Origin of the sequence: Streptomyces sp. SN-593 (assembly GCF_016756395.1) — a bacterium.
In the GTDB taxonomy this organism is placed as follows: domain Bacteria; phylum Actinomycetota; class Actinomycetes; order Streptomycetales; family Streptomycetaceae; genus Actinacidiphila; species Actinacidiphila reveromycinica.
Map to the genome: position 1 here is coordinate 8,108,187 of NZ_AP018365.1, position 57,671 is coordinate 8,165,857.

A 57,671-nucleotide genomic window follows, 5' to 3' on the forward strand; every position below is an offset into this window, starting at 1 on the left:
GACGGGGTGGTCCGTCAGCGGGAACCAGGCGACGGTGCCGGGCAGGGGCTGGGACCAGCCCGGGGGCGCGAGGGCGAAGGCGTGGCCGGCGCTGACGGAGGCGAGCTTCACCTCGGCGATCAGCGGCGGTCCCTCGGGGGCGGGCGGTCCGGGGTCGATGCCGTGGCTGCGCAGGATGGCGGTGAGCTCGTCGTACCAGGCGGGACTGCCCTCGCGGGGGAAGCCGACCCAGTGCAGTTCGCTCAGCGCGTCCAGGCGGATACCGTCGGGTCCGGTGAGCCCGACGGCGCGTTCCGTGGCGAGCAGGACGCCGAGGCGCTCCCGCACGACGAGCATCGCGTCGAACTCCCTGCCCGGTGGGCGTTCGCGCAGCAGGCCCAGATCGAGGTCGCCGGTCCGTAGTTCCGCGATCTGCGCGGCGGTGGACAGGTGCCGTGCCTGGACGCGGGTGGCCGGGTGTTCGGCGGCCAGGTCGAGCAGGGCTCCGGACAGCAGGTCGGCCGGCAGTTCCAGGGGGATGCCGATGCGCAGGGTGCTGTCGGCGCGGGCGGTGTGCGCGGCCATGACGGCCTGGGCCTGGTCGTAACGGGCCAGGACGGCGCGGGCTTCGGCGAGCAGGACCCGCCCGGTGTCCGTGGCCCGCACACCGGTGGAGGAACGGACCAGGAGCCGTACCCCGTACTCGCGCTCCAGCGCGCCCACCGTCTGGGACAGGGAGGGCTGGCTGATGTGCAGCCGCCTGGCGGCTGCACATCAGCCAGCCCTCCTCCACCACCGCCACGAAGGCGCGCATTGCTCGGATCTCCATGCCCCTATCGCACCACGGGTTCCCGACGGCCGGCCGCGGCCCCTGCCCGCCACCCGGAGGGGCGTCACGTTCGGTGACGTCGGTGAGGGGGCCGCCGGGCGGTGGAAACGGGAGGCGGCCCCGGCGGACCCCGCGGCCGTACGGGCCCTTCCGCGATCCGGATCCGGCGTGCGGCGCGGGGCCATCAGCAATCCTTATCGCGGCCTTCGGCAACTGCTCTGGCCTGGCACTATGCGGATCGGCGCGGCGGGAGTTGAGTAGAGGGCACCAGGCGGAACGGCCGCCCGGCACCCAGATGAAGGAGCTCGTCGTGTCCGAGCAGAACCCGTCCTACTTCACCGCGTTCGAGAACCTCGCGATGAGCCGCACCTCCACCGGTGTCCTCACGCTGCGTTTCCACACCGGCGGCGGACCCGCCACGTTCACCGGCACCACCCACACGGACTTCCCCCGCGCCCTGTTCGAGATCGGCGAGGACCGGGACAACCGGGTCCTGGTACTGACCGGCACCGGTGACCGCTTCATGACCGACATCGACGGACCGAGCCTGGGCGACATCACCAAGCCCGCCCAGTGGGACCGCACCGTCGCCGAGGGCCGCCGCGTGCTCCAGCGCCTCGTCGACCTGGAGATGCCCGTCATCGCCGCCGTCAACGGCCCGGTGTCCGTGCACAGCGAGTACGCCCTGCTCGCCGACATCGTCGTCGCCGCCGACACCACCGTCTTCTCCGACTTCCCCCACCTGACCTTCGGGATCGTCCCCGGCGACGGCATCCAGATCGCCTGGGAGGAGGCCCTCGGCGTCAACCGCGCCCGCCACCTCACCCTCACCCAGGGCTCCTTCACCGCCGAGCAGGCCGAACGCTGGGGCGCCGTCGCGGAGGTGCACCCCCTGGACAAGGTCCTGCCCCGCGCCCAGGAACTCGCCGAGACGCTGGCCGCCAAGCCCCAACTGCTCACCCGGTACCTCGCGGTCACCCTGCGCCAGCGCATCAGCCGCCGCATGGCCGAGGGCCTCCAGGTGGGCATGGCCCTGGAAGGGCTCACCGCCGCCGACCTCGCCCACCACAGCAACTGAAGGGCCGGACCATGACCGCCCCCACGCCCACCGCCGGTCCCACCGACGCCCTGCACCCCTGGCTACAGGCCCTGCACGCCAGTTCCGCACGCCTGGCCGGCACCGTCGTGCCCCTGTCCGAGCAGGACCTGAGCCGGCCCTCGATGGCCGACGGATGGACCGTCGCCCAGGTCCTGTCCCACCTCGGCAGCGCCGCCGAGATCTCCACCACCCTGCTCGAACGCGGCATCGCGGGCGACGGACAGGGGCCGAGCCGGGAGGAGGCGCAGCCGGTGTGGGAGCGGTGGAACGCCCTGTCCCCGCCCGCGCAGCGGGAGGCATGGCTGGCCGCCGACGCCCGCCACCTGCGCCTGCTGGACTCCCTCGACGCCGGTCGGCGGCAGTCGGTACGCGTCCCGTACTTCGCCGGGCCGCTCGACGTCCCCGCCTACGCCGGCTACCGGCTGTCGGAACACTCCGTGCACGCCTGGGACGTCGAAGCCGCCCTCACCCCGGGGGCGACGATCCCGCGGGCGGAGGTGGAACTGCTGTGGGAGCGGCTGGACCTGGTCGCCACCCGCTTCCGCGACGCCGACACCCTCACCCGCCTCGGCCCCGCGCAGTTCACCCTCCACCTCACCGACCCCGGCCGCACCGTGCTGCTGGACCTCGGAGCCGAGGTCCACCTGTACCCGTGCGAGCCGGCCGGGCCGGCCGGCTCCCTCACCGGCACCGCGGAGGCGGTCCTGCGGCTCGTCTACGGGCGCTCCCGCCCCACGGACGCCCTCGCGGCCGCCGGAGCCGTGACCCGGGCCGACCTCCAGGCGCTCTTCCCCGGGTTCTGACCCGGGTTCCGACCCGCCCACGGCCGACCGCCCACCTCCCGCCGCCCGAACCGCGGGCGCCGACCCGCGGTTCACCCGGTGGGGTGCCGCGCCCCCTTCAGGGCGATCCGGGCGTGGACGCGTTTGCCCCCGGGGACGGCTTCGGCCTCGAAGGCGGAGCACAGGCGCGCGACGATCTCGATGCCGTGGCCCCCGATGCGGTCGGGATCGCGGGGGAACCGCTGCGGGAGCTGGGAGCTGGTGTCCCAGACGGTGACCTCCACCTCCCTGGCGGTGCAGGCCAGGTCCAGCAGGCGGGCGCCGCTGTCGTGGCGGGCGGCGTTGGTGACCAGCTCGCTCACCACGAGCATGACGTCCCCGGCGGTCTGGTCCGAGAGCGCGGCCGCCTCCTCGGGGATGTCCGCCAGGAAGGCGCGGGTCAGGTCGCGGGCCGCGCCGATGCTGTCGGGGACGTCGCCGTACGCGGCGCGCCGGTGCAGCACCAGGTCGGGGCGTTCGGGCAGTGGGACCCGAGCGAAGGGATGGTCGGTCACCGGCGTCGCCCCAGCCGTCTCGTCGGAAATGCCGTGATCGCCATGTGCCTACCCCCCGGAAGTCGTTTGCCACGGTACGCCGCCGAGCAGTCTGACTGCGAGCCGCGCCGGCACCCCGTTCCCTCGAACACGAGAGCGGCTCGCACGGGCGCCAGGGGGTAAGATCACGGGCGACCGATCCATGATCAGCCAGATGGGGAGAGCGTCTGCATGGGGCAAGTCGACGAGCTCGGAGCGGCCGGCGACCGCGCGCGGCTGACGGTGTCCGCCCGGAGCACCGAGGACGGCGCGCAGATCGTCTGCGCCGCCGGCGAGCTGGACCTGGAAGGCGGCGCGGTCCTCGAACCCGTCCTGGACCGCGCGCTGAGCGCCGACCCCGCGCCCCGCCTGGTGGCCGTGGACGCCACCGGGGTCACCTTCTGCGACTCCAGCGGACTGAACCTGCTGCTGCGCATCCGCCAGGAAGCCGAGGAACGCTCCGTCCCGCTCCACCTGGCCGGCCTCACCGACCCGGTCCTGCGCGTGCTGGAGATCACCGGCGCCGACTCCCTCTTCTCCATCCACGCCCAGCTCGACCAGGCGCTGGCCTGACCGCCGGCCGCCCCGCGCGGCAAGCGGCGCCCGCCGGGCGCCGCAGGGGCGGCTCCCGCCCCCGGGACGATCGCCAAGGGCACCGACGCGTCGGGGCCGCCGCGGTCCTGGACGACCGGGGCGAGTCGCCCGAGCGGCGAACCGGTCTCGCGGCTCATCCGTGCCCGCGCCCCGCGAGAAGTCTCCCGGCGCCGGCCGCCGCCGTCAGGCAGGCCGCCGCCGCGACCCACAGGGCGACCGGCGTGCCGGTGCGCAGTCCGCCGGCGACGAGCGCGCCGAGCAGGGCGACGCCGATGACGCCCCCGGTCTGCCGGGCGGTGTTCAACGCGCTGGACCCCATGTTCCTGTGCTCGTCGGGGAGGTACGACATGACCGCGAGCGTCTGTGCCGGCGCGACGAGGCTCTGCCCGAACGCGAAGACGGCGAGCCCGCCGGCGACCACGGGATACGGCGACGCGACGGCGCCGGCGCCCAGGACGGCGAGGCCCAGCGCGCAGACCACCATGCCGACGCCGATGGCGGCGCGCGGCCCGTACCGGTGGACGAAGCGGCCGCCGACGAACGCGGAGGTGACGGTGGCGACGACGGTCAGGGGCAGGAAGGCCAGACCGGTCGTCAGCGGTGTGTAGTGCCGTAGGCGCTGGAAGTCGAAGGTGCAGACGATCAGCATGCCGTAGAGGGTGAAGTTGTAGACGGCGCCGCCGAGCAGTCCGGCGAGAACCGGCCGGGCGCGCAGGACGGACGGCGGCACCAGCACCTGGCGGCCGGTGTGTGCGCCGTGCGACTGGACGGCCAGGAAGGCGCCGAACACCACGGCCCCGCCGGTCAGGGCGACGATGACGAGCGGGGAGGCCCAGCCGTAGAGGGCGGACCCGACCAGTCCCCAGACCACGGCGCCCAGGCTGACGACCGCCAGCGCCTGGCCGGCCGGGTCGAAGCCGACACGATGGCGGGTGGTCTCCTCGACATGGCCGAGCAGGAGCCGGGCGGTGAGGAGGGTGACGGGGACGTTGAGGAGGAAGACGCTGCGCCAGCCGAGTGTGTCGACCAGGACGCCGGACAGCAGCGGCCCCACCATGAAGCCGATGCCGCCGGCGCTCACCCAGACCGCGACCGCTCTCGCCCGGGCCGCGGCGTCGGTGTACGCACGGGTGATCAGCGTCAGCGGTGCGGGAGCCAGCAGCGCCGCGCCGACGCCCTGCGCCGCACGCGCGGCGACCAGCAGCGCCGCGGACGCCGTCACCGCGCAGACCAGCGAGGCCACCGCGAAGACGCCCAGGCCGATCAGGTAGGCCCGCCGCGCGCCGATGCGGTCACCGAGCCGCCCTGCCGACAGCAGCAGCACGGCGAACACCAGGGTGTAGGCGTCCACGATCCACAGTCCGGTCGCCGGTCCCGCGTGCAGGTCGGCGCGGATGGTGGGGACCGCGACGTTGACGACGTTGGCCTCCATCACGATCAGTGCCGTGCCCAGGCACATCCCGGCCAGGCCGAGCGCCGGCCGTCGCCCGAGGGGGACTGCCGCAGGCTGCTGCTGGGTGAGGTCTGCCACCACCGGTGGGTCCTTTCCGTGTCGACGCCGCGCCGGATGCGGGACGGCGATCCGTCGGCCGGCCGCGCCTGCGGCCCCGGGCCTACCGGTCGGCGAGTCGGAGCAGGGCCAGAGCGCCCTGGACGGCCCGTTCGTACGGCTCGGCGGACGCCTCCGCCCGTGCGAGGGTGTAGCCGCCCTGGACGACGGCCGCCAACGTGCTCGCCGTCCGCACGGCGTCCAGGTCCGCGGCGAACTCCCCGGCGTTCCTGCCGTCCTCCAGCGCGGACACCAGGCACTCGTGCAGGACCGCGAAGGTCTCGCGCGCGGGCTCCCGCAGCCGGCCGTCCGCCGCGATCTCGGGGTCCGCCACCAGACGGCCGACGGGGCAGCCGCGCAGCGCGTCGCGCTCGCGCAGCAGGTAGGCCGAGATGCGCTCGTAGGCGGAGCCCTCCTGGGCGAAGCACGCCCTGATGTCCCGCTGCATCTGCTCGGCGCTGCGCTGTTCGGCCGCCAGGACCAGGTCCGGCTTGCCCTGGAAGTGGTGGTACATGCTGCCCTGGCCCACGCCGGAGGCGCGCCAGATCGCGGTGGGACTCGTGCCGACGTAGCCCCGCTCCCAGAGCAGTTCCCGGGTTCCCTCGATCAGACGCTCACGGGCGTCACGTGGTGGTTCCGTCACGGCGTCACCATACATACATGTATGGATGGACGCCAGCCGCCCGATGCCCGCGGTGCGGCGAACCACGGGAAAACGGTCGAAAAGGGGTTCGGCGTCCTCCTGTCGGGCATGCGCGGGATGCGCGGGGGCCCGAGGGGCCTTCACCGGAGCCGTGGCGGCGGCTCCCGGCCCGGAGGCCGGACCGGGAAGCACGGTGCCGGCCCGGGGCCGGCGGTCTCGTCGCCACAGGCGGCCCAGCGCGCGACGCGACACGACAGAGGACGGGGCGGGCGCCCTCGGTCCGACCCGGTCCGGACACGCACCACACAGGAGGACATCATGGCGTCAGCCAGCAGCATGACCGCACGGGACATCATGTCCGCCGAAGTCCAGTGCGTCGGCGAGCACCAGTCGCTCCTCGACGCCGCCACGACGATGCGGGACCAGCAGGTCGGCTGCGTTCCGATCTGTGGCGACGACAACCGTCTCAAGGGGTTGATCACCGACCGCGACATCGTCATCGGCTGCGTCGCCGAGGGCGGGGACCCCGCGGCGACCCCCGCCGGCAGCCTCGGCGGCGAACTGCACTGGATCGACGCGCAGGCCCCCGCCCGGGAGGCGCTGGAGATCATGGAGGGGCACCGGATCAAGCGGCTGCCGGTCATCGACGTGGACGACGGCCACCGCCTGTGCGGCATGATCACCGAGGCCGACCTCGCCAGGAACCTCTCGGACGAGCAGATCGCGGAGTTCGCGAGCAAGGTCTACGCCACCGCCGGCTGACCTGCCCGCCGCTTGCGCGGAGGGGCCGGCGCGCGCACCGCCGCCCGGGTCGCCGGTCCGGCACGGTAGGCCGCCGGACCGGCGACCCGGGCTCCCCTGAAATCGGCGACCGCTCAGTCCACCGCCAGGCTGTCGATGTTGACGCTGCCGGAGTCGGCGGAGCCGACCGTCAGGGAGATCGGGTCGTCCCCGGCCGGCAGGTCGACGGGAACGGTGACCGTCGACCAGGTCTCCCAGCCACCGGTGACCGGCAGCTCCACCTGCTGATCAGCTCCCCCGGCCGTGAGGGTGATCGTCCGGGTGACGTTCTCCAGCGGCGGGCGCTGACCCCCGAGGGAGTTGGCGTAGCGGATGGTGACGGCGCGGGGGCCGGCGGCCGGAACATCCACCGCGACGGTGTCGGAGGCCCCGGTGTACCAGCCGGCCACGAAGCCGCCGCCGGTGTAGCCGCCGTGATCGCTCGCCACCTGCGCGCCACCGCTGAGCGCGCCGTCCTCGGCTTCGACGGTCGAGCCCAGCGGCGACGGCGTCACGACCGGGAGGACCGTGGCGGCCGTCTGCGTGTCCCGTCCGGCGGTGCCGTCCCAACTGGTGGTGGCGGTGAGCCGGGCGGCCGTGGTCGCCTGCCCCGCGGGCGGGGTGACCGTCCATCCGAGGTCGGCGTGGCCGTCCCTGGCGATGGTGACCGGACCGGGGTCAGCGCTGACCTGCCAGCCGTCCGGCACGCGCAGCCTGCTCTCCACGCGGCGTGCGTCGGTGCCGCCGACGGAGGTGAGGGCCAGGTGCACGGTGGCGGTCCTTCCGGGCGAGGTGCCCTCGGCCGTCAGCACCGCGGTGAGGTCGGCCGCCTGCGCCCGGGGCACGGACAGCGTGGCGACCGACGCGGGCACCGCGCCGTCGAACGACAGGCGCACCGCGGTGGCCTCGGTCCGGCTCCACCGCGCCACGAGGTCGCCCAGCGCCGGAACGGCGCCCTGGTCCACCTGGTGCCAGGTCGTGCCCGAGCCGTCCTGGACCTCGACGGTGTACGTGTCCGGGCGCCCGGTGCCCCACCGCACACGGAGGTGGTCGGTGAGGCTGCGGCCGGACAGGGCGACCTGGAGGGACGAGGAGCCGGCCGAAGCCGTCCACGTGGTGGTGTCGTTGCCGTCCACGGCGCCGGCGGGGGGCATCGCGGGTTGCGCGGACGCGGCCGATGCCGTCTGGCAGCGGGCGAGGTCGTCGGTGGCGGCCCGGTCGGGACGCGCGGTCGGAAGGGACAGCGGCCGGCCGCGGGTGAGGCGCTCGGCACCGTCGGGCGTGCGGACGGTGACGGCCCGGCCCGACGTGAGAGCCACCGTGGTGGTCCTCGCACCGATGCGCACGTCCAGCCGGCTGCCGCGGTACTGGATTCCGGCCAGCGTGACACCGGAAGCGAGCTGCGGGGGAAGGGTGGGTGCCAGCGCCAGGCCGTCGCTGTTCCACCGGATGCCGCCGAAGCCGTTGAGGAAGGTCTGGAGGAAGCCGCCGGCTCCGGTGGCGAAGGTGAACGCCGGTCCGGTGCCGCCCCCTTGGAGCGGCACGTCGCCCTGGGTCTCGGAGAACTGGCGGAACGGCCCCTTCACGTAGGGCTGGTAGGAGTTCTCGAACAGCGTGTAGTCCAGGCAGCCGGGCTGCTGGATCTGCGCGGCGACCACCGACTCCACCGAGTCCGTCATGGCCGGGCCGTTGACGTCGGTGACCGGCATGTAGCGGTCGAGGTCCGCCGCGGCCGACGACGGGTCGGTGACGTAGCCCAGCGGGTAGGCGAGCATGACCGTGTCGGCCTGTTTGACGGTCTGGTCGGTGTAGCCGGCGTACTCGGGGTGGCTGCCGTCGGCGTCCGTGGGCACCGCGATGCCGTCGGCGATCGTCGCCCACGCCGGGTCCGGCCTCTGGTGCAGCACGGCGGCCGCGGCCGCGGCGTTCCTCAGGGCGAGAACGGCGCCCGCGTTGGTGGTGGCGTTGTCGTCGACGTGCTCGTGGTACTCGTCGGGGCCGGTGACGCCGTCGATGTGGTAGCGGCCGTCCGCTCCCTTCGTGGCCCGGCTCGCCCAGAACGCGGCGACGTCCCTCAACACGGGGTAGCCGTGGTCCCTGAGCCACTCGGTGTCCCCGGTGGCCTGGTAGTACTGCCACTGCGCGAGCGCGATGTCGCCCTCCAGGTGGTCCTCGAAGGTGACGCACATCGGGTGGCCGAGGTCGCCGCAGACGCCGCCGGGCCCGTTGTCCCAGGCCCAGATCCCTCCGGCGTAGCCGTTGCTCCGCGCGTCGGCCTCGGCCTGTGCCCGGGTCCGCGAGCGGAACATCACGATGGACCTGGCGAGTTCGGGATGGAAGGCGAGCAGCGACGGGAACATCCAGGTGTCCGCGTCCCAGAAGATGTCGCCGTTGTAGTCCTGGCTGGTCAGGCCGGCGGGCGGGATGCTCCACGAACTGCCGGCGCGCAGGCTGGAGTACAGCGTGTAGAACGACATGTCGATGTCGGCCTGCAGGTCGGTGTCACCGGCCGCCAGGATGTTGGGCCTCCACAGCGCGGCCCAGTCCGCGTCGTGCCGCGCGGTGAGCTTCGACCAGCCCTCGCGGACCGCGTCCCGGACGGTGGCGGCCGCGGTGGCAGCCGGGTCACCGGGATCGTCGGAGGTCGCGATCCCGACGTACTTGGTCACCGTGTAGGTGGCGCCCGCGGTGACGGGCAGCGTCCACTTCTCGCCCGCGGTGGCCGCGTCGTCCGAGGGCTGCGCGGCGGTGCGGGCGGAGACCGTCGTGCCCGGGCCGGCCACGAGCCGCTGCGTCTCCGCGACGCGGGTGTCGTCGCCCGGCGTGGTGAGCTGGACGGTCGCGGTGTCCGCGGCGGTGTCCACGGCACGGGAGGTGGCGTTGACACCCTGGGCGCCGGCGCCGTCCAGGAGCGCGGACAGGTCCAGGTCCCCGGTCCACCGCGGGGTGACGGTGAGGCGGACCTGCCCGAGGTGTTCGAGCGAGCGGTTGGCGAGCACGTCGACGCGTACGCCGGTGGCCTTGCCGTCCTCGGGTGTCCAGGTCATCGAGGTGTCGACGGCGCCGTGCGCGAGGTCCAGGCGCTGCCGGTAGCCGCTGATCCGGTCCTGCGGCACGGCGGCGTCCAGGGTGTGGCCGTCCACGCCGAGGGCCATCGTGGTCCAGGTGGGGAGCGAGGCCATGTACTCCATGCCGGGCACGGAGGAGGTCAGGCCCTTGTCGTAGACGCCGGCGACCATGGAGGTGGTCAGCCGCTGCTTGGGCTGCTGGTCCAACTGGTAGCCGGCCGGCCCGAGGTCGCCCTGGTAGCCCTGGCCGACGGCGGGCAGGCGCTCGCCCAGGTAGCCGTTGCCGACGAAGGGCGTCCTGGTGATGTCCTGGGCCGCGTAGGAGTTGCTGGTCAGCGTCCACGGGTCGCCGGTGGCCGTGGGGCCGTGGGGCGGCCCGGCCCCGGTCGGGGGCTGGCCGGCCGCGGCCGCCGTGCTGGAGGTGGCCGCCGTCGCGATCAGCGCGGCGGCGATCGCCGCGGCTCGGCCGGCTCTGCGCATCACGGTTGTTCCTCCGGTTGGGTGAAGGGGCGGCGTCCGTGAGTGCGCGGACGCCGTGCACGGGGCGGCACGGTCACGCGGTGATCGGGCCGCCCCGAAGTTGACGGGCGTGGAACAGCGGGCGGTCAGGTCTGCGGGTGGTACTGGCCGGCCACGTCCGCGGCCGACAGCGCCCGGTTCCATGCCTGCACCTGGTCGATGCCGCCGGGCCACGGATCGCTGGTCCTCCCGCCGGAGACCGCGCGCCCGATGGCGAGCGGGCCGTTCGCGGCGTCCCCGGTGGCCTGACTCCACACGGTGGTCTGCGCGACGCCGTCGACGTAGAGGGTGTAGGTGCCGGCGTCGGCGTCGTGGACGCCCACCAGTTGGTACCAGCGGCCGGTCTGCGGTGTCCGGTCCGACAGCGCGCGGCCTTCGCCGGTGGAGAACGCGAACCGGTCGTCGGCCGAGGAGTACTGCAGGTAGAAGCCGCTGCTGGTGGTGCCGTCCTGGCTGACGGCGGTGGCGAAGGACCCGGTGCGGTCCAGGCGCACCCAGGCGGAGACGGTGAAGTCGCCGGTGGTGTCCAGGACCGGTCCGGCCGTCTGGGCGTACTGGTCGGAGCCGTCGAGTTGCAGCGCGGTGCCGGTGACACCGGGCACCCAGGCGGGCGCGCCGGTCAGCGTGGCGTCGTGCGAGCCGGAGCTGTCGTGGGCGGTGCCGCCGGCACCCTCGTCGAGGGCCCAGGTGCCGACCGGGTCCCGCTGGCCGGCCGGGTAGGCGATGCGGAGGTTCTGCAGACGGTGGGTTGACTGCCGCTGGCCGCCCGCGGGCCGGTAGGCGGCGGTGGCGGTCAGGGCCGCGGCGCTGCCGGGGGCGGCGCCCGGGGGAGCGTGCAGGGTGTAGGTCCACACCGCGGACCTGCCCGGGCCGATCGCGCCGGAGGGATGCCCGACCGGGTCGGCCGACCAGCCCGGTGGCAGAGCGAGGTCCACCTGCGCGGAGGTCAGCGGCCGCCCCGTCGTGTTGCGTACGGTGACGCCGATCGGTGTGGACGGTGCGACGGTGACCAGGCCGGCGGCGTTGGCGGGCCCGACGCTGACGGCGGCGTCAGGACTGGAGGGCGCCCATGACTGGAACTCGGTGACGCCGACGAAGGCACCGGGCGGATTGGTGAACACCAGTCGGACCTTGCCGGTGGTGAGCTGCGGGAAGGTGACGCGGTTGGTGCCGTTGCCCACGGGGCGGGCCGGGCTGTGCACCTGGCCGGGCACGTCCTTCCAGGCGGAGCCGTCCCAGAACTGCAGGCGGTAGTCGGCTGCCGGCCGGACCCCGCCGCCGTCGTCGTAGCCGGACCAGCGGATGTCGCTGACAGGTGTGGGGGCGCCGAAGTCGACGCCGTAGGAGTCACCGCTGTTCGGCGAGCCGTAGTCGGTCCAGCGGGTGTCCTCGGGCACCTCGTCGTACCAGGTCTTGCCGTCCAGGGCGTTCCAGGCGTTGTCGTTCGGCCAGGTGTAGGAGGCGAGGGGCTCGGGGTAGCCGGTGCGCAACGGGTTGGCGGCGTCGTCGACCAGGCCACCGGACCGGACCGTCGTCGTGCGGCCGACCGCCACGGTGGTGTCGCGCAGGGTCGCCGAGCGCCGCACGAGCTGCCCGTCGACGTACAGGCGCATGCCGGCGCCCTGGTGGTAGTGGCTGCCGTCGCGGTCCCACAGCACGGTGACGTTGTGGCCGTGGTAGGGCACGTTCTCGGCCGCGAAGTGGTCCCAGGAGGCGGGGACCAGCGGCTGCACCTTCAGCGAGTCGCCCTGCTGGGGACGCAGGCCGATGAGCCCGGACAGCACCAGGTCGTCGAAGGTGGAGTGGTTGTAGTCCTCGCTGTGGTCGGAGGAGTCGTAGATCCAGGCGTCCTTGTCGGGGTCGTGGGCCTCGGCGACGTACGGCTCGCCGTCCTTGGTCTGGGTCTCGGCGTAGGTGGCCAGGGCCGCGGCGTAGTCGTCCCCGGTGATCGACGCCTGTGCCGGGTAGTCGTCGAGCAGGTCGGCCAGGCCGGTCAGGGTCTGCGACGTGGCGAAGGGCCAACTCGGCCCGTCCCAGCGGCAGCACGCGCCGGCGTCCTTCATGAAGTACGGGCTGCGGCGTTCGGCCGTGGTCGGCCCGTAGGCGGCGGCGAAGCCCTGCGGGTCCAGCAGTTGCGACCACGCGCCGGCGTCGGACGGCTGTGCGGCGCCGAACATCCAGGGCAGGTAGCCGATCTCCTCGCGGGTGTCGGACAGCCTGTGGTCGGGATTGTCGTCGCGCGGCATCGTGTAGTAGAAGCCGCGGCTGGGGTCCCACAGCCACTTCTGCATCGCCGAGGCGAGCTTCGCGGCCCGCCCGGCGTACTCCCGGGACAGCGCGGTGTCCCCGGCCAGCCGCGCGATCCGGCTGATCGCCTCCGCGTCGCCGTACTGGTACGAGTTGAGCGTCGGCCGGTAGCCGGCGCCGCCGTGGTAGGGGTCGCCGGAGGCGTAGGAGGACGCGGAGAACTCCATGGCGTCCCACACCGGCACCGACCAGTACAGGCCGAGGCTCGCGTTGAACTGCCCGTCCCAGCCGCGGTACTGGCGGACCAGTTGCGGCAGCAGCGAGACGACCTCGGAGTAGTCGCCCGTCACCTCGGCCTGCTGGTAGGCGGCGGTGGCCAGCCACACGCTGTACTCGTGGGCCCAGTCGGTGGTGTCCGCGTTGACGTCGTCGGTCGCCGGCTTGGCGCCCGCGCCGGGCCCGGTCAGCCAGAACCTGATGTAGTCGTCGTCGTACGTCTGGTCCCTGACCCAGCGGCCCTCGGTGATCTGGTGGCCGGCCGCCGCGTCGATCGCCTGGTAGGGGGCGGCGTAGCCGCAGCAGTCGAGGAACTCCGTGGAGATCCAGCCGTCCTGCGGGTCGGTGTAGCGCAGGTGCTCCTTGTACGTACGCCAGCGGTAGTAGTAGACGCTCTGCACGGTGGCGTCCGGCAGGTCCACGAACGGGATGTTCGACTCGTACCAGTCCGGGTCGGCGAAGCCCGGCAGATACGACGCGTCGTCCAGGAAGTGCGTTCCGGCGCCCACCGCCGGAACCGGGGGCTGCTGCCCGGGACCCTGGTACGTGCCGGCCGCCCGGGCCGGTGACACCGGGCTGACCAGCGCGAGCAGGACGAGGGCCGCCAGTCCGGCGGTGAAGGCGAGCCAGCGGCTCCTCGACACGCTGATCGATCGCGGCCCGCACCCGCCCGAGGACAACAGTGCTGGGAGCATCCGACAGATCCTCTCGTCATCGTCGTACAACGATGTAACGCCCCAGATTTCCCCACCGGCACACAGGAACCGTCAAGCCTTTCGACAGGAGTTGGTGCAGAACGCCGGTTCGGACGGACGGTCACCACCGCTGTGTGCGCAGCTCGCACCCACCGTGCGGGCGGGTGGCATCCGGTCCGCCCGCGCGGCGGCGAGTAGGGCCCGAGGGTCGGAGGGAACGCCGGTCCAGGAGGCCGCGTGGCCCTTCGGGGCGTGGATTTACATCGTTATACACGGGCGCGCGTCGGTGGGGCGCCCCTCGGGGCACGGCGGCGTCACCCGGTGCCCGCGGTCTCCTTGCCGGTGGCGGTGACGCCGTCAGCGAAGGAGATGATCTGCTGCTTGGTCAGACGGAGTTCGTCGGGGACCTGCACCTGGAGCCGGTGCCCGGCTGCGTCGGACCACATCAGCCAGACGGCCTTCCCGTCCTGCGTGGCGCCCAGTTGTCCGGTCCGCCCCGCCACCTCGACCTTCTCGGGCCGCTCGCCCGCGGGGAACCGCGCGTCTCCCGCGAGCACCACGGCGATGGCCCGGTCGAATCCCCCCTGCGCGGCTGCTCCGTGGGCGGCGACGCCGCTCGTGTCCGTCCCGGGCGGAACCGCCAGGAAGGCGTCCGGCGTGGACGCGATCACCCTCCAGCCCCGCGGAACGGCGCGGACCTCGAATCCCGCCGGCTGGGCGCCGCGGTAGGAGGTCAGCTCCACGCTCACCGACGCCTGGGGCCCCGCCGCGGTGACCCGGGCCTTGGACGGTGCCTGGGACGCCGTCCGGCCCCCCGTCGGCACCGTCACCGCGAGGGTGGCGGCGGCGGCCACCGCCACCACACCGGCGCCCGCCAACCGGCGCCGCCGGCCGGTCAGGGCCCGCCGTCCGCGCGCGAGGTCCGCCTCGACGACCGCCGGGTCGACCGGCTCCGCCCCCGAGGCGTCGGCGACCCGCAGTTCGCTCAACATCTCCGCCATGTCCCGCACGACTTCTCTCCTCATTCCTTCGGCTCATTCCTTCGGCCCGCAGCGGTCGTCATCGGTCGTCATCGGTTCGCATGGGTTCTCATCGGTTCTCGTCGGTTCTCACCGGTCACACGAAGTCGCGGGCGTGCTCCGGGAACATCTCGCGCAGGCGCTCCAAGCCGCGGGCGGTCTGGCTCTTGACGTTGCCCTCGCTGCACCCCATCGCCGCGGCGGCCTCCGCCGTGCTGAGCCCTTCGACGCAGCGCAGCACGACCGCGACCCGCATCCGCTCGGGCAGCCGGGCCAGCAGCGCCGTCATCGACGAGAGGTCGCGGTCCTGGGCGTCGGGCGCCTCGACCTCCGGCACCTGCGAGGACACGTGTTCCCGCCGGCGGAACGGGCTCCGCCGGTGGTCCGTCACCGCGTTCACCACGCAGCGCCGGGCGTAGGCCTCCACGCTGTCCGGGCGCAGCCTCGGCCACCGCAGGTACAGACGCGTCAACACCGTCTGCACCACGTCCTCGGCCTGGGCCCGGTCGCCACCCAGCAGCAACGCCGCGACGCGCACGAGCGAGGCACGCTGTCCCACCACGAACTCGGTGAACCCACCATCCCGCTCGACAGCACCCTTCACGGACATCCACACCCTTCGCTTCGGCTCCGGCCGGCCGCACACCCCTTGTACGAAGCCGAGGGCCCCCCGCGTTGCACGCCGACCGGCTTTCCTTCCACCCCGACCGCCGAGCGGCCCCCGACGTCCCGGGCCTCCGGTCACCGGGCGCACCGCCGAGCTTCCCGGCCCACGCGGCGGTGCCCTCGGTGCGGTGTCCACCGAACGGGGGACACCGCACGGTCCTTACGGTCGACCCTCCCTCCGCCCGACCGCTGGGAGGCTGGCCGTATGACGCACTACGCGGTACGGGTACGAGCGCTCCGCAAGCGGTACCGGGAAACCGTCGCCGTGGACGGGGTCGATCTGGACATCAGGTCCGGCGAGGTGTTCGGCATCCTCGGCCCGAACGGAGCCGGCAAGAGTACGACGGTCGCGCTGCTGCGCGGGCACCGCACCCGTGACGGCGGTGAGGTGGCGGTGTTGGGCGAGGATCCGGAGCGGGCCGGCCGTGACTGGCTCGCCCGGATCGGCGTCGTCTGGCAGGACGAGTCCGCGGCCGAGGAGTTGACGGTCGCCGAGACCGTACGCCACTTCGCCCGCTACTACCCGCGGCCGCGCGACCCCGACGAGGTGATCGCGCTGGTCGGTCTCGAAGCCGAGGCCGACAGCCGCTCCAAGCACCTGTCCGGTGGCGGTCGCCGTCGCCTGGACGTCGCCCTCGGCGTGATCGGCGACCCCGAGTTGCTGCTGCTCGACGAGCCGACGGCCGGCCTCGACCCGGTCGCCCGCCGCCGCTTCCAGCGCCTGGTCCGCGCGCTGGCGGACCGCGGGACCACCGTCGTGCTGACCACGCACGACCTGGAGGAGGCCGAGCGACTGGCCGACCGCCTTGCGGTGATCTCGGCGGGACGGGTGCGCGCGGTCGGCGCGCCTGCGACCCTGGCCGGCCGGGACGAGCGCGAGGCGGTCGTGCGCTGGAGGGAACCGGACGGCGCCGAACGCGAGGCCGTCACCGGCACGCCGACCTCCGAGGTCGCCGCGCTGGCCGCGCGGTTCGGCGGCGAGGTGCCGGGGCTGCGGGTGAGCCGACCGACGCTGGAGGACGTGTACCTGCGACTGGTCGGGCAGGACGGGCAGGACGGGCAGGACGGGCAGGACGGGCAGGACGGGCCGGCCCCAGTGGTGCCCGGCTCGGGCGCGGGGGAGTGGGCGCCATGACCACCGTCGGAGCCGGCCGCGGCGCCGCCACCGGGACGGAACCGCCGCCCGGGGCCTGGCGAGTGGGGCTGCTGCGCGGCGCCATGGAGCTGAGGCTCTTCTTCCGCCAACGCGAGCAGGTGGTCTTCACCTTGGCCCTCCCGATCGTCCTTCTCTTCCTCCTCGCCTCGATCTTCGGCGATGACATGCCGGGCACCGGGGCCACCGCCTCCCAGTACTACGTGGCGTCGATGACCGCCGCCGGGATCATGTCCACCAGCTTCCAGTCGCTGGGCGTGTCCATCGCCGTCGAGCGCGACCAGCACGTGTTGCGGAGGCTGCGCAGCACCCCCATGCCGCCCAGCGCGTACTTCCTGGGGAAGATCTGGCTGGTGCTGGTCACCGGAGCGCTGGAGACCGTGTTGCTGCTGGCGTTCGGCACCGTGGTCTACGGCGTCGAGCTGCCCGCCGACCCGACCGGCTGGCTCGTCCTCGGGTGGGTTCTCGTGCTCGGCACCGCCGGCTGCGCGCTGCTCGGCATCGCCGTGAGCAGCGTGCCGAAGTCCGCCCGCAGCGCCACCTCAGTGGTCGTGCTGCCGTCCCTGGTCCTGGAGTTCGTCTCCGGTGTCTACATCCTGGTCGGCACCGTGCCAGGCTGGATGCTCACCGTCGGGGCGTTCTTCCCGCTGAAGTGGCTCTGCCAGGGACTGCGCGGGGTGTTCCTGCCACCGGCGGCCGCCGCGCTGGAGCCGGCGGGCAGTTGGGAGTACGGGCGGATCGCGCTGGTACTCGGGGCGTGGTGCCTGGGAGGGCTGGTGCTGTGTCTGCTGACCTTCCGCTGGGCGGGACGGGACGAGCGGTGACAGAAGGCGGCGGTGCCGCCGCGGACGGCGGGACGGAAGGATCCGGCGCCCACGCCTGGGAGCGGACGTTCCTGCCGTGGGACTGCTACTTCGCCGTGGTGTGGGCCGCGACCGTACTGTTCGCGCTCGCCGCCCAGAGCCCGGGACTGAGGGTACGGGCGGCCGCTGTCGGGCTCCTCGCGCTTCTCGTGCCCTGGTACCTCGCTGCAGGTCGGCCGCTGATGATCGCGCGGACGGCCGGTGGCCGCCGCTCGTCGCGGTACGTGGCCGTCGTCGTCGTGATCTTCCTCGCGGCCGCGCCGCTGGTGGGTGAAGTGCGCCTGGGCGCCTTCGCGGTGGTCCCGCAGTGCTTCATGCTGCTGCGGCTGCGCACAGCCCTGGTCGCCGTGGCGGTGGTCAACGCCGTGCCGGTGGCCGGATGGGCGCTGCTGTGGCGGCCCGGCGAGCACGACCTCTACGCCAACTCCGTGTTCGCCGTGGTCACCCTGATGTTCTCCATGGTGGTCGGCGGCTGGATCATCCGGATCATCGAGCAGAGCACACAGCGCGCCGAACTGCTCGCCGAACTCCGGGCCAGCCGCGCGGAGGTGGCCCGGCTCTCGGCAGAACGAGGCGCCCTCGCCGAACGCGAACGCCTCGCCCGGGAGATCCACGACACCCTCGCCCAGGGCTTCACCAGCCTGCTGATGCTCGTCCAGGCGGTGCAGTCCGACATCGAGCGCGATCCCGCGCAGTCCCGCCGCCATCTGGACCTGATGGCCCGCACCGCCCGGGAGAACCTCGCCGAGGCCCGCGCCCTGGTGGCCGGCAGCGCTCCCGCCGACCTCGCCGCGGGCTCGCTGCCCGACGCGCTGCGCCGCATCGCCGCCCGGCACAGCGCGCAGTCCGGGGCGTCGGCGGAGGTCGAGGTCACCGGGACGGTGCGCCGCCTGCCACCCGCCGTCGAGGTGGTGGCTCTGCGCGCCTGCCAGGAAGCGCTCGCGAACGTCCTGCGGCACGCCGGCGTGCGCGTCCCGGTCACGATCCGACTGGCCTACGGCGACGGCGATCTGGTCGTGACGGTCCGCGACGAGGGCTGCGGCCTCGACACCGGCGAGGCCCCTGCGAGCGGTTACGGACTGCCCGGACTGCGCGCCCGCGCGGCCGAGTTGGGCGGCCGGGCCGAAGCGACCGGGGCACCGGGCCGGGGCGTCACCGTGTCCGTGACACTGCCCGCGGAGGAAGTGCGGTGATCCGCGTCCTCCTCGCCGACGACCACCCCGTGGTACGCCAGGGGCTTGCCGCCATGCTCGGCACGGAGGCCGACCTGCTGGTGGTCGGCGAGGCGTCCAGCGGGCCGCAGGCGGAGGCACTGGCGGCCGCGCTGCACCCCGACATCGTGCTGATGGACCTGCGCATGCCCGGCGGCAGCGGTGTCGAGTCCATCGAGCGCCTCACCGCCGCCGGCCTCCCCTGCCGGGTCATCGTCCTGACCACGTACGAGACGGACGGCGACATCCTGCGCGCCGTCGAAGCCGGTGCGGCCGGCTACCTGTTGAAGGACGTCGCCCGCAACGAACTCGTCGACGCCATCCGTGCCGCAGCCCGCGGCGAGACGGTCCTCGCCCCCTCCGTCGCCGCCCGCCTTGTCGCGCACCTGCGCACCGACCGGCGGCAACCCCGGCTGTCCGACCGGGAGACGGCCGTGCTGCGGCTGGTGGCGGACGGCTGCACCAACGCGGACATCGGCGGCCGCCTGTTCATCGGCGAGTCCACGGTGAAGACGCATCTGCTGCGCACCTTCACCAAGTTGGGCGTCACCGACCGCACAGCAGCGGTCACCTGCGCCATGCGCCTCGGCCTCCTGTGAGGTGGTGACGGCCTCCTGCGACGTGTGGCGGCCGGCGTGAGGGCGACTTCCGTGCACCGGCGAAGGGGAACGCAGGCCGTACCGGGGAAAGGCCGGTGCCGCGGGCCTCGACGAGAGCGGAGCGGCGGGCAACCGTCGCGGGTGGCGGTGCGGGGGTGTTCGCAGAGGGCCGGCGGCGGCGGGGGGTCGCGGGGATGCTGTATAGTCGATCTTGAGGAGTTCGGGCCAACTCGGCCCGTACGACGCTGCGTTGGTCGTCCAAGGAAAGACACCCCGCTTCCTGTGGGGAAATGCAGGTGCAAGGCCTGCCCAGCGCTCCGAAGGGGCCCGTCCGCACGAACACAGCGGACGGGCCCCACTGCTTGCCCGCCGGCTGACGAGACGTGCGCGCGGGACGTACAACCGTTCGCGGTGGTGGCATGTCTGAGGGGATGGCGGGCATTCCGGGCCCCGGAGGCCCTCGCGCCGAAGGGGGAGTCGTATGTCCGGACCCAGGCAACTCCGTTTCCGCTCCATGGTGTTGGCGGCCGCGGTCGCCGCGGTGAGCGCCGTCGTCGCCCCCGGTGGGGCGGCCCACGCGGCCCCCCTCGGCGGCCGGACGCCCCCGGTGGTGGACTTCGACGGCGACGGCCACGCCGACCTCGCGGTCGGGGCGCCCGGCGGCACGGTCGGCGGCGGGGCCGGCGCGGGCTACGTCTCGGTGGTCTACGGTGCCGCCGGCGGCCTCGACGCCGCCAGACACGTGAGTTTCAGCCAGAACACCGCGGGGGTGCCGGGAGGGGCGGAGGCGGGCGACCGCTTCGGCGCCAAGGTCCTGCCGGTCGACCTGAACGGCGACGGCTACACCGACCTGCTGGTGGGTGCACCCGGCGAGGACGTCGGCACCGCGGTCGACGCCGGCATGATCACCGTGCTGTGGGGCGGCCCGACGGGTCTCGCCACCGCGACGGCCGTCGACACCGGCGCCGTCCCCGGCCTTCAGACGGGGCGGACGCTCGCCGCCGGCGACTTCGACGGGGACGGCACCGCCGACATCGCCTACCTCACCGGCGTCGACGTCCAGGTCCTGTCGGGCGTCGGCACCGACGGGCGCCCGGCCCACCGGGGCACCATCGTGACCTGGTACGTCATGGGCACCGCGGGGATCACCACGGACGACCTGGCCGCGGGCGACGTCAACGGCGACGGCACCAGCGACCTGGTGGTGATCGGCAGGGGCGTGGAGGACGCGGACGACGGGGAGGCACCCCTCTTCCTCGGCGGCTCGCACACCGAGGACGCCGTCGGCGGCCTCGCCTACGCGGAGAACCTGCGGGACGCCGCCGGCTACTGGCTGGAGGGCCAGTCCGTGGCGATCGGGGACCTCAACGGCGACGGCTACGGGGACGTGGTCGTCGGCCACACCCACGAGGGCTACTTCACCGACTCGCTGCTCCCGTCGAAGGGCGGTGCCATCGGGGTGGCCTACGGAGGGCCCGACGGAGAGAGCCGTACGGTCCCGCCGGTGTGGATCAACCAGGACAGCGCGGGCGTGCCCGGCGTCGCCGAGTCCGGCGACGCGCTGGGGGCGACCGTCGCGGTCGGGGACGTCAACGGTGACGGCTACGCGGACGTGGTGGCCGGCGCCCCGGGCGAGGACCTCTCCGGCGTCACCGACGCCGGCGACCTCCTGCTGTTCAAGGGCGCGGCAGGGGGCCTGACCGGCGCCGGCTCGCAGGCGTTCAGCCAGGACACCGCCGGGATGCCGGGTGTCGCCGAGGCGCACGACCGGTTCGCCGGCACCGTCGCCGTCCTCGGCGCCACCGGCACCGACCGCGCGCAGGCGGCCGCCGGCGACCCGGACGAGAACGCGGGGAACGGTGCGGTGTGGGTCCTGCACGGCGCCGCGGCCGGCCTGACCGCCACCGCGCCGGCGAACTTCGGGGCGGCGACCATGCACACCCCGGTCACCGGGTCGGCCTTCGCCGCCACCCTCGGCTGACGCCCGGCCCGGCCACGTCCGGCCCCGACGCGCCGCTACCGGCCCTGCCCGCCGCCGGCCCCGTCCGCCGCCGTCCGGGCGCGCGGTCGCCAAGCCGTCAGGTTCGATCCCGCCCGGGCGGAGGGCCGTCCGGGCGAGCCGGGGCGGCGGGGGCGGCCTTCCGCGTCGCCGGGTCCTGGCGCAGTCCGGCGAGCAGGAGCGCGATCATGCGGCGGGTGTACTCGGCGTGGTCGGCGGCGACGTCCGCGTTCGCACGCCTCGACGCCATCGGCCGCCTGGAGAGCAAGTGACCACCGCGCCCGTTCCCGACTGGTTCACCGCCGCGCTGGACGCGGCACGGTGGTCGTCGGCGACGACGTGCCGATCGAGCTCAACCCGTACTCCGCCCGGCTGCTGAGCGCGGCGGGCGGCAACTGACGCGGATCGGCGGGGCCTTCGCCGCCGCGGGCGCGTCCGGTCGGGTCGCACCCACGGCGGCGATACGGGTGGCGTGGGGGATCGTCTACGACGGGCCGTCCCCGGGGTTCCCGCCGGGGTGGGGGTCCAGGCGGCCGACCGCCTGGTCGCTCCACGCCCGGATGACCGTCGCCTGCTCGGGTGTCAGCACGTCGAAGAAGTGGCGGCGGATGTTGCCGCCGTGCACGCGGACGGCGTTCCGGGCGGCGCGGCGGCCGTCGGCGGTCAGCCCGATCCCCGCGCGGCGGCCGTCGGCCCCGTACCGGGTGCGCTCGACGAAGCCGCGCTTCTCCATGCGCGTGAGCTGATGCGAGACGCGGCTCTTGTCCCAGTCGAGCGACTCGGAGAGCTCACCGACACGCATCTCGCGGCCGCCGGCCCGCCACAGAGTCATCAGCACGCTGAACTCGGGCTTCGAGATGTCGCAGTCACGTTGCAGGCCGCGTTCCAGCTCTGTGGTGAGCAGGCGCTGGGCGCGCATCCAGACGTCCCAGAACTCCCACTCCTCCGGTTCCAGCGATCGAGACTCCGTCATGGTGTTGATGATACCGCCACCAGCGGAGTTGTCACTTCAACTCCTGTCGATCTAGAGTTGACGTATCAACTCACCCGGAAGGAAGACCATGACGCTGCGTATCGCGCTCATCCTCGGAAGCACCCGCCCCGGACGCAGGGGCGACCAGATCGCCGCCTGGGCGCTGGAGGCCGCCCGCGCCCACGGCGGCGCCGACTACGAACTCGTCGATCTCGCCGACCAGGGCCTCGGCAACCTCGACGAGCCCGGCAACCCGAACTTCCAGCAGTACCAGCACGACCACACCCGGGCCTGGGGCGCGCTCGTCGACAGCTTCGACGGCTACGTGTTCCTCGTCCCGGAGTACAACCACTCCTACCCCGGGGCACTGAAGAACGCCCTGGACCACGTCTACCGGGAGTGGAACGACAAGGCCGCCGGGATCATCAGCTACGGCGGGTGGGTCGCCGGGGCCCGGGCGGCGGAGGCGCTGCGGCTCGTCCTCGCGGAACTCCAGGTGGCCACGGTGCGCGCCCAGCCCACCATCTCGACCCACCCCTCGTTCCACACCGGCGCCTTCGTGCCCCAGGAGGGCCTCGACACCGCCGTGGCCGGCATGCTCGACCAGGTGATCGCCTGGTCCGGAGCGCTGCGCGAGGTACGCCGGGCCAAGTCGCTCGCGGCCGAGGCCGCATGAGGTCCCGTTAGGCGCTGAGCACAGGGTCGGACGGGTCGGGCGCGGCGGGCCGCGGCTGCTGCGCACCCTGGCCCGCGGCGCGCACACCACCACCGAGCCGGCCCACGCCTGGGAACTCTCGCCCCGGAGGTCTCCCGCCACCTCGCCGTCCTGCGCCGCGCGGGCCTGCTCACGGCCCGGCGGCAGGGGCGCTACGTCTGCTGCACCTCCAACCCGGCCGATCCGACGGCGCTGGGCGGCGACCTGCTGGCGGCCGTCCTGCGCTGAGCGGCTCCGGTCGGCCGGAGGTGCCCGTCAGCCGGTGGCGAGGAGTCGCTCCAGCCAATTGTGGCGTGCCGCGACGGCCGCCCCGCTGATCCGTGCGTCGGGAACCTCCTGGTCGAAGACGTGGAACCCGCCGGGCCACACGTGCAGTTCGGCCGAGCCGCCCGCCTGCCAGATCCGGCCGGCGAAGGCGACGACCTCGTCGCGCAGGCACTCGGCGGAGCCGACGTCGAGGAACGCGGGCGGCAGGCCGGCCAGGTCGGTGGCGCGGGCGGGCGCGGCGTACGGCGGTACGTCCGCTCCGCCCCGGAGGGCCCCGAGCAGCGAATCCCAGCCGAATCCGTTGTAACTGCGGTTCCAGACGTCGACGTCGTCCATCTGCACGGCCGACGCGCTGTCGTTGCGGTCGTCGAGCATCGGGCACATCAGGAGCTGACCGAGCAGGCGGGGACCGCCCTTGTCCCGCACGGTCAGGGCGAGCGCGGCGCTGAGGCCGCCGCCGGCGCTGACGCCCGTGACGACGACGCGGTCCGGGTCGACGCCGAGTTCGTCCGCGTGGGCGGCGGCCCACAGCAGGCCGGCGTAGGCGTCGTCGACCTGGGCGGGATAGGGGTGCTCGGGTGCGAGCCGGTAGCCGACCGAGATCAATGTGGCGCCGAACCGTTCGGCCGTCTCCAGCAGTTGGTCGAGCCCGGTGCGGTGGTCGTTGCAGAAGAAGCCGCCGCCGTGGATGGAGTAGAGCAAGGGCCTCGACGCGGGCGCCCCGGCGGGAGTGCAGATCAGCAGGGGGATCTCCGGGTCGCCGTCCAGGCCGGGTACGGAGGGCTGGGAGACGGTGAAGCGCCCGCCACGGCTGAGGTCGTCGAGCGCGGCGACCTCGGCGGCGACCTCCGCGCGGATCGCCGGCAGCAACTCGGCGCTCATCCGCGCCGAGCCGGGGTCCGCCCCCCGGAGGGCGTCGAGGGCGACCTGGAGTTCAGCGTCGAGCGGAACGGGCGCGGTGGGCGCGGTCTTCTTCGGTTCATGACTCACCCGCGCACGCTAGCGCTCCCGTTCCGCACGCGCACCTCGATGTGACCACCCGCTCCGGCCGGAGGTCCGCGGGCTAGACGATCTCCAGGAGCACGGCGGGGAGTTCGGCCTCCAGAACCCGCCCGCGCGGCAAGGAGAGGCCGAAGCACCGTTCGATGATCCGTAGCGCGGTGCGGTGCACCTCACGGCTGGGCACGGTGGCGTCGGGCAGGCCGGCGCCGGCCAGCAGCTCCTCGACGCGTCCTGCCGGCTCGCGATCACCGGTCACGCCGTCGTATCCCCAGGAACGGTCGAGGTGGAGGTTGAAGGAACACATCAGGCGGTCGTCATGGCGGTAGGAGAACTGAGGCGGTACGGGCTTGCCGTTCTCCTCGTCGAACTCCAGCCGGAAGACGTGTGCGCCACCCCGGGACAGGGGTGGCCGTGGGCCGAACTCCGCCTGCCAGCCCCCGTACTTGACCACGAAGACGAAGTCGCCGGTCTCTCCGTACCGCAGACCTATGGCAGGGCGGGGGGGTCCAGGGTCCCTGCTCCACGACGTCGATCAGGTCCCCGCCGGTGAGGCGGCCCAGTGCACGCGCTGTGCGTGCCGGCCCCGACACCGAGGCCGTCAGCCGGGACACCAGCTCTTCGGCGTCCAGACCCCGGGCGAACACCACGCCGTAGCCTCCGAAGGCGATCGACTGGGGAGCGGCAAGCCACGCGAGTCCGTCGGTCATGGAGGCCATCGTGACGCATCTCGGCCGCCCATGGCCGTCCCAGCCCTGATCCGCTGGTCGCAGGCGGGGACGGCCGGTCGGCGGGGCGGGGGTCTCCCACCGTCCGGGGCCACCGCCATGGTCCGGGATACGGCGCAGGGCGACCAGCTCGGCCCGCCGCGCGGCCTGGGCGCAGTACAGCAGGAGGGAGAGGACGGCGCCCAGGACGATGCCTGTTGGAGGGGGAGCCGGGTGGTGGCCAGGAAGGTGAGGACCATCGCGGCCGGCGACGGGTCGTCACGGCGACGGAGCGCCGCTCGCCGCCTTCGACCGCAGCGGACCCGGTCACGGCGCGGACGCCGACCGGAGCGGCGAGGGGGACGACGTGGGGGTCGGGGAGGAGGACGAGGTGGGGGACGGGCGCGGCGAGGTCGCCGGTGTTCCGCCAGGCGGGGCCGGGGTGGTCGGATGCCAGGGGGCGAGGACGACCACCACGCATGCGGCGGCCGCGGCCAGCCCGGCCAGCCCGACGACGGTCCGGCGGAGCCGGACCCGGACGCGGGACCGGACGGGGACGGTGGGCGGGGCGGCGGGCCTCAGGTCGTTGGGGCCGACGGAGTAGGCCCGGGCCTCCAGCGCGTCGCGCAGCCGCGCTTCGACCGGCTCGTGGCCGGTCCGCCCGCGGCTCATTTCCGGCTCCTCGTGGTCATCGGGGGCCCTCCAGTTGTCTGCCCAGAGCGTCGAGCGCCCGGCTGGCGGTTGACTTGACCGTCCCACGGGAGATCCGGAGGCAGTCGGCGATCTGGGCCTCGGTGAGGTCCGACCAGTAGCGCAGGACCAGGACATCGCGCTGCCGGCGGGTCAGGTGCCGCAGCGCGTCGATCACCTCCTGGTGGGTCTCGGCGAGCAGCACGTCCCGGTCGGCCGACGGGGCGTGGCCTTCCCGCTCGGGGATGTGGGCGCGGACGGTACGCCGTCGGCGCAGCACCGAGCGGGCGGTGTTGACCACGCTGGTGCGCAGGTACGCCTCGGCGTCGTCGAGACCGGTCAGCCGCCTGCCGTGTCTGCGCAGGAGGGCCGCGAAGGCGTCCTGTACGACGTCCTCCGCCGTCGGCAGGTCGTCCACCAGGAGCAGGGCCAACCGGACCAGCCCCAGGCGGCGATGCCGGTAGAGCTCGTGGAACCCGGGTCTGCCGTCGTCGACGGTCGCGGTCGCGGTGCCGGGGCCCGCGCCGTCGTCCGCTCCTCCTGTGGCCGCGTGGCCGGCCCGCGAGCGCAGCGCGAGCCGGGCCCGCACACGGCGCGTCAGGTCCGCGGGACCGCGGACCAGACCGCGCAGCGGACCGGGAACGGCCCCCGGCGGCCGGAAGGCCGAAGGGGCGGTGGCTGGGATCGTCACTGTCGTCACACGTTTCCTGGACGTCTTGGTACCCGGACCGCCCGCCCCGGGGCTTTGCGGGGCGGGCGGCCTCCATGTCTGCCGGGCCGCCGGAGCGGCCCGGGATCAGCCGACCGACTGGGCGGAGGTGGAGGGGATGGGCTGGGCGGAGGTGGAGGGGATGGGCTGGGCGGAGGTGGAGGGGACCGGCTGGGCGGAGGTGGACGGGACGGGCTGGGCGGACTTGGACGGGACGGGCTGCGCGGAGGTGGCCGACGCGGCGTTGGCGGCCGCGGCACCGCCGATGACCAGCGCAGTGCCCGCGGCGGAGACGCCCAGGACGGTCCGGAACCGACTGCGGCGGGTGGTGGCGTGACGTGCTGACATGTCAGTCCTCGAATCTCGGTACGTGTCGGTGGGGCTGGCCGTCCGGCACAGGCGGTTCCGTGTGCGGCGGCCCGGCGCTGGAGGCGCCTGCATCCCGACAGACGTGCGAGGCCCCTTGAGGTTGCGAGTCGATCGGCGACAATGCGGCGGCGTCCGAGTGATCCACGTCACGCGGACGGTGCCGCTCTCGACGGGCCTGTCCCCTCGGGCCGGTAGCGTCGCACGGCGGTCTTCGACGGGCGCGCGAGCGCGCTCACCGCCGGTGGGGACCGCCGTGTGGGGGAGCGGGACGCCACCGGAGTGCTTTCAGCGGATCCGGGAGCGTGAGGAGCCGGCCTGTGGCCGATGGCGCGCACCCCGAGCGGTCCGCCGACGGTCATCCACTCGATCAGCCCTGACGGTGGATGACTTCCCCTAGACTCACCGTGACATCTGCGCCTACGACATCGAGCACTGGGGCTGCGCCTCGGACGGCGGCCCGTGGGGGAGTGAGACGATGCGCCATCGTACCCTCGGAGCCGGCGGCCCGGTCGTCAGCGAGGTCGGCCTCGGAACCTGGCGCCCCCTGTCGCGGGACGGGCGGCGCGGCGCCGCCCGGCTCGTGGGCGCCGCGCTCGACCTCGGCATCACGTTGTTCGACACCGCCGGCTCGTACGGTGACGCGGAGGAGGCACTGGGCATCGCCCTGAGGGGTGTGCCGCGAGAGGCCTACGTGCTGTCCACCAAGGTCTACTACGAGCCCGGAGGCGCGGTGGCGGGGCTGTCGCGCGCAGCCGTCAGAGCAGGTGTCGAGCGCAGCCTGCGGGCTCTTCGCACCGAACAGGTCGACCTGCTCAGCGCCCACCGGTTCGATGACGGCACCCCCCTGGCGGAGACCGTCGCGGCTTTCGGGGAACTCCTCCAGGAAGGCAAGATCGCCCACTACGGATTCAGCGAGTGGACGGCGCACCAGATCACCGCGGCCTGTGCGGTGGCGACCGAGATGGGTGTCCGGCCTCCGGTGGCCAGTCAACCGCAGTACAACATCCTGTGGCGGGTCCCGGAGCAGGCCGTTCTGCCGCTGTGTCAGGACCTCGGCATCGGCACGGTGGCCTTCTGGCCGCTCGCCCAGGGCCTGTTGACCGGCAAGTACGCGCCCGGCGAACCGCCCCCGGCGGATTCCAGGGCCGCGGACCCCACCGGGAGCCGCCTGATGGACCACCTCATGGCGGAGCCGCTCCTGGAGCGGGTGCAGCTCTTCGCCCGGCTCGCCCGGCGCGAGGGCATGACGCCTGCCCGGCTCGCGGTGTCGTGGGTGCTCAACCGGTCCGGAGTCACTTCGGCACTGGTCGGCGCCTCCACCCCGCAGCAGCTCGCTGAGACGGCGTCCGCAGCCGGGGTGCTCCTCCCGGAACCCACCATGGAACTCATCGACAGGATCTTCGCCGGATGCGTGTACGACGATGTCGCCGGCACGGGGTGAGGACGCCCCGGCCGTGGCCGACGCCACCGAGCTGAGCGGTTGGAGGGGTCGAACCGCCGGCGGCCGCCGACCCGCACGGACCAGGGTTTCGGCGAGAACTCCGTTGCGTGGGACGCCGCCCGGGTGCCGTCCGGATTCCGCCGTCCCCGGGTTTGGAACGATCCGGTTGCGGGATGATGTCGAGGACCGCCGCACCACTGTTGGCGCGTTCGGCGGGCGATCTTCGCCGATCGCCTGAGCCTGGGAACGCCATGACTGACATCTTCCCGCCGTCCGACTGGGACGTGGCCCGGATACGCGCAGCGGTACCCGCCGACGCGGGACGCCTCCACCTGCTGGCGCTTCCGTTCATGCGGGCCGGCTTCCTGCGCCACCGGCATCCGGCCGTCTTCGGCGAGCGCGTGGCCGACTTCCTGGTGGCCGAGCACGACGAGCGCCTGGTCGCCTGCGCGGGGGTGCAGCAGTTGGCCGACCAGTTGACAGCCGCGGTGCTGTACAGCTTCTGTGTCGACGAGGAGTTCCAACACCGGGGCATAGGCGCGCAGTTGTTGGCCGGCAGTGTCGAACACGCCAGGGCGGGCGGCGCGCGGCGGCTCTACACCGCGACGATCCGCCGGGACGGGTGGTTCGAGCGCTTCGCCTTCCGGCGGGTGGAGCGGACCGACGTCCCGGCCTCCTGGGCGGCCCGGCTCAGCCCGTCCCGCGGCTCCCTCCTCTACGTCCGCGACCTCGCCTGAGCGGGTCGCCCGTCACAGGTGCAGGGTGGTCCCGCGGCCGGTGTCGGCGGTGCACGCGCCGAGCAGCGCCTGGTCGCCGACCAGCCGGACGACGGGCACCCCCGACCGCAGCGCGGTGAGGGCCCCGGACAGCTTCGGCAGCATGCCGCCCAGCGGCGGCCGGGCGCTCAGCAGCGCCGCGAGGTCGTCGCCGCTCATGCGGGCGATGACCGACGACGGGTCGGCCGGGTCGGCCATCAGCCCCTCCACATCGCTGACGTACACCAGTTGGTCGGCCGACAGGGCCGCGGCCAGCGCGGCGGCGGCCGTGTCGGCGTTGAGGTTGTGGGGCAGTCCGTCGGCGTCGGGAGCGACGCTGGCGACCACCGGTACCAGGCCCTTCTCGCACGCCGTGGTCAGCACCTTCGTGTCCACGGCGTCGACCTCGCCCACCCGGCCGAACCTGGCGACGCCGTCGACGCGCAGCGTGCGCGCCGTCATCATCCCGCCGTCCTCGCCGGACAGGCCGATCGCCGGTATCCCGACGCTTCGGAGCTGACCGACCAGGTCCTTGTTGATCCGGTCGACGAGCACCATGCGGACGACGTCCATCATGTCGGCGTCGGTGACCCGCAGGCCGTCGACGAAGCGCGGGGTCAGCCCGCGCCGGGCGGCCTCCTCGGTCACCTCCCGACCACCGCCGTGGACGAGGACCAGCCGCCGGCAGCCGCCGACCAGCACGCTCAGGGCACGCACGGCGGCGGCGGACAGCCGACCGCCTTTCATAGCCGCGCCCCCGTACTTGACCACGAGCGCCGGCTCGGCCGCGGTCACCGCCCCTCCCCGGCCCGGTGCTCGGTCACCGCGGCGACCAGCCCCCCGAAGGTGGGGGAGCCCACCGGCAGGTCGAGCGGCAGCGAGCAGTCCAGCTTCTCGCCGAGCAGCAGCATGAGTTCGGCGGCGAGCAGCGAGTCGCCCCCCGTGGCGAAGAAATCGTCGCCGTCGGCCGGCGCCTCGGCGTCGAGCAGCAGCCGCCACAACCGGCGGGCGTGCTGACGGACCGCGGGATCGCCCGCCGGAGGACGGACGTCCGCCGCGACCGGCACGGAAGCGACACCGGCCGGAGCAGAGGGCGGAGCAGCGGCCGGAGCGGCGGTGGCGACCGGCCCGGGCTCCTGGGACCCGCTCGGCTCCGGCGTCCCGCCGGGGGCGACCGCCCTGGTCGGCCACGGTTCCCGCGACAGGCGTTCCAGCATGCCTCCCAGCCCCGCCGCCAGCCGCGCCGCCTCCGCCGGGTCGATCAGGTCCGGCGCGTACTGCACCCCGCCGCGGATCGTCCCGTCGGGCTGCGGATCGAGTTCGACGGTCAGGTCGTTGCTGCTGGACAGGGCGGCTGCCGGGAGCACCGTGACCTCGGCGCCGGCCAGCCGCAGCGGCCGGCCGAGGCCGTCGCGCAGGGCGACCAGCACCTGGGTGAGCGGGTTGACCGGCAGGTTGCGGGGCAGCCCGATCTCCTGCATCAGCAGCGGGAACGGCACGTCCTGGTTCTCGATCGCGGCGAGCATGACCGATCGGGTCTCGTCGATCAGCCGGGCGGTGGCCCCGGATTCCACCGGGATGCGCAGCGGCAGGGTGTTGGTGCTCAGCCCCACCAGGCGGTCGAACTCGGGCAGTGACCGGCCGGCCGTCGACATCCCGATCACTGCCTCCCCGAGACCGGTCTCCTCGGCCAGCCACCGGGCGGCCGCGGCGATCAGGACCGTGGACAAGCTGGTGCGCGCCGCGACGGCGAGCCCGCGGGCGGCCCCGGTGACCGAGGCGTCACAGAAGATGTCCACCCATCGGCCCTCCGAACTGCGGACCGCGGGACGCGGTTTGAGGAAGGGCAGCGGGGCGGGGCCGGTGATGCCCGCCAGCCGCTGCTTCCAGTACGCGATCTGGTGGTCGAACCGCCCGGTGTCGAGCCCCTCCTGCTGCCACGCGGCGAAGTCGGAGAACTGCCGGTGGACCGGGGGCAGCGGGTCGGGTCGCTGCTGGAGGAACGCCTCGTAGCAGGCGGCGAGTTCCTCCCGGACGATGCTCATGCCCCGGCCGTCCACGATGACGTGGTGCGTGGTCAGGAGCACGGTGTGCCGCTGCGCGGCATGCCGCAGGACCCGGCAGCGCACCAGCGGACCACGGCCGAGGTCGAACCGTGTGGTCGCCTCCTGTCGGGCCAGTTCCGCCACGTCGGACCCGGCAACGTCGTCGATGAGGTCGAAGCCCGGCGGGAGCTCGGGGTGGATGACGCGCAGCAGCTCGCCCTCCCGCAGGGTGAACGTGGTGCGCAGCGCCTCGTGGCGGTCGGTCATGGCGGTCAGCCCGGCGTGGAAGGCCGCCGGATCGAACGGCCCGTCGATCCGCCAGGCGTAGGCGAGGTTGTAGGCGGGAGTGTCGCGGGCGTACTGCGTGGTCAGCCACAGCCGCCGCTGCAGGGGGGTGGCCGGCGGGTGGAAGGGCAGGGTGTGCAGCCGGGCGCTACGCATCGGGCGGGTTCCTTTCGGACGGGTACCCCGTGATCCGCGGACGCGGCCGGGGCATCAGGTCGCGGGACCCGGCCACCGGGTGCGCCGCTCACCGGTACGCCTGACGTTGCAGTGCGTGGAGCTGTGCGTACGAGCCGTCGAGCGCGAGGAGTTCATGGTGGGTACCGGTCTCGGCGATCCGGCCCCCGCGCACCACCAGGATCAGGTCCGTGTCGCGCATGCTGCCGAGCCGGTGCGAGACGAGCAGGGTGACCGCGCCGGTGGCCTTGCCGATGGCGCGCGCCGCGGCGGCGTACCGGTCGAGGAGGACCTGCTCGGCGGCCGGGTCGATGGCCGCCGTCGGTTCGTCGAGCAGGAGCAGCAGCGGGTCGTCGTGCATCATGGCGCGGGCGACGGCGAGCTTCTGCCACTGCCCGCCGGACAGGTCGGTCCCGTCGTCGAAGCTGCGCCCGAGCGGGGTGTCCAGCCCCCCGCCGACGGAGTCCGGCAGCGTCTCGGCGTCGGCGGCGCGCAGGGCCGCGGTGACGGCGAGGGTGTCGTCGATCCGGGGAAGGTCGCCGATGCCGACGGTCTCGCGCAGCAGGAACTGCGGCTTCGCGAAGTCCTGGAAGCCGGCCGTGATCCGGGAGCGCCACCCTGCGAGGTCGAGGTCGCGCAGGTCGGTGCCGTCGATGAGGATGCTGCCCTGGGTGGGAGTGGCCAGGCCCGCCAGCAACCGGACCAGGGTGCTCTTGCCGGCCCCGTTGTCGCCCACCACGCCGACCACGCTGCCGGCCGGCAGGAACACGTCGGCGTCGGCGAGCGCGTCGTGGTCCGCGCCGGCGTACCGGTAGCCGAGGCCGCGCAGCTCGATGCCCCGGGTGAGCCGCCGCGGCGCCGGCAGGGTGCCGGTCCACGCGGCCTCGGCCGCCTGTGCCCGGGCCCGCAGCCGGAGCAGCCGGGTCCCGGCCTCCTTGCTGTTGTCGACCGCGTTGCCGAAGCGGACGGTCTGCGCCATCTGCTGGCTGACGCTGGCCACCAGGGTCAGCGTCAGGACGACGTCGCCGAGGCCGATCCCGCCGGTGACGGCCTGGCGCGCGACGAGGATCACGGCTCCGGCATAGCCGATGGCGAAGACCAGCCAGCCGCCGGCGACGTACGCCGTGCCCAGCAGGCCGGCCCGGTCCAGTCGCGCGTCGGCCGCGAGCAGGTGGCGCAGGTGGCGGCTGCGGAACTCCGCGCGCAGGCCGTAGATCCGCAGTTCCTTCGCCGGGCCGGCGTTGGTGGCCTGTTCGAACAGGAAACGCGCGTGCCGCTGGTCGGCGGCCGTCTCGGTCAGCGCCCGTTGACGGAGCCGTTCCATCCGGGAACCGGCTGCCAGCGAGGGCCAGGCGAGCAGCGGCAGGAGCAGCAGGAAGGGGTTGACGAAGGCGAGCGCGACTCCGGTGGCGACCGCCCGCAGCACGGCACCGATGAGCAGCGAGGTGACGTCGCAGCCCTCGGCCAGGTGCATCCGTTCGGCGGCCAGCAGGTCGAGTTCGTCGAGCCAGCCGGAGCGTTCGGCGGGCTCGATCGAGGTGGTCGACAGCCGCACCAGTTCCCGGTCGACCAGGTGGGCGGTCTGCTCGATGAGGGGCACCGCCAGCCGGATCGCCACCGAGCCGGCCGCGAAGCCGAGCGCGTTGATCAGCGCGATGACGGCGGCCAGCCGGATGGTCGAGCCGAGGTGGTGGGCCTGGATGGCCTGGACGGTCAGCTTGAGCCCGTAGGCGGAGGCCACCAGGGTCAGCGGGCGCAGGCTGAACAGGATGGTGAAGGGGAGGGCGCGGGCCCGGTCGGCGCGGAAGGACAGGGCGAAGGCGGCGGCGAGACCGCGCAGCGACTCAACCACGCGCCCCACCTCCGGCGCGCGGGCCGGTGAACCGGTCGGCCTGGATGCGGAACATCCGGGCGTAGGCCCCGTCCGCGGCCACGAGTTCGTCGTGGCTGCCGCTCTCCAGGACCGTGCCGTGTTCGAGGACGACGATGCGGTCGGCCCGGCGGGTGGTGGAGAAGCGGTGCGAGATGAGCACGGAGGTCACTCCCTCGGTGAGCGAGAGGAACCGGTCGTTGAGCTCCGCTTCGGCGCGTACGTCGAGCGCGGAGGCCGGTTCGTCGAGGATCAGCAGCCGGGCGCCGTGCCGGACCGCGAACAGCGCGCGGGCCAGCGCGAGCCGCTGCCACTCGCCGCCGGACAGGTCGCGGCCGCCCGGGAACTTGCTGGACAGCATGCTCTGCCAGCCCTGGTCCAGCCGGTCGATCAGCTCCGTGGCCCCGGCCCGGTCCGCGCAGAGCCGCAGGCCGTCGAGGTCGCCGAGGTGCTCGACGGCTCCGAGCCCCACGTTGTCCGCGGCGCTCAGCTCGTAGTGGACGAAGTCCTGGAAGACCGCGCCGATCCGGCGCTGCCACCGGCCGGTCCCGGACTCCGCCAGCGGGACGCCGTCGATCAGGATGCGGCCGGACTGCGGCCGGTACATGCCGGACAGCAGCTTCACCAGGGTGCTCTTCCCCGCGCCGTTGACGCCCACGACGGCCAGCGACCGGCCGGCCTCGATGTCCAGGTCGAAGCCGCTGAAGACCGGTTCGGCGCGTCCGGGGTAGCGGAAGGAGACCGCCTCGAACCGGACGGTCGGGGCGGGGCCGCCGACGGGGGCGGGGGCCGTGGCATCGGGGCCGCCGGACGGCAGGGCGCGTTCGAGCGCGCGGACCAGCGGGATCGCGGCGGCCCCCTGGTCGATCTTGACGTTGTCCGGGCTGACGCCCATGACGGCGCTGAGCCCGAGCAGAGCACCCGCGTACGCGGTGAAGCGCCCCGCGCTCAGGTCGCCGTGGGATGCGGCGAGCCCCAGCACGGTGAAGCCCCAGAGCTGCATGGCCATCACCCCGGCGCTCAGCAGGGGCATCAGGAGGCGGCCGTCCCGGCGGCTGCGCCACAGGCCCGCCATCGCGATCCGCCACTCCTGGTGGAAGCGCAGGTCGAGCCAGTCGCGCAGGCCGAAGACCCGGATCTCCTTGGCCGCCTCCGGCTCCCGTGCGAAGTCGCGGACGTACGACGGGCGGCGCAGCCTCGCCGGGGTGCCCATCAGCGCCTGATGTCCCCTCCGGTAGTCCGCGACGACCCCGGTGGTCAGGATGCCGAAGCCGGCCAGCAGGGCCAGGGCGAGCCACCAGTGGAAGACGGCGATCAGGGCCGCGCAGGCCACCGCCTGGAGGCGGGCCACCCCGATGTTGGCGGTCGCGATCAGGGCGTCGCGCGGGGTGAAGCCGGCGGTGCCGACCCCCTGCGCGCCCGTCACCAGGTCGAGCGTGTCGGTGTCCTCCAGGTGGCCGACGCCGGCGGGGCCGAGCGAGGCGGCCATGACACGGTCCCGCAACTGCCGGGTGAGCCGCCGCCCGAGGGCGTCGGCCGCCTGCTGGGCGACCGGGACCAGTAGCTGCTGGAGCAGGAACCCGAGCGCGATGAGGACGCCCAGCATGGTGACATGCCGCAGCGCGGCGGCCTGGCCGTGGACGGCGGCGCCCGACACCACGTCGACCAGGCGGCCGTTGGCGATCGTCAGGGCCACCGGCGCGAGGGCCGCCCCGACCAGTGCGAACAGCAGCAGGCCGACCAGCGGGAGGCTCTGGGACGGCAGCATCCCGAGCATCGCCAGGAGCGGCGACCGGCGCCGGGCGGGGCGTTCGCCTCCGGGGCCGGGCGGCTGCGAGGGCATGCGATCGTTCTCCTTCCCGTCTCCCGGCGGAGACGTGTGCTGGCCCGGTGACGGTCCGTCAGATGAGGCGGAGCGGCGGCACCGGGTTGTGGGCGCGTACCCAGCGGAAGGCGTCGCTGGTGGCCTGCTGGCCGCCGTGGACCGGGAGGGTGACCCCGGAGATCCAGCCCGCCTGGTCGCTGCACAGGTACAGCACCGCGGCCGCCACGTCGGCGGGGCAGCCGAACCGGCCCAGCGGGTAGAGGGAGGCACGGTCCTGCCGGTCGTCGTCGTCCGCCAGCCACGGCTTGGTCATCGCGGTCTCGATGAGGGCCGGGGCCACCGCGTTGACCCGGATGCCGCTGGACCCCAGTTCGTACGCGAGGGCGCCGGTCAGGCTGATCAGGGCGGCCTTGGCGGCCCCGTACAGAGCCTCGCCCGGGGCGGGGAACAGGCCGTCGATCGAGGCGGTGGAGACGATGGCGCCGCCGGTGCCCTGGGCCGTCATCACGCGGGCCGCGGCCATCATCGTGAGCAGCGGGGCCTTGACGTTCATCCCGAACACGGAGTCGATCGCCGCGGCGGTGGCCTCGGTCAGCGGACCGGCTGAGCCCGGCACGTCGCCCCAGCCGCCGACGTTGCCGACCAGGACGTCCAGCCCGCCCATCCGGTCGGCCGCCTCGGCCACGGTCCGTTCGGCGGTCGCGGGATCGGCGCCGTCGGCGGCGATCCAGTGCGCGGTGCCGCCGTCGGCGCGGATCTCCCCGGCGACGGCCTCGACGTCGGCGGCCGTGCGGGCGACCACGGTGACCTGGGCGCCCTGGCGGGCCAGCAGCAGCGCCACCTCGCGGCCGATGCCGCGACCGGCACCGGTGACCATGGCGCGTCCGCCGTCGAGACGAAAGGGTTCCGACACTCGTTTCTCCTCGTGGATCTCTCGGTCGTTCGGTGATGCGTCGGGCAGGGCGGCGACGACGGGGGTGAACGCGGGCCTCCGCGCGGCGCACGACGCGGTCCGCCCGCCGCCGGACCGGTCCCCGCAGTTCGTCACGGTGAACGGGGAGGGGTGCGGGGTGTCACGCCTCTCCCGGCGGGATCGGTACCAGCCGTGTGGTGGCGCCGCCGGTCGGCGGCGGGTCCAGCGGCCGGGGGGCGGCGGTGAGCCAGGCGGTGAGCTGGTCGCTGTAGAACGGGCTGCGCGGGTCTCCGGACTGGCCGCCCGGAAGGTTGAGGAGCGCCTGCGCGGGCCGGCCGGGGGACGCGGCCAGCCGTACGGCCGGGCCGAAACCGGGCCGCGCCGCGCAGACCGACTCCGGGCAGCCCGGCATCTCCTCCTGGGGCGGGTCCAGGAGCGCGGCCAGTTCCGGCGCGAGGCGCGACATGGGGTGGCGGATGCCGGTGGGGTTCAGCGCGCCCCACCGCAGCGCCTCCGGTCCGGTTCCCGGCGCCAGGTGGCGCAGCAGCCCCCCGCAGACGTCGAGTTCGAACAGCAGGAAGCTCCGCTGGTCGCGGTGCGGCGGGGGGAAGAGCGAGGCGTCGCCCAGCATCGCGCGCAACGGGGCCTCGTGCGAGTGCCAGCAGTAGACGAAGCCCTCGTCGCGGGCCGTGCAGCGGCTCAGCAGCGCGGCGAAGAGCGACTCGCGCAGGAGTTCGCGCCAGGCGACCAGCACGGCCAGCCCGATCGCGTCGGTCCTGGCGGTGCCGTCCCAGGCGCGGACCGCCTCGCGCAGCCGCCCGCGCTGCTCGTCGGCCCGTGTCACGGGGTCGGTGAGGACGCCGAGTGCCAGGTCGCGGTAGAAGGCGTAGAACTCCGCGTCGGTGTCGGCCTGGAGCGCCAGCAGCCGGTGTTCGTCCCAGGTCCCGCCGGCGTCGAGCAGCTCGCCGATGCGCGCGGCCCGCCGGGCGGAGAAGTGGTTGGCGGCCAGGCCCGGGACCTCGCTGAGCTCCCGCACCCCGTTGTTGGCGCTGACCAGCCGCCCGGAGGCCGGGTCGGTGACGTGCGGAAGCTCCTGCGGGCGGCGGTGGGCGGTCCAGGCGCGGTCGGGCGTGACCGGCCCGGCGCCGTCCCGCACGGGGAAGCGGCCGGAGACGGTCCAGGCGATCCGACCGCCGGAGTCGGCCAGCAGGATGTTCAGCGGCGGGCCGCCGGACCGCCGGGCGGCCCGCGTACCGGCGTCGACGTCTCCCGCGGTCATCAGCGCGCCCAGCCCGAGGTCGACGGCGCCCGGGTCCCGGCCCACCCAGTGCCGGGCCAGCAGGACACCGTCGGGTCCCGGCCCCTCGACCGGTCCCCACGGGCTGTCCTGCACCTCCACGTCGACCGGGTCGCCGTGGAGCACCTCGACCCGTTCGCGCCGGGTGGTCAGGTGCGCGCGCCCCACCTCGACCAGCTCGACCACGTCCGCCGCCAGCCGGGTCGCCCCCCAGGCCAGCGTGCTGCTGACGCCGGTGACGAAGACCGGCAGGCCGGGGACCGTCACGCCGTCCACCCGGCCGCCCGGCCAGCGCAGGCCGGCCCGGTGGAAGAGGGTGGGCGCGCCCAGCGGCAGATGCATGTCGTTGGCGAGCAGCGCACGCCCGTCGGTGGTGTGCGAGCCGGCCAGGGCCAGGGCGTTGGAACCCCAGGGGCGGTCGTCCGCGGCCACGACCTGGCGGTCGCCGCCCGACGGGCCCGGCGCCTCGGCGAGCAGGGCGCGCAGCGCCCGGACCGGCGGGTCGGCCTTCCTGCCGTCGGCCGGTCGGCCGTCCAGCCCGACGAGATAGGGGTCGGACGCGCAGAGGAGGAAGTCGACCACGTCGGGGGACAGCGAGCGGGCCATCAGCGCGCGCATCCGGTGGTGTTCGCCGTCGCCGCTGAGCATCTGGGCCAGCAGCAGGGCCACCAGCAGCGAGTCGCGCGGCCGCCACGGCTCCATGGCCAGGCCGAGCACCTCCAGTTCCAGCGGCGGCGGCGCCGAGGCGATCACCGCGTTGACGCCGCCGGTGTAGGCGGTGAGCACCGCCCGCTGGTCGGCGGGCAGTTCGCCCAGCGCCCGATCGGCGGCGGCGGTGAGCCCCGCCCGGCGCTGCGCGATGTCCTGGGCGACGGCCGAGGCGCCGAAGAGCTCGGCCAGCCGGCCGGCCGCGCCGCGGCGCAGGAGGTCGAGATGGAAGAGGCGGTCGGCGGCAACCGCGTGGGCGAGGCCCGCCCAGCCGTCGGACAGGCAGGAGGCCCGGACGGTCGGCACGCCGCCGGCCGCGTAGTCGATCGTGACGTCGGCCCGGAGTCCGCGCAGGCCGTGGACGGCTCCGGTCACCACAGCGCGCCGGTGCTGCGGGCGACCGGTTCGCCGGGAGACGTCAGCAGGCGGTCCAGCACCAGCCGGACCTCCTCCAGCAGGTGCCGGGCCGGTTTCTCGTCCAGTACCGATCTGCTGACCTCCAGGGTGAGCCGCACATCGTCTCCCTCCTCGCGCACGACGAAGGACGCCGCGGTCGAAGACGGCAGCACGCCGGCCTGCGATTCCTCCGAGGACCGGTGCACCTCGAAGCGGGTCGGGCCGACCCGGTGGGGCGGACGCGGCGGTTCCCAGGCCACGCCGACGTGGAACGGCGGCTGCCCCGGCGGCAGCGCGTCGAACGCGAGCTCCACCGGGGCGCGCTGGTGCGCGAAGCTCTCCAGTACCTCCGCGCGGGCGGCGGCCACCAGCGTGTCGAAGTCCGCGGCTGGGTCCACCGGCACGTCCAGCACCAAGGTGGTGCTGAACAGGCCGACTGCGTGTTCCCAGGCAGCGTCCTCGCGGTTGGCGGTCAGGGTGCCGAGCCGCACCGGCGACAGGGCGCTGCGGGCGTGCAGCGCGGCGGCGAGCGCGGCGGTCAGGCAGATGAACGGCGTGGCGCCCCGAGCCGCGGCGAAGTCCCGCAGCCTGCGCCCGAGTGCGGCACCCAGCGCGACGTCGGCGGTGACGAAGCTGAACGGGTCGGCGCCGTCCGCGGGGCGGGGACCCCACCGCGGTTCCGGCACCGGGCGGCTCAGTTTGGCGGCCCAGTACGCCAGGTGGCCGGCGTAGCGTCCCTGCTCCAACTGGGCCCGCTGGCCCGCGGCGTAGCGCAGGTGCAGGGGGTCGGCGCCGGGGTCGGCGCCCACCCCGCCGGACAACCGCGCGCGGTACGCCCCGGCGAGGTCGGCCAGCACGACGTGGAGCGACACCCCGTCGCAGAACAGGTGGTGGACCGCCAGCAGCAGGTACGAGCGGTCCGGTGCCAGCCGGACCAGCCGCGCACGGAGCACCGGCCCGCGCACCGGGTCGAGGGGCTCGGCCAGCAGGCCGCGGGCCTGCCGGACCACCGCCTGCTCGGCCGACCGCCCGGCCAGGTCGCCGAGTTCGGTCACCGGGCAGGGCGGCGCCGCGGCGGGGGCGACCGTCTGGGTCGGCTCGCCGCCGTCGGTGCCGGGGACCACGCGGCCCCGGAGCGCCGGGTGCGCGGCGACCACGTCGCCGAGCGCCGCGGTCAGCACCCGCACGTCCAGCGGTCCGTCGACGAGGACCGGCAGGAGCGCCGTGTTGAAGGGCGTGCCGGCGAGGAACTGCTCGGTGCGCCACAGCTCCTGCTGCTGTACGGACAGCGGGCAGGGCGCGTCGGCGTCCCGCCGCGAGCCGTCCGCCTCGCGGCGCGGCAGGCCGGCGATGGCCGCCGCCACCGCGCGGACCGTGCGGTGCTCGAAGATCACACCGACGTCCACCGCGCGGTCGAGTCTCCTCGTCAGCCGGCCGGCCGCCTGGACGGCGAGCAGGGAGTGGCCGCCGAGCGCGAAGAAGTCGTCGTCGGGCGAGGTCGCGGGCCGGTCCATCAGCCCGTTCCAGACCTCGGCGACCTGCTCCTCCAGCGGGGAGCCCCACGCCTGCGGCCCGGCGGAGGGCGGTTCCTGCCGTGCGGCGTCGGCGGCGATGGCCGCCCGGTCCACCTTGCCGTTCGCCAGCAGCGGCAGCCGGTCGTAGACGCGCAGCGAGGCCGGCACGAAGTGGCCGGGCAGGCGGGTGGCCAGCTCGGCCAGCAGGGCGGCGGACAGGTCCGGGCCCACCCGCGCGGACTCCACACCCGCGGCGAGCACGACCGCGCCGCGGCTGTCCGAGGTGACGGCCAGCGCGGCACGGCCCACGCCGTCCAACGCCGCGAGGGCCGCCTCGATCTCACCGGGTTCGACGCGGTTGCCGCGGATCTTCACCTGGTCGTCCAGCCGCCCGCGCAGCCGCAGCGTGCCGTCGGGCAGGAGGGCGCCCACGTCGCCGGTGCGGTAGAGGCGGTCCGCTCCCGTGCCGGTGAAGCGTTCGGCGGTCTCGGCGGGTGCCCCGCGGTACCCGCGGGCCAGGCACACGCCGCCCAGGTGCACCTCGCCCTCGTCGCCCGCGCGGACCGGGCGGCCGGTGTCGTCCAGGACGACCACCCGGACGTTGTCGACCGGCCGCCCGACGGTCAGTTCGGCGCCGGCCGGTTGGAAGCCGCCGGTCACCTGGACGGTGGCCTCGGTGGGCCCGTAGACGTTGGCCATCGCGCAGCGCGGCAGCAGCCGGCGGGTGCGCAGCCACAGGTCCTCGCGCACCCGGTCGCCCCCCAGGAACAGGCTGGAGAGGGCGGGCACGGGGACGGTGGCGGACTCCAGGACCAGCAGGAGCTCCTCCCACAGCGCGGGCACGCAGTGCAGTCCGGCGCCCGGGCGGGCGGCCAGCTCGCCCAGCAGGCGCTCCGGGTCGAGCCGCAGGCCCTCGTCCACCAGCCACACCGCGTCGCCGCGGGTGAGCGGAGCGATCACCTGCTGGAGACAGGCGTCGGAGGTGAGCCGGGTGGTGGCGGGCAGCAGGGCGACACCGCCGTCGACCCGGTTGGCCCGGGCCACCCAGCGGCAGTAGTTGACCAGACTGCGGTGCGTGACCTCGACTCCCTTCGGCACGCCCGTACTGCCGGAGGTGAACATCAGGTAGGCGAGGTCGTCCGGCTGTACGGGGACGTCGGCCTGCTGTACGGGGACGTGGTCCGGCCGCCCGGGGACGTCGGCCGGCCCGGCAGGACCCGACCACAGGTCGGGACCGAGCACGACCGAGGGCGTGTCCTTGCCCGCCCGCAGGGCCCACTCGGCGGACTCCTCCTGCCCGCACAGCGCCGCGTCGGGGCGGGCCTGCTCCAGCAGGGCCCGGGTGCGCTGCGGCGGGTCGGCGGGGCCGAGCGGCAGCCAGGCGGCGCCCGCCGTGAGCGTGCCGAGTATCCCGGCCATGAGTTCGGGGGTGGCCGGTCCGAAGACCGCCACCAGCGATCCGCGGCCGACGCCCACCGAGCGCAGCCTGGCGGCCACCCGCTCCGCCGACAGCAGGAGTTCGCGGTAGCCGACGGTCCGGCCGGGCGCGTGCAGCGCGACGGCGTCGGGACGGCGGCGGGCGTGTTCCGCGACCAGGTGGTGCACGCAGGCGCCGGTCACAGGGCTGCCTGCTCGGCGACGAGCGGGCCGACCGCTGTGCACGGCTCCTCGGTGACCGTCCGCAGGATGCCGTCGAAGGTGGCGACCAGCGCCTTGATCACGTCGGGCGGGTAGCGGTCGGCCTTGTAGGTGACGTACCCGCAGAGCGCGGGCCCGTCCGCGCGCAGTTCCATCGTCAGTCCGAAGGTGGTGGGGTCGAGTTCCTGGTCGTCGCCGACGGCCAGACCGGACGCCTGGCGCAGGAGACCCCCGGGCACCGGGGTCTCGGGCACCCAGGGGTCCTGGAGCGCGAAGCCCACCTGGAGCAGGTCGGCGAGGTCGATGCCGTCGCGCTCCCGGAGCGCGTCGACCACCTCCTCCAACGGGACGTCCTGGTGGTCGAACGCCTCCAGCAGGGCGGCCCTGACCGTCCGCAGGTACGCCTCGAACGGGGCGGCGGGGTCGATCGGAGCGCGCAGCACCAGGGTGTTGGAGAAGAGGCCGACCAGCTTCTGCGTCCCGGGCCAGCGGCGGTTGGCGACCTGGATGGCGGCCATCGTCTCCGGTGCGCCGCAGCGGGAGGCCACCGCGAGCAGGAAGACCGCCAGCAGGACCGTGAAGTCGGTGGTGTTCTCCCTGCGGGCCAGCCGGGCGACCGAGGCCAGCGCCGCGGCGGGCACGGCGACGGGCTGCGTGGCGCTGCGGTACTCGTCCTCGTCGTCCAGCGCCCCGGGCAGCCGCAGGTCGGGGTAGGGCGGTGCGAGCCGGTCCAGCCAGTAGGCGCGGGACGCGTCCATCCCCCCGGCCGCCCGGTGGCCCGCCTGCCAGGCCGCGAAGTCGGTGTACGTGTAGGCGAGCGGCTCGGGCGCCGCGGTGCCCTCGACCCGGGCCCGGTAGTGCGCGGCGACGTCGGCGACCAGTTGGCCGCGCGACCAGCCGTCGAAGGCGATGTGGTGGGTGACGACCAGCACCGCGCTGCGGGTCGCGGTGAAGCGCAGCACCCTCAGCCGCAGCGGGATCTCGCGGACCAGGTCGAACGGCAGCCGGGACTCGGCCTTGGCGGCCCGCCGGATCACCTCCTCGCGCGCCGCCTCGTCCAGGTCGCCGTACTCGCGCTGCCGGACCGGCACGGTGAAGTCGGGGCGTACGGTCTGCCGGGGGCCGTCGGGCCCCTCCTCCAGGGTGGCGCGCAGGACGTCGTGCCGGCGTACGGTGCCGCGCAGCGCGGACATCAGCAGGCGTCGGTCGAGGTCCCCGGTCAGGTCCACCCGCATGACCTGGTTGAAGAACGCGGCCTGCGGCAGGACGCGTTCGACCTTCCAGAAGCGCTCCTGGAGCGGGGCGAGCGGAGCACCGTACGGGCGCAGCGGGGGGTGGGCGAGCCGGACCGGGCCGTCGGCGGGCGCGTCGTCCGCGGCGCGGGCGCCGGTCTCCCGCGTCCGCTCCCGGGCGGCGTCGACCAGCACGCCCAGGCTCGCCAGGGTGGGATGGTCGAAGACGTCCCGCAGCCGCAGTTGGACGCCCAACTCCTCCGTGATCCGGCCGATCAGCCGGGTGGCGATGAGCGACTGCCCGCCCAGGCTGAAGAAGTCGAGGTCCTCGGCGCCGGCGGGGTGGTCGAGCAGTTCGTTCCACAGGTTCCGCAGGCGCTCGGCGGTGTCGTTCACGCCTGTGCCCCGGCGCCGCCGAGGGCCAGGACGCCGGCCGCTTCCGCGGCCTGCCGCAGCTCCTGAAGATGCACCAGGTTGGCCAGCACCTCCTGCGGTGGGACGCCGAAGTCCACCAGGCAGGCGATCTCGGTCACGCCCGAGGCGGCCAGTTCGCGGACCCTGGGCAAGGCGGACTCCGGCGTCCCGAACAGCCCGTTGGTGGTGAAGTAGCGTTCGAAGGCCAGCTCCGCCAGGGCCGCCCGGTCCGCGGCGCTCACCTTGGCGGGGTCGATGGCCACGTCCTTGCTGCTGGCCAGTTTCGCGAACAGCTCCATGTGCGAGCGCAGGTAGCCGACCAGGGGGGCGTGGACCGTGCGCCGCACGGCCTCCTGATCGGGGCCGACGAAGGTGTGGAGCATCGCGGTGACCGCGTGCTCGTCCGGATCGCGCCCCGCGGCGCGCAGTTCGTCGCGGTAGAGCGCTGCCTTCTCGGCGAGTTCCGCGGTGCTCTGCTCCAGCAGGGCGGTCAGGACGTGCAGTCCCTCACGGGCGCCGGTGCGCCAGGTCTCCGGCGAGGAGGACGCGGTGATCCACAGCGGGATCTCCGGCTGCACCGGGCGCGGCAGGGTGCCGATCCCGATGAGGGTGCCGGCGCCGTCCCGGCGCTCGATCGTGTTGCCCCGCCACAGCTCGCGCAGTTGCCGGATGCCCCGCACCGTCCGGTCCCGCCGGTCGGCGTAGGCGTCGGGGGACAGTGCGAAGTCGTTGGGGTGCCAGCCGGAGGCGAAGGAGACCCCGGTCCGGCCGCCGGACAGGTTGTCCACGACGGCCCACTCCTCGGCCACCCGGATCGGGTCGTGCAGCGGGAGGACGACGCTGCCGGCCCGTATCCCCACGTGCTCGGTGACCGCGCTGACGGCGCCGGCCAGGATCGCCGGCGCCGGGTAGGGGCCGCCGAAGGAGTCGAAGTGGCGCTCGGGGAGCCAGATCGCCTCGAAGCCGTTGCGGTCGGCGAAGCGGGCGCAGTCCAGCAGGAAGGCGTAGTGCTCGGCGGTCGTGTGGTCACCGCCGGCCGAGAAGAAGAACAGGCTCCACTTCAACGGCTGCCCGCCGTGCCGTAAGCGGGGCGGGGCGGGAACCTGTCCGGGCGGCTCGGGGGGCTGGCTGCGGGCGGCCAGCCGTTCCTGGAGCAACCGACGCTGCTGCGGGGACAGGGCGCGTATACGGGCGTCGATTTCCACCACGGGCGGGAATGCCTCCATGAGACGGCCGGTAGGTGGTCCCACATCGGCAGGGGCTGAGGGACGGGCCCTGAAGGGGACGCACGGCACGGTGAGCCGGATGAATGACAGCGCGGGTCAGGTGGAGCGTCAGCGTTCACCCAAGGATCTGCACTCGGCACTCCGCCGTCAAGAGCGCTCGACGGGGGGCCTCTGGACGCCCCATGCCTGCCGTGGTCTTCTGGCATCCGACGCTTGGGAGGGACGAGATGGCAGGGGAAGCGCGAGCCGGCGCCGCGTCCGTGGGCGGCGCGGGCAACGACCTGGCCGGACGCCTGGAACGGCTCACCACGGCCCAACGGGCCCTGCTGAAGCGCCGGTTGGGGCAGCGCGCGTCGCCCGGACCCTACCGGCCGTCCGCGACGCAGTTCGGGATCTGGCTCTTCGAGCAGCTCAACCCCGGAACCTCGACCTACCACAACCCGGCGGCCGTGAGGCTGTCCGGGCCGGTCGACGAGGACCTGCTGCGCGCGGCGCTCCAGCGGGTCCAGGACCGTCACGAACCGCTGCGCTCCCGCTACCCGGCCGACGAGGACGGCGTGCCGCGCGCGTTCGTGGAACCACCGGACGCGCTGCGCCTGCCCTGGCGGGTGGAGGACGTCAGCGCGCTGCCCGACCCCGAGCAGGAGGCGGCGCGGATCGTGGCGCGGGAGGCGGTCACACCCTTCCGGCTCGACCGGGGGCCGGTGTGGCGCTGCCTGCTGGTGCGCACCGGCCCCGAGGAACGGGTGCTGGTCACCACCTTGCACCACATCGTCTCCGACGGCGGTTCGCTGGGTGTGCTGCTGGCCGAACTCGGCGCGCTGTATCCGGCCTTGGCGGCCGGCGAGCGGCCCTGCCCGGCCGACCCGCCCCAGGGGTACTTCGCGCTCGCGGCGAAGGACACCGTGCCGCCGGGCGCCCTGGAGCACTGGCTCACCATCCTCGACGGCGCGCCGGACCGGATCGACCTGTCCGCGCTGGCCGAGTGGCCCGGGCGCGGCGAGCCGCCCTCGCCGCCGGCGCCGGACGGGGGCTCCGCGCCGACCGGACCCGCGCGGGGCGCGGCGGTCGACCGGCGGTGGGCGGGCCGCGAGCTGACGCTACAGGTGCCGGACGGCACGGCCACGGCGCTGGAAGACCTGTGCGCGCGCCACGGTTCGAGCCTGTTCACCGGGCTGGTGGCGGCGTCGGCGGCCACCCTGTACCGGACGAGCGGTCAGGACGACCTCGTGCTGACCACCCCCGTCGACCGGCGCGGCCACGAAGGCCGCGCGCTGATCGGCTGCTTCGTCAACACGGTGGTCCTGCGGCTGCGGGTCGGTCCCGACGACCGGCTGGACACGCTGCTGGCGCGGGCCGCCGGGGTGGTGGCCGACGCACTGGCCCACAGCGGCCTGCCGTTCTCCCGGCTGGTCTCGGCGCTGCCCCGGCGCGGCGGCGGCCGGAGCCCCTTCGGGAACGTGGCCGTGGTACATAACAACGCGCCCATGGACGCCGTGTCCCTGGGCGGCCTGCGGCTGAGCCACCACCCCTTGCCGCCGGTCGAGGTCAAGCACGACCTCGCCCTCTCCTGGAACCGTCGGCGCGACGGGCTCACCGGCCGGATCGAGTACGCCGCGCGGTTCCCGGACGCCGCGGTGGAGCACCTGGGTGCGCATCTTCGGCACACCGTGGAGACGCTGGCCGCCGCACCCGCCACCCGCGTCGCGGACCTGCCCGGGCTCTCGGAGGTGGCACGGTGACCGGGGCCGCCGGGGCCGGTCCGCGGCTGTCCGGCTCGCCCTGGTTCCCCTACGCCGCCGAGGAGAGCGACGCAAAGACCCGGCTGTTCTGCCTGCCGTACGCGGGGGGCGGCTGGGCCGTCTTCCGGGACTGGCAGGAGCAGTTCGGGCCGGAGGTCCACGCCGTGCCGGTGAAGCTGCCCGGCCGTGCGGAGCGCCTGCACGAGCCCGCGGTGGCCCGCATGGACCACCTCGCGGACCTGCTCGCGGCCGAGCTGGTCCCGCTGCTGGACCGGCCGTACGCGCTGTTCGGCATCAGCATGGGCGCGCTGCTGGCCTTCGAGACGGCCCACCGGCTGGTGACGCGCGGACTGCGCGCCCCGCACCGGCTGTTCGTCGCCTCCTGCCGCGCGCCTCGGGAACCGTTCGACACGCCGCCGGTCCACGGGCTGCCGGACACGGCACTGATCACGGTGCTGGACCGGCTGACGGCCACCCCGCCCCAGTTGCTGGCCAACGCCGAGCTGATGCGGTTGGTCCTCCCCACCTTCCGGGCGGATCTGGCGTGCACCGAGACCTACGTGCGCCCCGACCGCGCGCCGCTGCCGGTCCCGGTGACGGCCGTCCGGGGGCGGGAGGACGACACGCTGACCGAGGCCATGGTCGACGGCTGGCGCGCCGAGACCTCCGCCGGTTTCGAGCAGGTGGAACTGGCCGGCGACCACTTCCTGGTCCACGGCGACCAGCGCGAACTGACCGCGCTGGTACGCCGGCGGCTGCCCCGGAGCGGCCCGGGACGGTAGTCCGCGAAGCGCGGGCGCGTCGGGCGCGGGGTGGCGTCGCTCCTCAGGAGCTCCGTCCACCCCGCGGCCCGGCCGGCCCGCCCCGGGGGGGGCGGGTGTCAGGCGTCCTCCTCGCCCTCGGCGCCCAGCGCGGCCTCGACGTCGGCACTCGACAGCCCCTCGATCTCGTTGAGCAGCGCCTCCAGTTCCGCCGAGGCGACCTCACCGACCTCCACGTCCGCGGCCGGCTCCTCTTCCGTGGCCGGCTCCTGCCCCGCCGCCGGGGCGGCCTTCGGCCCGCCGGCCGGCGGTGTCTCACCGGCGGCGCGGATGAGCTGGGCGATCGTGGCCACCGTAGCCTCCTGGAAGATCTCGCCGAGGGGCAGCTCGATTCCGTGGGCGTCGCGCAGCCGCCCCACCAGTTGCATGGCCAGCAGGGACTGTCCGCCCAGCTCGAAGAAGCTGTCGCGGACCCCGATCCCGTCGATGCCGAGCAGGTCGCGCCACAGGCCCGCGACGTACTCCTCCGTCTCGTCGCGGGGCGCGACGTAGGGCACGGACATCTTCGGCCGGGCCTTGGCGGTCCCGGCGGAAGGTGCCGCCGGCCCGTCGTCGGCCGGCCGCGCGGCGGCGCCGGCGCCGGCCTCGGCCTGCCGGGCCAGTGCCTCCCGCAGATCGGGGTCGGCCGCGCACACGGTGAACGGCCCGTCCTCGCGCACCGCGGTCAGCAGGCGGTAGAGCTGCCTCGCCTCCTGCGGTCCGCAGTCGGCGGCGTCACGCAGACCGGCGGTGTCGGCCTCCCGCCAGTGCTCCCACTGGACGTTGGTCCAGCGCCGGGCCGCGGTCCGGTTGCGCAGCGCCACGTAGGTGTCGGCGTACCAGTTGGCCGCCGTGTAGGCCGCCCCGCCCACTCCGCCCAGCAGGCTGGAGAGCGATCCGACGATCAGGCAGCGGTCGTACGCCACGTCCTCCAACGCCGCGTCGAGAGCGTGCAGCCCGGTCATCTTGGTGGCCATGTGCTGCGCGAACAGCTCGGGTGAGGAGTCCAGCACGGAGCGGATGCCCTCGGTGACGGACATGCCCGGGGTGTAGACCACCCCGGCGAGGCGTCCGTCCGGCCGCGCCGCCTCGTGGACCGCCGCGGTCAGTGCTCCGGTGTCCTCGGCGTCGCCCCGGCGCACGGTCAGCCGGTCGCCGCCGAGCGCGCGCAGTTCCTCCAGTTGCCGCCGCGCCGTCGGGGCGAGCGCGGCGGGGTCGGCGCGGTCGTAGAGCACGACGTGGGCGGCGGGGTCGCGCAGGATCTCCGCGGCCAGGGTGCGGCCGATCATGCCGAGGCCGCCCACCAGGAGATGGGTGCCCTGCGCGGAGGGGACCTGGTTGCCGGCGTGCACCCGGACGTGCGCGCGGACGAACCGGTTGCGGCCGCGGAGGGCCACCGGGGACGCCTGCGACGCCGTGTCGCCCAACTCGGCGAGCAGGTCCGCCACCGTCTCCGGCAGCCGCCCGCCCGGATCGCGCGGGTCGAGTTCGAGCACCCGGCAGTCCCAGGACGTCTCCTGCGGCACCACCCGGCACAACCCGACCGCGGTGGCCAGGCCCGGCCGCACCGGATCCTCGCCGGTCACGTCGAACACGTGACGGGTGACGTGGAGCAACCGAGGCGGCCGGGCCCCGCCGGCCGGCAGGATGTCGAGCAGCGACCGCAGACCGGCTGCCTGCTCCTGCTCGACGGTGTCCGCGGGAGCGGCGTCCAGCGCCCGCAGGTGCACCACGACGTCCGGGCGGGAGCCGGGCGTGTCCAGAGCCGTCTTCAGGGCGGCACCGGGGTCGGCGCCGGCGTCCACCAGCGTGACGCGGCTGCCCAGTGCGGTCAGCCGCTCGCCGAGCGCCGCACCGACACCGGACCGGTCGGACAGCACCAGGACGGCGCCCGGCACGGCATCGGTCCCGGTGGTCGCGGTGGTCCCGGTTCCGCCCGTCGCGCGCGGCAACTCCACCCAGCGCGGCCGGTGGATCCACTCCTCCGGCCCCCTGGGCACCTCCTCCAGCGCGACGGCCGCGTCGTCCGGTGCGGCGTCGATCCAGCACCGGGTGCGCTGGAAGGGGTAGGTGGGCAGCGGCACCCGCAGGCGGGGGTGCCGGTGGGTGTGCTCCCAGTCGATGCGGACACCCTGGTGCCACAGCTCGGCGAGCCCGTCGAGCAGGGCCGCCTGTTCGCTGCCGCGCTGGTCGGCGGCGGGCATCAGGGTGGCCACGGGCGCGGACCGCGCCCCCAACTCGCTGGCGGCCAGCGCCGACAACTGGCGGCCCGGACCGACCTCGATCAGGACGCGGCCGGGCGCGGCCACGGCCTCCCGCAGGCCGTCGGCGAACCGGACGGTCTCGCGCAACTGCCGTGCCCAGTAGCCGGGGTCGGTGGCCTGCTCATCGGTCAGCGGCATCCCGGTGACACCGGAGACCACCGGGATCGCAGGGGGGGTGAGCGCCGCCTTGGCCACTTCGGCGGTGAAGTCGGCCAGGACGGGGTCGAGCATCGCGGAGTGGAAGGCGTGGGAGACTTTCAGCCGCCGGCTCACCACGCCGTCGGCGCGCAGCTGGGCCTCGAAGTCGTCCACCTCCTGGTGCGTTCCGGCGACGGAGACCAGCGCCGAGCCGTTGACCGCGGCGATCGACAGTTCCCGGTCGCCGATCAGCTCGCGGACCCGGGCCTCGGGCAGCGGCACGCCGAGCATCGAGCCGCCCGGCAGGGCCGCCACCATCCGGCCGCGCGCGGCCACCACCGACAACGCGTCGGCCAGGCTGAAGACGCCCGCCAGGGTCGCGGCCACGTACTCGCCGATGCTGTGCCCGAGCATGGCCGCGGGTTCCACACCGTACGAGAGCAGCAACCGGGCGAGCGCGTACTCGACGGTGAACAGCGCGGGCTGGGCGAGGTCGGTCGAGGTCAGGCCGTCGGCCGAGGGGTCGCGGCGGGTCAGCAGCAGCGGCCGCAGGCGGTCGGCGACCTCGGCGGGCATCAGGGCGAGGCACTCGTCGACCGCGTCCCGGAACACCGGTTCGGTGCGGTGGAGTTCGGCTCCCATGCCGACGCTCTGGCTGCCCTGGCCGGGGAAGAGGAACACCACGGAACCGGCCTCGTCCGCGGTCTCCGAGCTGCGGACACGTCCCGAACCCTTGGCGCCCAGGGCGCTCGCGGCGTCGGCCAGGTCCCGCGCCACCACGCTGGCCCGGTACTCGTGCTCGGTCCGTCCGACCTGGAGGGTGTGGGCCACATCGGCCAGTACGGCGCCGGGGTTCTCACGCATCCAGCGGGCGGTCTGCTCCATCCGCTCGGCGAGGGCCGGCCTGCTGCGCGCGGAGAGCACCACGAGCTGGCTGCCGGGCTCCGGTGCGCCGACCACCGGGTCGGGGGCCTCGCGCAGCACCACGTGCGCGTTGGCGCCGCCCATGCCGAGCGAGTGCACCGAGGCGTAGCGCGGCCGGCCCGGCTCGCCCTCCATCGGCAGCAGCTCCGTCGGCACGTAGAACGGGCCGGACGCGAAGTCGATCTCGGGGTTGGGGGTGCGGAAGTGCAGCACCGGCGGGATGGACTTGTTCTTCAGGCACATGACGGTCTTGATGAAGCCGGCCACCCCGGCGGCGGCGTCGAGGTGGCCGATGTTGGGCTTGACCGAGCCTATGGCGCAGTAGTTCGAGCGGTCGGTGGTGAGCCGGTACGCCTTGGTGAGCCCGGCGACCTCGATCGGGTCGCCCAGCGGCGTTCCGGTGCCGTGCGCCTCGACGTAGTCGATGACGTCCGCGGTCAGACCGGCCGAGGCGATGGCGCCGGCGGCGGCGCGGGCCTGGCCGTCGACGCCCGGCGCGGTGAAACTCGCCTTGGCCCGGCCGTCGTTGCCGATCGAGGTGCCGGCGATGACGGCGTGGATGTGGTCGCCGTCGCGCAGCGCGTCGTCGAGGTGCTTGAGCAGCACCGCTCCGGCGCCGTTGCCCACCACGCTGCCGGTGGAGTCGGCGTCGAAGCTGCGGCAGTGGCCGTCCTCCGAGGCGGTGGCGTTCTGAAGGTAGCCGGCGTTGTGGGGCATCCGCAGCGACGCCCCGCCGGCTATGGCCATGTCGCACTCGCCGGCCAGGATCGCCTGCGCGGCGAGGTGGATCGCGGTGAGGGAGGTGGAGCAGGCGGACTGCACGGAGACGGCCGGACCCTGGAGGTTCAGCTTGTAGGCGACCCGCAGTGCCAGGTAGTCCTTGTCGTTGCCGATCATGGTGGCGTGGTCCCCGACCGCGTCCAGCATCCGCCGGTTGCCGATGAGGTTGACCAGCAGGTAGGTGTTCATGGTGGAGCCCGCGTACACGCCGACCAGCCCCGGGTAGCGGGCCGGGTCGTAGCCCGCGTCCTCCATGGCCCACAGGGCGCACTCCAGGAAGAGCCGGTGCTGGGGGTCCATCAGCTCGGCTTCGCGGGCCACGTATCCGAAGTAGTCGGCGTCGAAGTCCTCCGCCTCCTGCAGGGCGGCGGACGCCGGCACGTAGCGGGGGCTTGCCAGCATGTGGGCGGGCACGCCGGCGGCCCGCAGTTCGTCATCGTCGAAGAACCGGATCGACTCGACGCCCTCGCGGATGTTCTGCCAGTACTGGTCCGGGTTGTCCGCACCGGGGAACCGGCAACCCATACCGATCACCGCGATGTCGGCGGGGATCGCGTCGTTCTGCTTCTGACCGTTCAACTGCGCTCCAGAGTCGGTCCGGGCAAGGGGACGGAGGATCAGCCGAAGGTGATCCGGATGTGCTGGGCGCCGCGCCGCCGGGTGCGGCCGGTGACCACCGGGCGGTCCGTGTCGTCCGGACGCCCGGTGTGGAGCAGGATCTCCAGATGAGCCGCCAGTTCCGCGACGGTGGAGAACTCGAAGAGGAGCATCAACGGCAGTCCCGGCAGGTTCAGTTCCTCTTCGAGGCGGGAGATCAGCGGCGCCACCAGGAGCGAGTGCCCGCCCAGGTCGAAGAAGTTGTCGTGGGACCCGACGCGCGGGATGTCCAGGACCTCCTGCCAGACCTCCGCCACCCGGCGCTCCACGGCCCCGGTCGGCGGTTCTCCGCGGACCGGCGGCGCCGGACGGGCCGCCGCCAGGCTCTCGTCCAGCCGGGCCCGGTCGAGTTTGCCGTGCGCGGTGCGCGGAAGCGCGTCGAGCGGGACGATGCGGGTCGGCACCTCGTGCGCCGGCAGGTGCCCGGCGGCCCAGGCGCGCAGCGCGTCGACGCCGAAGCCCGGCCCCGGCACCACGCCCGCGGCCAGCCGGCGTCGGCTGCCGTCGCCCTCGACCACCACGACGGCGTCGAGGACGTCCGGGTGCCGCAACAGAACGGCCCGCACCTCTTCCGGCTCCACCCGGAATCCGCGGATCTTCACCTGATCGTCCAACCGGCCGAACAGGACCAGATCGCCGTCCGGACGCAGACTGCCGAGGTCGCCGGTGCGGTACCGGCGCCGCCCGTCCGGCCCGGTGGTGAAGGCCCGGCCCGCGGTCCCGGGCCGGTTGAGGTAGCCCGCGGCCACCCCCGGCCCGCCGATGACGACCTCGCCGAAGCCGCCCGGCACGGTCGGATCGTCCCAGGGGTCGAGGACACCGACCCGCGAACGGCCGGTCGGGGGCCCCACGGGCACGACGCCGCTGCCGGCGGCCGCCTCCTGCACGCCGATGAAGCGCATCGAGCAGTTGATGCTCGCCTCGGTCGGCCCGTAGCCGTTGACGAAGACCGCGTCCGGCGCCACCAGCGCGGTCAGTGCCCGGAGCGCTTCGTAGGTCAGCATCTCGCCGCCCAGCACCACTGTGCACACCGAGGGCATGTCCACGCCCGCCACGGCCAGTTCGGCGGCGAAGGACGGCGTCAGGTAGAGGATGGTCAGTCGCTCCCGCCGGACGAACCGGGCGTAGCCGGGGGCGGACAGCCGTTCGGCCTGCTCGGGGAAGTGCAGGGCGGCGCCGAACAGCACCGTGGTGAAGACCTCCTGAAGGCCGAAGTCGAAGCTCAGCGACAGCGTCTGCGGGAGCCGGACACCGGGGCCGAGGCCGAACCGCTCACGTTGCCACAGCAGCAGCGGCAGCACGTTGGCGTGGGTGATCGGCACGCCCTTCGGCGTACCGGTGGTGCCCGAGGTGTGGACCACGTAGGCCGGGGTGTCGGCACTCGGCGGGCCCTGGACACGCACGGCAGGCGGCGGCGCCGGGTCGTCGAGCACGACCACCGGGCGGCCCGGGGCCAGCCGGGCCGCGCGGGCCGCGTGCGCGCGGTCGGTGAGGACCGCGGCGACCCCGGCGTCCGAGGCGACGAACCGCAGCCGGTCCTCCGGGAAGGCGGGCAGCAGCGGCACGACGCAGCAACCGGCGGTGAGGGCGGCCAGCACAGCGGTGACGAACCGCGGCTCGGGCGGGAGCAGCACGCCGACCGGGGCCCCCGCGCCGGAACCGGCGGCGCCGGCCAGCCGGGCCGCGGCCACCGAGACCTCCGCACCGAGCTGGGAGTAGGTGACCGTGCGCCCCGCCGAGACCACCGCCGGTTCGTCGGGGTGGGCGGCGCAGGCGTCCGCGAAGCAGTCGGCCATGGTGCGCGACGGCTCGGGCCGGGGGCCGCGGCCCACGGTGAGCTCGGCCAGGCTCGCGCGTTCCCCGTCCGACAGGACGGTCAGGGCGCTGATCGGGGCGTCCTGGTCCGCCACCGCCGCCGCGGCCACCCGCAGCAACCGCCCGCCCAGTTCCTCCACGGTGACGTCGTCCAGTACCTCGCCGGCGTAGCGCAGCACCAGGGTCAGTTCGCCGTCGGACTCGGCGACGCTGACGTCGAGGTCGGCCAGCACGGTGGTGTGCGGCAGCGGTACGGCTTCCAGCACCAGACCGCCCACCCGGCACGCGCGGCCGGGGATCTCCTCCGCGAGCGCGGACAGGCCGTCCGGGGCGCCAGGAGGCGTCGCGGTCCAGCCGAACATGGTGGCGAACAGCGGGCCCCGCGCGGTGTCCCGGGCCGGCCGGACCGCGGCGGCGATGAGCGGCAGCGGATACTGCCGGGCGGCCAGGGCCCGCCGGAAGCGGGCGGCGGTGTCGCCGACCAGCCCGGCGAACGAGCCCTCCGCCGGTACCTCCAGCGGCAACGGCAGGGTGTTCACGCAGTAGCCCACCACCTGGCCGGAGCGGGCGTCGGGGCGCACGGCGGTCGGTACGCCCACCACGAACCGGCGCTCGCCGGACAGCCGCGCCAGCAGCACCGCGTGGCAACTCAGCAGTACCGCGAAGGGCGTGGTGCCCAGCCGGCGGGCGGTGGCCAGGACCTGCTCGCTCAAAGCGGTGCCGAACGGCAGCCGGATCAGGTCGCCCGACCAGGTGCGCGTGGCCGGGCGCGGCCGGTCCAGGGGCAGCCGCAGCTCGCTGTCCGCCCCGTCGGCCAGCAGGTCGATCCACTCCCCGCGCATCCGTTCGCCCGCGGGCCCGGTCAGCAGCCGGTGTTCGGCGGCGACCATCTCGGACATGCCGGGCGCGGGAGGCAGGGCGTCGGCGGTGCCCTCCGCCAGTTCGCGGTAGCGCTCTCCGGTCTGGGCGAGCAGCAGGCCGAGCGACCACAGGTCGGCGGCGATGTGGTGGACCGACAGCAGCAGGACGGGGTCCTGCCCTTCCGGCCGGATCAGGGTGATCCGGGCCAGCGGCCCGTGTTCCGGGTCGAGCGGGTCAGCGGCGCGGGCGGCCAGCAGCGCGTCGAGGCCGTCGGCAGGGGCGTCCAGGACGACCAGTTCGGGGACGGGCGCGCCTGACGGGTCGGCGGTCACCCGGCCGCCGGCCACCGTCCACCGGGCGCGGAGTGCTTCGTGCCGTCCCATCACCTCGCGCACCGCGCGGGCCAGCACCTCGGCGTCCACGCCGCCGCGCAGCCGCGCGGCGCGCGTCACGGCGTAGCGGGAGCCGCCGGCGGAGGAGTGCTCCAGGAACCACAGCGCCTGCTGCCCGGCCGAAGCCGTCGGCGCGGGCTCCCGGTCGGGGGCGCTGTCCTGGCCGGGAGAGGTGTCCTGGCCGGAGGGGGTGTGCCGACCCGTGCCGGGGTTCGGGACGGTGGCCGTACTCCCGGCGCCGGGTGACGGGTCCGGCCCGCCCGCCGGGCCCGGGTCGGGGGCGCCGGCGCGTACCGCTTCCGCCAGGCCGCCCACCGTGGCGTCGTACAGCAGTTCCTCCAGCGGGACGGTGCGGCCGAACCGCTCCTGGAGGGCGTGTTGGAGCTGGACCGAACGCAGCGAGTCCAACCCCAGCTCCGCCAGTGCCCGGCCGGCCGAGAGGCCGGCGGCGTCCGGCACGCCCAGCACCTCGCCCAGCAGCGCCAGGAGAGCGGCGTCCGGCCCGTCGGCCGGAACCACGGCGCCCTCGCCCGTCCCGCCCGCCCCGTCCAGCGGGGATGCCGGGGATGCCGGGGACGCGGGGGACGCCGGGGACACCGTCTGGAGGGCGCCGGAACGGTAGGCGTCCCGGCAGGCGCGGCGGCGGATCTTGCCGCTGGACGTCTTGGGTATGGTCCCCCGCGGGATGAGGAAGAGGTGGTCCAGGCGCAGACCGTGCCGACGGGCGACGTCGGCATGGACCGCGGACAGCTCGTCGGGGCCGGCGTCGCCCCGGACCTCGGCCACCACGACCAGCCGCTCGCCGACCGCGAAGGCCGCGACACAGCCCTTCCTGATCGCCGGGCACGCCTGCTCGACGGTGGACTCGATGTCCTGAGGGAAGTGGTTGCGCCCGCGCACCACGATGACGTCCTTCGAGCGCCCGGCGATGTGCAGTCGGCCGTCCGCCAGGAAGCCGAGGTCCCCGGTGCGCAGATACGGCCCGGCGCCGTCCGCCGTCCGGGCCGCGAACAGCTCGGCGGTGGCGTCGGGCCGCTCCCAGTACCCGGTGCCGATGCTGGGGTCGGTGGCGGTCATCCAGATCTCGCCCAGCTCGCCGTCGGGGACCGGGGTGCCGTCCGCCCCGACGATCAACAGCGAGGGCGGCGGGGCGCCGCAACTGACCGCCGTCTCGCCCTCGCCGCCCGGGACCGGCGCTGTGCCGGGGGCGTCGCCGGAGTTCTCGGCCGAGACCAGCAGGGTGCACTCCGCCAGTCCGTAGCTGGGCGTCATCGCGGCGGGGCGGAAGCCGGCCGCGGCGAAGTGCGCGGCGAAGGAGGCGACGGTCTCCGGCCGTACCGGCTCACCGCCGTTGATGGCTGTCCGCCAGGCCGTGAGGTCCAGTGTGCGCAGGTCGTCCTGCCCGACCTTGCGCACCGCCAGCTCGTAGGCGAAGTTCGGTGCCGGGCTGATCGTCGCGCCGAAGCGGGACAGGGCCCGCAGCCAGCGGACCGGGCTCTCCAGGAAGGACAGGGGCGAGAGCAGGACACAGGTGGCTCCCAGGTGGAGCGGGTGGAGCACCGAGCCGATGAGGCCCATGTCGTGGTACAGCGGCAGCCAGCTCACCACGACGCTGTGCTCGTCCTGCCCGTACGTCGTCGTCATCCGCCCCTGGTTGGCGACCAGTTGGCGGTGGCTGACGACCACCCCGCGCGGGGTGCCGGTGGAGCCCGAGGTGAACTGGAGCAGCGCGGACGCGTCGGTGTCGACGACGGGCGCGCTCCAGCCGTCCGGCGCCCGTTCCGCGCGGTCCAGCGGTTCCAGCACCACCGCATCGGGCGTCCCGGCCGTGATCTCCTCCATGGCCCACGGCAGATCGGTGAGAACGGCCACCGGCCGGGTCGCGGCGGCGATGTCCCGGGCGGTGTCGATCTCCCGTCGGCCGACCGGCGGGTAGACCGGCACGGCGACGAACCCCGCGTACCAGCAGCCGAGCAGGTCGACGACGAAGGACAGCCCCGGGGTGTGGGCGAGTACGGCCCTGTCGCCCGGTTCCCCCAGTGCCTCCAGCCGTGCGGCGGACGCGCGTGCTGCCGCGTCCAGCTCGGAGTACGTGAGGGAGTCCGTGACGTCCTCGCCGTCGCCGAGGAAGCGGAAGGCCGTCTTGTCGGGGCTGTTCCGGGCGTGGGCACGCAGCCGTTCGGTCAGCGTCGTGACGGACGGCGGAGGCGGGCAGGACGTCATCGGGGGGCTCCCGTCGGGGGCGGTCAGGAGGAGACAGGGTCGGGAAGCTGCCGTCGGGGGCCCGGCCCGGGTGCCGGCGACCCGGCCGGTCCCCTGGTCACCGGGGCGGCCCCCGGCGGACCTCACCCCGGGAGGGAGCCGCCGCCCGCTGTGAGGGCCGTCCAGCGGGCCAGCAGATCGACGGTGATCCGGTCCGGGGTGAGTCCGCAGGCGGCCCTCAGGTCCGGTACGGAGCCGTGCGGCAGATAGTGGTGGGCCACTGCGAACACCCGTACCGGGGTGTCGACGTCCTCGTCGGCGAGGTACTCGCGCACCGCGGCGCCGAGACCGCCGCGGCTCCAGTGGTCCTCGACGACCCCGACCATCCGGTGCTCCCTGGCCAGGGCGGGCAGGCGCGCGTCCAGAGGTTCGATCCAGCGGGCGTTGGCCGACCCGGCCGGCACTCCGGCGGCGCGCAGCCGGGCGGCCACCTCGGTGGCGCAGGGCAGCAGGTCGCCGGCGCCGATGACCAGGATGCCGCCGGGGGCCGGGTCCACCTGCCAGGCCGTCAGGTCGTCGTCCGGTCCGGCCGCCGGGTCATCCCCCTGGGGCGGCACGGGGTCGTCGATCGCCTTCCCGTAGCGGATGGCGACGGGTCCCGGGTGCCGCATCGCGGCCCGCAGCAGGCCGCGCATCTCGGCGGCGGTCGACGGGGTCGCTATCGCCATCCCGGGGATCTGGCGTAGCAGCGCGAAGTCCCCGAGACCGTGGTGCGAGGCGCCGTCGCCGCCG

41 protein-coding genes and 1 pseudogene (2 of these 42 cut by a window edge) are annotated in these 57,671 nt (G+C 74.5%); 15 read left to right on the top strand and 27 right to left on the bottom strand.

Going from position 1 to position 57,671, the window contains the following annotated elements; translation table 11 throughout:
* A protein-coding gene (locus tag RVR_RS34325; protein ID WP_202237819.1) for a LysR family transcriptional regulator crosses the window boundary here: on the bottom strand, nt 1–702 show its 5' portion. It extends 117 nt beyond the left edge of the window; only the first 702 of its 819 coding nucleotides appear in the window; its start codon is at nt 700–702; the stop codon falls past the left edge of the window.
* Nucleotides 703–1,118: 416 nt separating this feature from the next.
* Between RVR_RS34325 and RVR_RS34330 the strand changes: the two genes are divergently transcribed.
* Entirely contained in the window at nt 1,119–1,886 is a 768-nt protein-coding gene (locus RVR_RS34330; protein ID WP_202237820.1) for an enoyl-CoA hydratase/isomerase family protein, read from the top strand.
* An 11-nt stretch (nt 1,887–1,897) separates the two neighbouring features.
* A complete protein-coding gene (locus RVR_RS34335) occupies nt 1,898–2,710 on the top strand; it encodes a maleylpyruvate isomerase N-terminal domain-containing protein (protein WP_202237821.1) in 813 nt (270 codons plus the stop codon).
* Between the two features lie 71 nt (nt 2,711–2,781).
* On the opposite strand, the gene RVR_RS34340 is transcribed toward RVR_RS34335, so the two are convergent.
* The gene (locus RVR_RS34340; protein ID WP_202237822.1) at nt 2,782–3,243 is read right to left on the bottom strand and encodes an ATP-binding protein; all 462 of its coding nucleotides are present in this window, start codon (nt 3,241–3,243) and stop codon (nt 2,782–2,784) included.
* Between the two features lie 210 nt (nt 3,244–3,453).
* Here RVR_RS34340 and RVR_RS34345 point away from each other — a divergent pair, with 210 nt between their 5' ends.
* A complete protein-coding gene (locus RVR_RS34345) occupies nt 3,454–3,834 on the top strand; it encodes an STAS domain-containing protein (RefSeq protein WP_202237823.1) in 381 nt (126 codons plus the stop codon).
* 154 nt (nt 3,835–3,988) lie between these two features.
* Here the strand turns inward: RVR_RS34345 and RVR_RS34350 are convergent, their stop codons facing one another.
* Nucleotides 3,989–5,386 carry an MFS transporter gene (locus tag RVR_RS34350; RefSeq protein WP_202237824.1) on the bottom strand — a complete coding sequence of 466 codons (1,398 nt, stop codon included), beginning with the start codon at nt 5,384–5,386 and terminating at the stop codon, nt 3,989–3,991.
* Nucleotides 5,387–5,468: 82 nt separating this feature from the next.
* Nucleotides 5,469–6,062, bottom strand: a complete 594-nt coding sequence (locus RVR_RS34355) for a TetR/AcrR family transcriptional regulator (protein ID WP_202237825.1) — start codon at nt 6,060–6,062, stop codon at nt 5,469–5,471.
* A 303-nt stretch (nt 6,063–6,365) separates the two neighbouring features.
* Here RVR_RS34355 and RVR_RS34360 point away from each other — a divergent pair, with 303 nt between their 5' ends.
* Nucleotides 6,366–6,809, top strand: a complete 444-nt coding sequence (locus RVR_RS34360; protein WP_202237826.1) for a CBS domain-containing protein — start codon at nt 6,366–6,368, stop codon at nt 6,807–6,809.
* 113 nt (nt 6,810–6,922) lie between these two features.
* Here RVR_RS34360 and RVR_RS34365 read toward each other — a convergent pair whose 3' ends face one another.
* The 4 genes from RVR_RS34365 to RVR_RS34380 form a co-directional block, all read right to left on the bottom strand.
* Complete coding sequence (locus tag RVR_RS34365) at nt 6,923–10,375, bottom strand: carbohydrate-binding protein (RefSeq protein WP_202237827.1); 3,453 nt, start codon at nt 10,373–10,375, stop codon at nt 6,923–6,925.
* Between the two features lie 125 nt (nt 10,376–10,500).
* Nucleotides 10,501–13,632 (bottom strand): MGH1-like glycoside hydrolase domain-containing protein, encoded by a 3,132-nt coding sequence (locus RVR_RS34370; protein WP_202237828.1) that lies wholly within the window; start codon nt 13,630–13,632, stop codon nt 10,501–10,503.
* A 314-nt stretch (nt 13,633–13,946) separates the two neighbouring features.
* Nucleotides 13,947–14,657: a hypothetical protein gene (locus RVR_RS34375; RefSeq protein ID WP_202237829.1), complete on the bottom strand. Its 711-nt coding sequence runs from the start codon at nt 14,655–14,657 to the stop codon at nt 13,947–13,949.
* A gap of 91 nt (nt 14,658–14,748) precedes the next feature.
* A complete protein-coding gene (locus RVR_RS34380; protein WP_202237830.1) occupies nt 14,749–15,255 on the bottom strand; it encodes a SigE family RNA polymerase sigma factor in 507 nt (168 codons plus the stop codon).
* A 267-nt stretch (nt 15,256–15,522) separates the two neighbouring features.
* Between RVR_RS34380 and RVR_RS34385 the strand changes: the two genes are divergently transcribed.
* The 5 genes from RVR_RS34385 (at nt 15,523) to RVR_RS34405 (ending at nt 21,124) form a co-directional block, all read left to right on the top strand.
* The gene (locus tag RVR_RS34385; RefSeq protein ID WP_202237831.1) at nt 15,523–16,452 is read left to right on the top strand and encodes an ABC transporter ATP-binding protein; all 930 of its coding nucleotides are present in this window, start codon (nt 15,523–15,525) and stop codon (nt 16,450–16,452) included.
* On the top strand, nt 16,449–17,294 hold the full coding sequence (locus tag RVR_RS34390) for an ABC transporter permease (protein ID WP_202237832.1): 846 nt from the start codon (nt 16,449–16,451) through the stop codon (nt 17,292–17,294). Before RVR_RS34385 ends, RVR_RS34390 begins: the two co-directional genes overlap by 4 nt.
* A complete protein-coding gene (locus RVR_RS34395; RefSeq protein WP_202237833.1) occupies nt 17,291–18,526 on the top strand; it encodes a sensor histidine kinase in 1,236 nt (411 codons plus the stop codon). Before RVR_RS34390 ends, RVR_RS34395 begins: the two co-directional genes overlap by 4 nt.
* Nucleotides 18,523–19,143, top strand: a complete 621-nt coding sequence (locus tag RVR_RS34400; RefSeq protein ID WP_202237834.1) for a response regulator — start codon at nt 18,523–18,525, stop codon at nt 19,141–19,143. Before RVR_RS34395 ends, RVR_RS34400 begins: the two co-directional genes overlap by 4 nt.
* A 481-nt stretch (nt 19,144–19,624) precedes the next feature.
* The gene (locus RVR_RS34405; RefSeq protein WP_202237835.1) at nt 19,625–21,124 is read left to right on the top strand and encodes an FG-GAP and VCBS repeat-containing protein; all 1,500 of its coding nucleotides are present in this window, start codon (nt 19,625–19,627) and stop codon (nt 21,122–21,124) included.
* A 97-nt stretch (nt 21,125–21,221) separates the two neighbouring features.
* On the opposite strand, the gene RVR_RS34410 is transcribed toward RVR_RS34405, so the two are convergent.
* A complete protein-coding gene (locus tag RVR_RS34410; protein ID WP_202237836.1) occupies nt 21,222–21,392 on the bottom strand; it encodes a hypothetical protein in 171 nt (56 codons plus the stop codon).
* A 234-nt stretch (nt 21,393–21,626) separates the two neighbouring features.
* Nucleotides 21,627–22,115: a MarR family winged helix-turn-helix transcriptional regulator gene (locus tag RVR_RS34415; RefSeq protein WP_202237837.1), complete on the bottom strand. Its 489-nt coding sequence runs from the start codon at nt 22,113–22,115 to the stop codon at nt 21,627–21,629.
* A gap of 88 nt (nt 22,116–22,203) precedes the next feature.
* Between RVR_RS34415 and RVR_RS34420 the strand changes: the two genes are divergently transcribed.
* Together RVR_RS34420 and RVR_RS38225 are read left to right on the top strand one after the other, a co-directional pair.
* Nucleotides 22,204–22,791: an NADPH-dependent FMN reductase gene (locus RVR_RS34420; RefSeq protein ID WP_202237838.1), complete on the top strand. Its 588-nt coding sequence runs from the start codon at nt 22,204–22,206 to the stop codon at nt 22,789–22,791.
* A 52-nt stretch (nt 22,792–22,843) separates the two neighbouring features.
* Nucleotides 22,844–23,058: pseudogene (locus tag RVR_RS38225) on the top strand (ArsR/SmtB family transcription factor); the annotation flags it as partial.
* Between the two features lie 27 nt (nt 23,059–23,085).
* On the opposite strand, the gene RVR_RS34425 reads toward RVR_RS38225, so the two are convergent.
* The 5 genes from RVR_RS34425 to RVR_RS34445 form a co-directional block, all read right to left on the bottom strand.
* Complete coding sequence (locus tag RVR_RS34425) at nt 23,086–24,087, bottom strand: alpha/beta hydrolase (protein ID WP_237405147.1); 1,002 nt, start codon at nt 24,085–24,087, stop codon at nt 23,086–23,088.
* A gap of 73 nt (nt 24,088–24,160) precedes the next feature.
* Nucleotides 24,161–24,550 carry a hypothetical protein gene (locus tag RVR_RS34430; protein ID WP_202237839.1) on the bottom strand — a complete coding sequence of 130 codons (390 nt, stop codon included), beginning with the start codon at nt 24,548–24,550 and terminating at the stop codon, nt 24,161–24,163.
* A 580-nt stretch (nt 24,551–25,130) separates the two neighbouring features.
* Nucleotides 25,131–25,475: a hypothetical protein gene (locus RVR_RS34435; RefSeq protein ID WP_202237840.1), complete on the bottom strand. Its 345-nt coding sequence runs from the start codon at nt 25,473–25,475 to the stop codon at nt 25,131–25,133.
* A gap of 16 nt (nt 25,476–25,491) precedes the next feature.
* Entirely contained in the window at nt 25,492–26,193 is a 702-nt protein-coding gene (locus RVR_RS34440; protein WP_430393203.1) for a sigma-70 family RNA polymerase sigma factor, read from the bottom strand.
* 96 nt (nt 26,194–26,289) lie between these two features.
* Nucleotides 26,290–26,550 carry a hypothetical protein gene (locus tag RVR_RS34445; protein ID WP_202237841.1) on the bottom strand — a complete coding sequence of 87 codons (261 nt, stop codon included), beginning with the start codon at nt 26,548–26,550 and terminating at the stop codon, nt 26,290–26,292.
* Between the two features lie 496 nt (nt 26,551–27,046).
* Between RVR_RS34445 and RVR_RS34450 the strand changes: the two genes are divergently transcribed.
* Together RVR_RS34450 and RVR_RS34455 are read left to right on the top strand one after the other, a co-directional pair.
* Entirely contained in the window at nt 27,047–28,012 is a 966-nt protein-coding gene (locus RVR_RS34450) for an aldo/keto reductase (RefSeq protein WP_202237842.1), read from the top strand.
* A 251-nt stretch (nt 28,013–28,263) separates the two neighbouring features.
* Nucleotides 28,264–28,749, top strand: coding sequence for a GNAT family N-acetyltransferase (locus tag RVR_RS34455; protein WP_202237843.1), 486 nt, complete (start codon nt 28,264–28,266; stop codon nt 28,747–28,749).
* Between the two features lie 12 nt (nt 28,750–28,761).
* Here the strand turns inward: RVR_RS34455 and argB are convergent, their stop codons facing one another.
* The 9 genes from argB to RVR_RS34500 form a co-directional block, all read right to left on the bottom strand.
* A complete protein-coding gene (gene argB, locus RVR_RS34460; protein WP_202237844.1) occupies nt 28,762–29,562 on the bottom strand; it encodes an acetylglutamate kinase in 801 nt (266 codons plus the stop codon).
* The gene (locus RVR_RS34465) at nt 29,559–31,253 is read right to left on the bottom strand and encodes a condensation domain-containing protein (protein ID WP_202237845.1); all 1,695 of its coding nucleotides are present in this window, start codon (nt 31,251–31,253) and stop codon (nt 29,559–29,561) included. Before RVR_RS34465 ends, argB begins: the two co-directional genes overlap by 4 nt.
* A gap of 88 nt (nt 31,254–31,341) precedes the next feature.
* Nucleotides 31,342–33,123, bottom strand: a complete 1,782-nt coding sequence (locus tag RVR_RS34470; protein WP_202237846.1) for an ATP-binding cassette domain-containing protein — start codon at nt 33,121–33,123, stop codon at nt 31,342–31,344.
* Nucleotides 33,116–34,984 carry an ABC transporter ATP-binding protein gene (locus RVR_RS34475; RefSeq protein ID WP_202237847.1) on the bottom strand — a complete coding sequence of 623 codons (1,869 nt, stop codon included), beginning with the start codon at nt 34,982–34,984 and terminating at the stop codon, nt 33,116–33,118. The genes RVR_RS34470 and RVR_RS34475 overlap by 8 nt, the downstream gene beginning before the upstream one ends.
* Nucleotides 34,985–35,042: 58 nt before the next feature.
* The gene (locus RVR_RS34480) at nt 35,043–35,879 is read right to left on the bottom strand and encodes an SDR family NAD(P)-dependent oxidoreductase (protein WP_202237848.1); all 837 of its coding nucleotides are present in this window, start codon (nt 35,877–35,879) and stop codon (nt 35,043–35,045) included.
* Nucleotides 35,880–36,039: 160 nt separating this feature from the next.
* Nucleotides 36,040–38,262: a penicillin acylase family protein gene (locus tag RVR_RS34485; protein ID WP_202237849.1), complete on the bottom strand. Its 2,223-nt coding sequence runs from the start codon at nt 38,260–38,262 to the stop codon at nt 36,040–36,042.
* On the bottom strand, nt 38,256–41,414 hold the full coding sequence (locus RVR_RS34490; protein WP_202237850.1) for a non-ribosomal peptide synthetase: 3,159 nt from the start codon (nt 41,412–41,414) through the stop codon (nt 38,256–38,258). The genes RVR_RS34485 and RVR_RS34490 overlap by 7 nt, the downstream gene beginning before the upstream one ends.
* On the bottom strand, nt 41,411–43,060 hold the full coding sequence (locus RVR_RS34495; protein WP_202237851.1) for a condensation domain-containing protein: 1,650 nt from the start codon (nt 43,058–43,060) through the stop codon (nt 41,411–41,413). Before RVR_RS34495 ends, RVR_RS34490 begins: the two co-directional genes overlap by 4 nt.
* Complete coding sequence (locus tag RVR_RS34500) at nt 43,057–44,286, bottom strand: MupA/Atu3671 family FMN-dependent luciferase-like monooxygenase (RefSeq protein WP_237405149.1); 1,230 nt, start codon at nt 44,284–44,286, stop codon at nt 43,057–43,059. Before RVR_RS34500 ends, RVR_RS34495 begins: the two co-directional genes overlap by 4 nt.
* A 245-nt stretch (nt 44,287–44,531) precedes the next feature.
* On the opposite strand from RVR_RS34500, the gene RVR_RS34505 reads away from it, so the two are divergent.
* On the top strand, nt 44,532–46,046 hold the full coding sequence (locus tag RVR_RS34505) for a condensation domain-containing protein (protein ID WP_202237853.1): 1,515 nt from the start codon (nt 44,532–44,534) through the stop codon (nt 46,044–46,046).
* Complete coding sequence (locus RVR_RS34510) at nt 46,043–46,828, top strand: thioesterase II family protein (RefSeq protein ID WP_202237854.1); 786 nt, start codon at nt 46,043–46,045, stop codon at nt 46,826–46,828. The genes RVR_RS34505 and RVR_RS34510 overlap by 4 nt, the downstream gene beginning before the upstream one ends.
* A 98-nt stretch (nt 46,829–46,926) precedes the next feature.
* Here the strand turns inward: RVR_RS34510 and RVR_RS34515 are convergent, their stop codons facing one another.
* From RVR_RS34515 to RVR_RS34525, 3 genes are all read right to left on the bottom strand, one after another.
* Complete coding sequence (locus RVR_RS34515; RefSeq protein WP_202237855.1) at nt 46,927–51,531, bottom strand: type I polyketide synthase; 4,605 nt, start codon at nt 51,529–51,531, stop codon at nt 46,927–46,929.
* A 38-nt stretch (nt 51,532–51,569) separates the two neighbouring features.
* On the bottom strand, nt 51,570–56,900 hold the full coding sequence (locus RVR_RS34520; protein WP_202237856.1) for a non-ribosomal peptide synthetase: 5,331 nt from the start codon (nt 56,898–56,900) through the stop codon (nt 51,570–51,572).
* A gap of 122 nt (nt 56,901–57,022) precedes the next feature.
* Nucleotides 57,023–57,671: the final stretch of a 1-deoxy-D-xylulose-5-phosphate synthase gene (locus tag RVR_RS34525; protein WP_202237857.1), read on the bottom strand. Its footprint extends 1,151 nt past the window's final position; 649 of the gene's 1,800 nt are visible here — the last part of the coding sequence; the start codon falls outside the window, past its right edge; its stop codon occupies nt 57,023–57,025.

Coding starts and splice junctions, on each gene's coding strand:
- RVR_RS34385 (WP_202237831.1), top strand. CDS start 15,523: ATGACGCACTACGCGGTACGGGTACGAGCGCTCCGCAAGCGGTACCGG.
- RVR_RS34345 (WP_202237823.1), top strand. CDS start 3,454: ATGGGGCAAGTCGACGAGCTCGGAGCGGCCGGCGACCGCGCGCGGCTG.
- RVR_RS34435 (WP_202237840.1), bottom strand. CDS start 25,475: ATGAGCCGCGGGCGGACCGGCCACGAGCCGGTCGAAGCGCGGCTGCGC.
- RVR_RS34355 (WP_202237825.1), bottom strand. CDS start 6,062: ATGTATGGTGACGCCGTGACGGAACCACCACGTGACGCCCGTGAGCGT.
- RVR_RS34405 (WP_202237835.1), top strand. CDS start 19,625: ATGTCCGGACCCAGGCAACTCCGTTTCCGCTCCATGGTGTTGGCGGCC.
- RVR_RS34445 (WP_202237841.1), bottom strand. CDS start 26,550: ATGTCAGCACGTCACGCCACCACCCGCCGCAGTCGGTTCCGGACCGTC.
- RVR_RS34465 (WP_202237845.1), bottom strand. CDS start 31,253: ATGCGTAGCGCCCGGCTGCACACCCTGCCCTTCCACCCGCCGGCCACC.
- RVR_RS34420 (WP_202237838.1), top strand. CDS start 22,204: ATGACGCTGCGTATCGCGCTCATCCTCGGAAGCACCCGCCCCGGACGC.
- RVR_RS34455 (WP_202237843.1), top strand. CDS start 28,264: ATGACTGACATCTTCCCGCCGTCCGACTGGGACGTGGCCCGGATACGC.
- RVR_RS34415 (WP_202237837.1), bottom strand. CDS start 22,115: ATGACGGAGTCTCGATCGCTGGAACCGGAGGAGTGGGAGTTCTGGGAC.
- RVR_RS34360 (WP_202237826.1), top strand. CDS start 6,366: ATGGCGTCAGCCAGCAGCATGACCGCACGGGACATCATGTCCGCCGAA.
- RVR_RS34410 (WP_202237836.1), bottom strand. CDS start 21,392: ATGGCGTCGAGGCGTGCGAACGCGGACGTCGCCGCCGACCACGCCGAG.
- RVR_RS34370 (WP_202237828.1), bottom strand. CDS start 13,632: ATGCTCCCAGCACTGTTGTCCTCGGGCGGGTGCGGGCCGCGATCGATC.
- RVR_RS34390 (WP_202237832.1), top strand. CDS start 16,449: ATGACCACCGTCGGAGCCGGCCGCGGCGCCGCCACCGGGACGGAACCG.
- RVR_RS34475 (WP_202237847.1), bottom strand. CDS start 34,984: ATGCCCTCGCAGCCGCCCGGCCCCGGAGGCGAACGCCCCGCCCGGCGC.
- RVR_RS34520 (WP_202237856.1), bottom strand. CDS start 56,900: ATGACGTCCTGCCCGCCTCCGCCGTCCGTCACGACGCTGACCGAACGG.
- RVR_RS34505 (WP_202237853.1), top strand. CDS start 44,532: ATGGCAGGGGAAGCGCGAGCCGGCGCCGCGTCCGTGGGCGGCGCGGGC.
- RVR_RS34375 (WP_202237829.1), bottom strand. CDS start 14,657: ATGAGGAGAGAAGTCGTGCGGGACATGGCGGAGATGTTGAGCGAACTG.
- RVR_RS34335 (WP_202237821.1), top strand. CDS start 1,898: ATGACCGCCCCCACGCCCACCGCCGGTCCCACCGACGCCCTGCACCCC.
- RVR_RS34365 (WP_202237827.1), bottom strand. CDS start 10,375: ATGCGCAGAGCCGGCCGAGCCGCGGCGATCGCCGCCGCGCTGATCGCG.
- RVR_RS34450 (WP_202237842.1), top strand. CDS start 27,047: ATGCGCCATCGTACCCTCGGAGCCGGCGGCCCGGTCGTCAGCGAGGTC.